Below are 57,671 nucleotides of genomic sequence, written 5' to 3' on the forward strand. Positions count from 1 at the left end.
TCGATTACAACGGCGACGATCCGTCGAAGATCGTGCCGATCACCGACATCACGATCACCGACTGCGACTTCGGCAATGCGGCCAATGCCGACAAGCCCTGGTTCGCCTACAACGTGAAGTCGGCAAAACTGACAAACGTGACCATCGTCGGCAAGGTGATCAACACCACCCTGACGGCGTAATTCAACAAGTTTTTGATGAGGTACTGACGATGTAGCCTGCTGTTTCACTTATTGGACGACAAAAAATGAAAACAAGAAGAATGTTGGAGACACTCGCGGTCGTGGCATTGACCGCGGGACAAGCACAGGCGGCAGTTTTGCCGCTGCAACACACCACCATCAGCGCGACCTACAACGGGTCGGCTGATGGCATGCTGGGGCTGGACCAGCAGTTCGCCCCGGTTCCGGGATCGAACGTCACGGCCATCGACCCTACCGGCGCCGGCGGCGTCGAATTCCTCAGTGCCGACTTCCTGTTCGGCATCGACTTCGCCGAAGACGGCTTGATGACGGTCTATAACAATGGCCCCGTGCAAGCGGGCGCGTACAGCATGCGCTTCGATTTCGGCGCCAGCCTGGGCGCACCGTTGACGCGCTTCACCTTGCTCGACAGCGCGGCCACCGGCGGCCTGCCCGTCCTGAACCTGATCGACGGCCACACCATCGGCCTGGACCTGTCCGCGCTCGACTGGGGCAGCGGATTTTCCAGCTTCAGCGCCCGCCTGGAAGCGGCGCCCTCGCCCGTGCCCGAACCGGCCAGTGCGACCTTGATGCTGGCCGGCCTTGCCGCCTTCGCCCTGATGCGCCGCCGCGCCCCCACAGCCTAGTCACCGGAGAATCCAATGAAAGAAGCACCTATCAGGGCTGCGCTCAGCGCCGCCCTGCTGACGGCGTTCGCCTGTAGCCAGGCCCATGCCGCCGTCGACCCCGCACGCCAGGCAGCGCCCGCCGACGGCTGGGCCAGCCAGTCTGGGGGCACCGTGGGCGGAGCCAACGCCGTGCCCGAGCAAATCTACACGGTGGCCGACCGCGCCCAGTTGCTGGCCGCCCTGCGCAACGGCGGCAACAGCAGCAAGATCATCAAGCTGACCGGCATGATCGACATGAGCGGCGGCGTGCCTTACGCCAGCACCGGCGACCAGGCCGCGCGCGGCGCCATTCGCCTCGGCAGCAATACCACCCTGATCGGCGCCGGGGCCACGGCCGGCATCGTCAACGGCCACATCGCCGTGCAGAACGTGGAACAGGTGATCATCCGCAACCTGAAGATCATGAACCCCTGCGACGTCGGCCCCATCTGGGACCCGCTCGACGGCGCTGCCGGCAACTGGAACTCGGCCTACGACGCGATCGGCGTGTCGGGCTCGCATCATGTCTGGATCGACCACAACAGCTTTACCGACGCGCCGCTGACCGACGACCTGCAAGTCATCGAAAACGGCAAGCACAAGCAATGCCACGACGGCGCGCTCGACATCACCAACGCCTCCGACCTGGTGACGGTGTCGTACAACCACTTTGGCCAGCACAACAAGAACAACCTGATCGGTTCGAGCGACACCGCCACGGCCGACGAAGGCAAGTTGCGCGTCACTTTCAGCAACAATGTGTACGCCGATGTCACCCAGCGCTCGCCACGGGTGCGCTTCGGCATGGTCCATCTGTTCAACAACTACTACATGGGCAGCAAGTCGGCGCCGGTGTATCCGCATGCGTACAGCGTGGGCATCGGCCAGAACGCCAAGATCCGTTCGGACAACAACGTCTTCGCGATCGCCGGCGCAAGCACCTGCGCCGATATCGTCTCGGCGCCCGGCGGCAGCGGCGGCGCCTTCAGCGACACCGGGTCGCTGCTCAATGGCGCGGCGCTGCCGGCGTGCGCGGTCGCCCCTTCCGGCTGGAACCCGCCGTATCCGTTCACGCCACGCCCGCCGGCGCTGGTCAAGGCCAACGCCCTGGCGCAGGCCGGCGGCGGCAAGCTCAGCACCAGCATCACGGGCAGCGGCGACACCAGCACCGACACGTTGCCGACCCTGTCCTGTCCGTCCACCGGCCTGTATTTCTGCGACGACTTCCAGGATGGATCGAGCGCGCGCTGGAGCCTGCTGCCGCTGCCCGGACCGAACGGCGCCTTCAGCGTGCAGGCCGACGCTTCGGGCACCAGCAACAAGGTGCTGCAATACACGGCGGCCAGCAGCGGCGGCATCCTGGCGCTGGTCAAGCCGGACGCGTTCAAGGGCGTGCCCTCGGGCGACTATTTCGTCGAGGCGCGCATCCGGCCGCTGACCAACAGCACCACCGGCAACAAGCAGTTGTACCTGATCACGCGCTATGTCGATCCGGCCAACTGGTACGGCGCCGGCCTGAACATGCAAAACGCCAGCACCAGCACCCAAGTCGAGCTCGCCCGCATGCTCGGCAACAGCTTGAGCAAGATCAAGCAAAGCAAGCGCGCCATCGCCATGGATGCACAGTTCTACACCGTGCGTTTCGAGATGATCGGCAGCACCCTGACCTTGTATCTCGATGGCGAAAACCTCGGCTCGGTGAGCGACAGCAGCTTCGCCGCGCGCGGCCTGATCGGCCTGTACACGACCAACAAGTCGTTCCAGATCGACGATGTGCGGGTCGGCGATCCGCGGATGAAACCGGTGCAACTGACCCTCACTCCCCACCCGCTGGCGTACACGGCCGAGGCGGGCGATCCGCCGCTGCTCATCAAGGTGGGCGCGAAAAAAGGCGACGGCAGCGTCGATACCTTCACGGTGGAGTCGAGCAGGCCTGGCGTGGTGGGCGTTGCCAGCGACGGCGCCACGGTCACCTTGACCCCGCTGGCGGCCGGCAGCGCCAAAATCGTCTTCACCAGCGGCGCCGATCCGACCCTGACGCGCAGCATCAGCGCCAGCATCGCGCCGGGCTTCGTGCAGCCGACCCAGACCTATCGCCTGGACGGCGCCAGCTTCCCGCCCGCCGGCGCCATCGATGAGGCCATCGACAGCCCGCTGACCCTGACCTTCGACAACGCGCCGACCCTGGGTAGCGGCGGCACCATCCGCATCTTCCGCAAGAGCGACGATGCGCTGGTCGACGTGATCCGCCCGGCCGACGACATCGACACGATCGGCCATGCCGGCCAGGACCGCTTGCGGCGCGTGCGCTATGCGCCGGTGCACATCCACGGCAACACGGTGAGCATCAAGCCGCACAACAACCGCCTCGCCTACGGCAGCGCTTACTACGTGGCCATCGCCGACGGCGTGTTCAACGGCGCGACCTTGGGCGGCACGCCGTTTCGCGGCATCGGCAAGGCGGGCGGCTGGAGCTTTACGACCAGGGCTGGCGCGCCGGCCGGCGCCAGCCTCGTCGTGGACGACGACGGCCCGGCCGACTTCCGCACCGTGCAAGGCGCACTCAACCACGCCAGCAGCGCCTTCGCCAAGGCCGAGCCGGTGACCATCAGCGTGCGCAACGGCAGCTACGAAGAATTGCTGTACCTGCGCGGCAAGGACAACGTGAGCATCAAGGGCGAAAGCCGCGACGGCGTGCTGATCCACTACACCAACCACGACAGCCTCAACCCCGGCACCGGCGCGAGCGAAGCGCCGGGAGGCAGCGGCGCGTCGCCTAGCGCGCCGCTGGGCGGGCGCGCGGTGTTGCTGGTGGAAGCGGCCGACATGGTCACGCTCGATAACCTGACCCTGAAAAACACCACCCTGCGCTCGCCGGCCATCTCGGCCCAGGCCGAAACGCTGTACTTCAACAGCGATGGTCGCCTGGTGGCCAGCAACGCCGCCTTCTTCAGCGAACAGGACACCTTGAACCTGAAAGGCTACGCCTGGTTCTACCGCTCGCTGGTGGCCGGCAACGTCGACTTCATCTGGGGCGGCGCGCGCGCGGCCCTGTTCGAAGAAAGCGAGATCCGCAGCGTCGGCGACAGCACCAGCGCCGGCAGTGGCGGTTACGTGTTGCAGGCGCGCGTGCCGAACGCGGGCGACAAGGGCTTCGTTTTCCTCAACAGCAGCCTGACCCACGGCCCCGGCCCCGGTCCCCTGCACGGCGACGTTCCCAACGGCGCCACCTGGCTCGCGCGCAGTCCCGGCGGCACGGCCAGCTGGGACAACATCGCCTTCATCAACTGCAAGATGGACGCGCACGTGGCCCCGGCCGGCTGGGCCGGACTTGGCGTGAACGGCCAGCCGGCGCCCAATCCGGTCCAGCCAAACGCCTTGTCGGGCTGGCGCGAGTTAGGCAGCACCGACTTGCAGGGCGCGCCCCTGGACCTGTCGGCGCGGGTCGGCGGCTACCTGCTGAGCGAAGAGGAAGTGGCGGCCGGGTTTGCCACCCGCGCCAAGGTATTTTCCGCGTGGAACAATGGCCTCGGCTGGAATCCTTAGAACGCATGGGGAGCGCCCCGTCAAGTGGCGTTCCCCGAATCCAACAGTAAAGAAATACTAATAGGAATCTTGATCGTAAAGACATGCTAAGCTTAATGGGATGCAATGCCTGAGCGACTCCGCTCGCGCTGGCATGTCCTCCCGGAAGAGGTATCATGAAGATTCGGTCCTTCCTTGCCTTGATGATCGTGGCGGCGCTAGCGCCGGTGATTTTGTTTTCCACCGTCCCGCTGAGCCGCCTGATCCAGGCCGAGCGCGACGCCGCCGTGCTGTCCATGAAACTGGCGGCGCGCGCCACCTCGATCGCCGTCGATGGCCAGTGGCACCAGGCGATCGGCCTGATTCGAGGTCTGAGCAGTTCGAACAAACTCGAATCCGGGCAAATCGCCCAGTTCGGCATCAAGGCGCGCACCATGGCCGGCAACGACGGCGCCTGGATCGAGCTGCTCGACGACAGCGGGCAGTTGCTCGTCGACACCACCCGCCCGCCGGATGCCAGCCTGCCCGACACCCGCGCCAGGGAGCGCGCCCGCGTCGAGCGCATGCTTTCGAGCGCGGCGTATGCCATCTCCGACCTGTTGCCGGGCAAATTACCCGAAAACTACGTCGTCAAAGTCGACTTTCCGGTGTTCCTCGACAACGACGTGCGCTACGTGCTCGGCTATGGCTTCGACGTCGACGACCTGCTGCGCGCCCTGCCCGCGCCGGACGCCGAGGGCACCACCTTTACCGTGTACGACCGCCAGGGCCGCCTGTTGGCCAGCAACGGCAAGCACGCGGCCGTCGGCAGCCTGGCGCCGCCGCCGGTGCTGGTCGCGATCCGCCTGCGCGAGAACGGGCTGGTGACCACGGCGGACGGACGCTACGCGATGCTGACCGTGTCCACCGTGTCGGGCTGGTGGGTGGCGATGTCGGCCCCGCGCGCCACGATCGACGGCACCGCGCGGCGCACGGTGCTCTATTCGGTGTCGGGGCTGCTCATCGCCCTGCTGCTGGCCGGCGCCGCCGCCCTGCTGTTCAGCGCGCGCGTGACCCGGGCGATTGCCCGCACCGGCGAGGCGGCGCGCGCGATGGTGAGCGGGCCGACCCGGCTGCCGCTGTACTCGGGCATCACGGAAGTCGACCGGCTCGACCAGAATGTATACCTGGGGGCCCACTTGCTGGCGAGCGCCTCGGCCGAGCGCGAGCGCTTATTGGCCGAAGCCCAGCAGGCGCGCGAAATCGCCGAGGGCCAGAACCGTTCCAAGGATGAATTCCTGGCCATGCTCGGGCACGAGCTGCGCAACCCGATGGCGCCGATCAGCACCGCCGCCCACCTGCTCAAGATGCCGAATATCTCGCCCGAACAGATGCGCCAGGCGGGCGACATCATCTCGCGCCAGGTGGACCATATGAATCACCTGGTGAACGACTTGCTCGATGTGTCGCGCGTGACGCGCGGCCTGATCACGCTGGAGAAAAAACCGGTGTCGATGCGCGCCATCCTGGCCGCCGCCGTCGAACAGACCATGGGCGCCATGCACAAGGGCGGGCACCACTTCGACACCGTCTGCGGGGACGAAGACTACTGGGTGCGCGGCGACGCCACGCGCCTGATCCAGGTGCTGACCAACCTGCTGGTCAACGCCGCCAAGTATTCGCCGCCGCAGTCGTCGATCCGGGTGACCCTGGCGCGCGACGGCGAGCGGATCAGCATCGAAGTGAGCGACAACGGCAATGGGATCGAACCGGAACTGCTGCCGCGCGTGTTCGAACTGTTTTCGCAGGGGCGGCGCACGCCGGACCGGGCCACCGGCGGGCTTGGACTGGGACTGGCGCTGGTGCGCAAACTGGTGGAGCTGCATGGCGGCAGCGTGAGCGCGTACAGCGAGGGCGCGGGCCAAGGCAGCCGGTTTACCATCGAGCTGCCGGCGGCGGACATGCGCGCGGTCGATGCGGCTGGATTGAATATGGTTGAGGGCGCAAGCGTGAGCTAGCAAGAGATTCATTTACTCAGCTGCTTCCACTAATTTATCCAAAAGTGCAAATGAAAAGAACGCTTTACCACAACAACTCATAATAAAACACTTATAACAACTTGAAAATATGCGCTTCTAAATTAATATATATACAGAGGATAAAATGGAATTTACTGAGGCAAGTTATTTTTTAGAAGAAATTAAGAATCACGAAGATTTAAGGAATTCCATCGTTTACTTAGCTACCGAAAACGGATGGATTGACATTTTAAGCATGCTTCCAGTTACCGAGTCTGATATATTGAAAATTTTAGATTCAAAATCTAAAATTGCAGGAAAGAAGACGAATTCTTCAAGTGGAACGTTAGCTTGGTATTTGCTAGAAAACAAACTACTTGGAGTTTGTGTGAAAATCGGTAGCAAAACTTGGTCAAAAACACTGACTCAGTTGGAAGTGGATCTTAAGAAATGTTATCAATTGGGAAGTAATGCATTTTTTGCTAACCATGATCCACTGACAGGGCTATTAAATAGAAACGGCTTGCGCTTAAATTTGCAACAACATTTGAAATCAAATGGCGACAATGATGAAAATTCTTTGACCGAGCAATCATTCACGTCAGGGCAAAGCGTGATTATCTTTAGCTTTGATATTGATCATTTTAAGCAAGTCAACGACACCTACGGGCACGCAACCGGTGATGAGGTATTAAAAATCTTCGCCCAGCGATTAAAAGTCTGCGTCGACGACCTACGCAAACTCTACGATGGCGTTTTCATATTAAGCCGTTTAGGCGGAGAAGAATTTGAAATATTATTCATAGGGAAACTTCAGCGCATCCAAATCGTTAGCATCTTGAAATCTTTGTTTAAGTCTATACGTTGCACAATCGATAAGATCGAACCTTTCCCCAAAGGTATAACATCAAGCATTGGAATTGCTCAAGAGCCCGTTTCGGAATCGCAAATTCGTACGTTAATAGCCGATGTTCGTGGCCGCTCAGACTCGGCTTTAGCGCGCGCAAAAGCAGATGGGAGAAATTGTTCTCGATTTTTTGAGGACATTCATTTGAAGCACGGCCGAGTTATCGAATTCCATGAAAATTCCAATATTGCTATAGTTGACATTGGGAAAAGCGTCGGTGTCGTCGCTGGCGATATCTATAAAGTTTTGTACCCTCCATTTACTGGCGATCAAGAGTGCATGATAAATGACGGTAGGTCTACGAAAAAAATGGGGGAATATATAGAAATAGAAAGTGCTGAATTGCAAATTGTTCACGTACAAGAGCAAATTAGTACATGCATCATAATCAACAGCCATACCACAGCTAAAATCCCTGTGGGAGCATTGATAAAACGACTAGCAATTGGCTCCAGACCATTATTAACCGAATTCTGGCGTGCGGTTCCAAATTTAGGAGATCGCGATCAGCTAATTGGTCGATTCAATCAACTATTAGCCGACAATAGAGTATTTGCCGTATTAAACGTGGGGATTTCAAGCAACAATAGTAACTTTGAGACGCAAGGAAGACTACTTTCCGGATTTTCAGCTTTGCTTGCTGGAACACTTCCCGCTTCCACGGAAATATTTTTAGCTAGCGGCAACAGTTTTTTTATCCTCATTCCACGACCGATTAATCTTGATATCAATTATGATGACGAGACTCTTGATGAAGAAACGTATGATGGCGACAATGTACAAGGTGTTTACCCCCACGATTACCTTGATCCATATTTAGAAATGCTGACGAAAAATCCAGAAGTTAAAGTTGGGGTTTACATCTTGCCATCTATAATTTCTGGTCTTCGAAGCGAATCAATTTTGCACTTCGCGCGTGCCGGTTTATTGACCTCCATGGCTGAAAAAATCGAAGGAAAAACTATTCATTATTTCACACCCAATAAGATTATTTATCATTGGAGGATGAGAAACGCCACGGACGACGCCATTACAGACTATAGGGCCTTCCGGTCATATGGAATAGACGATGAAAATTTACATAACCAATTCGGCTTGACAATGCTTACAAGTGGAGATTCGGACTTATTTCAGCTTGCCGACCAAGCGTTCACACAAGCTTGTACAATAAACCCGGACAGCGAAATCTTTCATATGAATTTAGGTTTGGGGAAGACCCAACTCGAGCTATATTCTGACGCTTTTGATATTTTACGTCCACTCGAAACACGTTTGTTAAATGAAAAGACGTCTCCAGCTTACGGTTTAGCTTACGCAAAATGCGCAATCGAGCTAATCAAATCAAAGAAAATAAGTGATACCGATTTAAATGATATTATTCTGAAATTTCACGACATCAGCCAAGCTAAAGGATCCGTTTACGTTTATGAAAAGTGGGCCACTGAGTTAAATATAGAATTCAATCGAATCCAAAAAATAACGTGAAATTCACCAGATCTGTGGCGGACTTTGAAAAAGCGTAGCTGGCGGTGAAAATTCCATTCGAGAAGCACCTCTATATGAAATTGCCGCGCCGAGTCCGAATCGCCTTCTCTGCAGCGCAGTCATGGCTTTCGCGGCTTCAGAACCGATCATTCAGGGTCCGTCCGTTGCAGTCCATTGCAAAGTGCCCCCTTCAGCATAAAACGGCGAACTTTCACCTCTTTTCTACCTTGCCGGAGTAAGTCCGACTTCTTGTATGCAAGATTGGCGCTCCCAAGCCTGGCCGACAGTTACGCGGCAAGCGGCGCGTCCAGCACGTTGCGTTAGGAGCGGCGGCCAGTTCTGGCGACAACTGCATCCGCGGTCGGGTCATGCACGGCCGCGCTCGTTAGTTGGCGCTTCTACTCAGCCTTCACCGGCTTGCGCTCATTCGCGTGAGCTCACCCGGGCGGGCCGTCGGCTTGCGCGAGCTGGGCGGTGCTCTCGGCCTGACAGTCGCTGGCGGGACAGTCGCAATCGTCGTGCTCCGGTTCGGCGTCATGCAACAGGCTGTGTTGGCGGAATGCCTCGCACAAGTCGGCGCGCAACACGGCGTCGTCCCATGGCTTGGTGTAAAAACGGTAAATCGCCCCCTTGTTCACGGCCTTGATGACAGAGTCGAGATCGGCGTAGCCGGACAGCACAATACGGATGCTGTCCTGGTACATTTCCTTGACCCGATCGAAGAACTCGGTGCCGTTCATGCCCGGCATGCGCTGGTCGCAAACGATCACCTGGACGCTGTGCTGCGCCAGCAGGTCGAACCCTTCGGCGGCCGAGCCCGCGCACAGGATGTGGTAGCCGTCGTGGCGCAGCAGGCGCCGCAGCGAAGAGAGCACGTAGGCCTCGTCGTCGACCAGCAGCAAGGTCTTGCGATGGGCCGGCGTTGGCGCCCCGGGCAGCGGCATCTGGCGGTCCTTGAGCAGCAAGCTTTCAAGCGCGGGCAGCGCCAGCGGCCGGCTGAAAAAATAGCCCTGCACCTGGTCGCAGCGATGGCGTTTCAAAAACGCGAGCTGGGCGGCCGTCTCGACGCCTTCGGCGATGACCTCGAGCTTGAGGCTGTGGGCCATGCCCACGATCGCCTGCACGATGGCCGCGTCGTCCGGATTGCTGGTCACTTCGCGGATGAAGGCGATGTCGATCTTGAGCTTGTCGATGGGGAAGCGGCGCAGGTAAGCCAGGCTCGAATACCCGGTACCGAAGTCATCGATGGAAATGAGTACGCCGAGCCGTTTCAAGTCCCTCAGCGTGCGGATCGTGCGTTCCGTGTTGGCCATCAGGGAACTTTCAGTCAGTTCCACTTCAAGCAGCTCGGGCGGCACGCCGTGGCGCGCCAGCGCGGCGACGAAATCGGCGTTGACGTCGCCCTCGGCCAGCTGGCGCCCCGCCACATTGACCGACACCTGCAAGCGCCCCACGGGCGAGCGCAGCCACTGGCCGACCTGGCGGCAGGCCTGATCGATGATCCAGCTGCCGACTTTCAAGATCAGCCCGGTTTCCTCGAGCGAGCCGATGAACAGATCCGGCGCGACCAGGCCATGCCCCGGCCGCTCCCAGCGCAGCAGCGCTTCGACGCCGGCCACGCTGCCGCTCTCGAGGGCAACCTTGGGCTGGTAGTGCAGCACGAATTCACCATTGTCGAAGGCCCGCCGCAGGGCTTTTTCCAGGTCGAGCCGGGCCAGCACCTCGACATTCATCTGGGCCGTGAAGAAGCGGAAGGTATCGCGCCCGGCGTGCTTGGCGCGGTACATCGCCGTGTCGGCGTACTTGATCAGTTCGTCGGGCTGGCTGGCGTCGAGCGGGTGCATGGTAATGCCGATGCTGGCCGTGACGTGCAATTCATGCTGGCCCAATACGAACGGGGTGCGCAGCACGTCGCGGATCTTGCCGGCCACGGCGGCGGCATCGTTCTGTTCATCCTGCATTACCAGGATCACGCCGAATTCATCGCCGCCCAGGCGCCCGACCGTGTCGCGCGCGCGCACGCAGCCGAACAGGCGGTGCGCGAACTGGACCAGCAGGTCGTCGCCCACCCCATGGCCGAGGGTATCGTTGACGGCCTTGAAGTTGTCGAGATCGAGAAACAGCACGGCCAGCGTCCATCCATGCTGGGTGGCTTGCTGCAGCGTGCGGGTCAGGGTATCGTAGAACAAGGTGCGGTTCGGCAAACCCGTCAGTCCGTCGTGATGGGCCTGGTACTGCAGGCGCTGCGCCGCCTCCTTGCGCTCGCTGATATCGCGCACCACGGCCACGATAATCCAGTCCGCTCCCGACTGCAAGGCTTGCTGGTGAAACTCGACCTGCACTTGCGAACCATCCTTGCGGATCAGCGCCATCTCGTCCGACAGGCTGCTGCCACTGTTGGCCTTGAGGTGTTCGTACAAGGCCGCCATCTGCTCCCAGGTCGATTCGGCGGTGATATCGCACGGCCCCATGCCCAGCAATTGTTCGCGCGAATAGCCGAGCATCCCGCAGGCTGCGGCATTGAGTTCGACGAAGTGCATGCTGCTGCAATTGAGCAGGAAAATCGCATCGTCGGTGCAATCCATCGCGGTGCGGAAGCGGCGCAGCTCGTCCTCGCCGCGTTTGCGCTCGCTGATATCCATATACATCACAACCACGCCGTGCAGATTCTTGTCGGCCAGGGGCGTGACGGTCAACAACAGCCATGACTGGGTCGTTGCGGCGCCGCAGGCGTACTCGAAGGACCAATGACGGGTACGACCGGCGAGCACCTGGCCGATCCCGTCGGCCACCTGGCGCGCCTGGGCGGCGCCCTGGCCGCCCACCAGCGCGCATTGCTCGAGCACGTTGGTGCCGACGGCATGTCCCGGACCGGCGGCGCCCAGGGCCGGCGGCTTGCCGAACGCCGTCCACGCCTGGTTGACCGACATGATGACGCCATCGGCGTCGAGGATCGCGATGTAGGCCGGCAGGGAGTTGAGGATCGCATCGAGCCGGCTGGCGTCGTTCAGGCGCACCTGCGCCTGGGCGCGGCGCAGCAGGAATGGCTGGCCATGGGGATCGGTGATGGTATCGATTTCGCCGCCCGTCAATTCTTCCAGGCGCGCCACGTTGGCCTGCAGCGCGGCGATCAGGGCCGCCACTTCGGCGCCCCGGGTCCCGCTTTCCAGGCCGCTGTTCATGGTACCTGGTCTTCCAGCCCGAGCGCGAGCAGGACCGACTCGGTCTGGCTGAGCGTGCCGACGATGCGGCGCACGCTGGCGGGAGCGAGCTTGATCAGGGTCGGGGTCATGAAGATGGCGTCCTCGAGCGCGCGCCCCGGTTCGCGAAACACATCGAGCACCTCGATCTGGTGCCGCCCGGGCAGATAGGTTTGGCACAGGGCGCGCAGGTTGATCCGGGCCTGCACCGAATTCGGGGCCTCGCCCGCCACGTAGAGGCGAAAGACAAACATGGGCGCGGGCTCGCTCATGGTGCAGCGGCTTGCGGCTCGGCGGCGTCGGCCCCGCGCAATTCGGCCATCTCGCTGCGCCCGCGCGTCAGTTCGCGGGCACGGCTCTCGGCCGCGCTGGCCAGCAGGGCTTTCTCGGCCTGCTTGGCGATCAGTTCGGCCTGCAAGGACTTGACCCGCACTTCCAGCTCGGCTTCCTCGGCGTCGAGCCGCACTTTCTTGAGCCTGGCGGCCGCTTCGGCCACTTCGGCCGCCACCCGCTCCGCGCTCTCCTTTTCCCAGCGCATCGTCCCCATCAGCACTTCGCCGCCGGCCGTGTAGGTGTCGGCCAGGGTCACGCCCTTGTCGCTCAATATCAATTCGCGCACCTGGTTCGAATGGGACGTTCCGCGCGACTTGATGATCGACATGCCACGGTTGCGTTCGCCGCCCTGGACCAGGTAGTTCAGGTGAATCCAGGTATCGGCCAGGGTCGATATCTGCAATGGCGAACCGCCCTCGTTCTGGGACGCCATGTCGTCGAGCAGGCTGGTGCACACGAGCGTGGTGCCGCCCCCCTTGGACCAGTCGATCAGGCGCTCGGCGACATTGTGCGCGGTCAGTTCGTTGCCCGACTTCGACAGGGTCGAGACCGGGTCGATGACCAGGCAGCGCGCCTGGTGTTCGTCGGCCAGCGCCTTGATGCGCCCCAGGTAAGTTTCGGCGCTGCCGGAAATGGTGCGCGCCGAAATCATGTGCAGCACGCCGCTCTGGACAAAGGGTTCGAGGTGGATGCCCACCGAATTGAGATTGCGCACGACTTCGGAACCGTCGGAATCGAAGCTGACGAACATCGTGCGTTCGCCGCGCCGGCACGCGGCCTCGGCGAAGGCGCCGCTCAGGGTGGTCTTGGCGGTGCCGGGAAAACCGGTGATGAGGACGCTGGCGCCGCGGTAATAGCCGCCGCCCAGCATGGTGTCGAGCCGTTCCACGCCGCTCGACACGCGTTCGTTCGAGACCAGCGTATCGAGCCGGCCCAGGGTGCGCGCGACGGCGACTTCGAAGCCATTCTTGCTGATCAAAAAGGGCGATTCGTTTTCGTCGAACACCGCGCCGCGATATTTCTGGATCCGGATATTGCGCTGGGAAACCCCCAGCACCACGCTATGATTGAGGAGCATCGAGCAGTCGACCATGAACTGCATGAACCCGAGCGAATGCTCGACCACCGCGCCTGGCGTATACACGTCTGCCTTGGCCGTGATAATGGCCGTCAAGCCATTCGACAGCAACCAGTCGTGCAGCCGGTAGATCTCGCGCCGCTTCGACAAGGGGTCGGGCAACAGCGCCAGCACAATATCGAGCGCGTCGACGACAACGCGCTTGGCATTCAATGCCTTGACCTGTGCGTCCAGCACCGCCAGCATGCCGCTCAAGTCGAAATGACCGGACAAGACCAGGTCGGGCGCGGGCTGCGCGTCCAGGAAGCAGAGTTGATTGTTTTTCTGTAATTCGGCGATGCCCCAGCCAAAGCCTTGCGCATTGGCCACGATGCGTTCCGATGATTCCTCGAAGGCGACGAAGATCCCCGGCTCGTGGCAATGGCGGGCGCCATTGACCAGGAACTGCAGCGACACCACGGTCTTGCCGGAACCGGGGCCGCCGGCCAGCAAGGTCGTGCGGCCGCGCGGCAGGCCGCCGCCGGTCATCTCGTCAAGCCCGGTAATGCCCGAGCGGGCCTTGGCTTCGGGCTGAGGTGAGGACTCTGGTGTGCGCTTCATGGCAGGCTTCCTTCTGTGGGAAATTCACCTGAGCCTCAATGATGACGACCGGCACGTGAGGCCACCGCAATGTCAAGCAATACGTCAAATGAAAAACACGCCGTCGCTCCAATCGATGCGATACCACGCCGAAGCGGGTACGACTTCCCTTGGCTGCTTGCGGAACCATATTGCCGATAAACTATAGCATGAAAAAATTCGGGAAATTGTCATGCCGATTGAATTGAGAAGCTTTGTCCAACAGGCACCACACCCGTCTGTTTTGGAGGGCGGACGCGCGGCGCTGCGCCATCGGCCCCTGTGTTGATACCGCTAATGGCTGCATGATTATCAACACGATAGCGCTCTTCCTGCGCCATCAATACCAAGTCTCGGTGCCAGTAATCGGGAGCCAGGTAGTTAGCAATACACGGAAGCACGCGACAATGGCCGCCTCGTCAACCTCGACCGTGTCGCTTCAAACATGCAGGCAAACTTTGCCGATGTAAATTACTTAAGTATAATAATTTCCTCAGATTAACAAACTTACCTATCAGCTATTGGAAATTGCAATGAAAATGCTTCATCGTCTGTTTTGTGTTGTCTTCGCCCTCGCACTATCGGCCTGCGCAAGCACCGAGGTCCCGAAAGCAGAGTTAGCGGTTCCAGGCTTCGTATTATCGGGTTCATCGGTATATATCTACTCATTTCTCGATGTGCGCGACTCGACGTTTGGCCAGAAACTGCTGGCGGAATTCGATGCGCAGTTCGCCGCCGCGCTCAAAGGGGCCGCAGTCACCTCGACGGTGCTGCGTTTTCGCGATAGTGAACATGGTGGCTACTTTGCACCGGCCAGCGGAAACGTCGCCAATCAGGTCATGCAGACGGTCACCATGAATTTGGCGAACGAGCGCAAGTCCGGCGCCTTGCAGCGCCTGACAATCGAACCGGCCAACGTCATCATCACGCAGGGCGTACGGCACAACTACGATATTAAATGGTCCTTGTCCGACGCTTCGACCGGATCTCTGATCTGGAGCACCACGACCACGGGTACTCACTTGAACTGGGGGGCAATCGACGAGAACCCGCGCGAGCGGGCCAAGAGCATCGTCGACGAGATCATTCGACAAATGCAGGTCAGCAAACTCATCTGAACCGGGTAGGCGCGAGGCGAAGCATTATTCCTTGCTCATCGCCTTGCGAAAATCCGGATCGTCGAACAGGGCGCCGACAAGCCGTTTGTAGAGCACCTCATACTGTCCCCGGGCGATCGGAATGGCTTCGCTGCCATCGAAGACGTTGGCCCAGGTGGTTTGGACATTCAAGGTACGATCGTATCGCGTGACTCCGTCGCGGGTCACACCGAAGCGCGCACCCAATTTTCCCTCGGCCGGTCGAAAGGCGGAGGTGTCGACCTCGCTCGTGGTCAAGGTACCCGTGATCACGGTTTTCGCAGCCGGATCGTATAGTCCGGCCGACTCCAGTTCGACCTTCAGCGTGTCGCGCAAATACTGCGAAAACGTGCTGCCGGTGGGCGGGGCCACTGTGCCGGCGCGAATGATCAAGATTTTATCCATGCCCGGATTCCTGGCCGGATCAAGCTTGAACGTATCGATTGCCGCAGGGGTAAAGTTGGCGTCTTTGAGCTTTGCCGAATTAATCGCGCTGGCCCGGGGAACCTGCAAGGGGTCCACGGCGCAGCCGGTTAATTGAAGAAGAAGCAAACCACCTGAGAGCAGTGTTGCGATGCGAGCGCCATGATTCATTGTTAATCCTGTGATAAAAAGAATTGCTACCGTGCGTTGAGGGTTGCCATTGTATCAAACAGAAACAAAGGCTCCGACCTGCGGTTCCTATGACAGTCCGGCGGCGCGGATCCTGAGCGCCAGCCTGGCTTTCAATAAGTCCCAGTGCCATATGCTGTCGTCGATGTCGACTGCGTCCTCTGCATCGGGCGCGAGGATGATATCGGTGACGATGTTCTTGAGCGTCAGTTCGCCCTGGGCCCATCGCAACACACGGCGCGGGCCGGTAAGCCAGCAATGATGCTCCGGCGAGGCAAGTTTCATCGCCTCCCGCATCGAGCAGCCGAATGCCTGCCGAATACGGATCACTGCCACCTTGTCGGTGCGATCAAACGCGGGCGTGAGCATGTAGTGCATTCCCGCGGCGCGCCGCACGTCATATTTATCCTGCAGATAGTCTTCGACAGGCCTGCAGCTCGCGACTGTTTCAATCTGGCCGGAAATGACGTCGACCAGATGCGCATTCGCCCCAACAAGGCAACGCTCGGCGCGTCCATGCAGGACGTAAGCGGCTGTATTGACGCAAACAATCCAGTAGTCGCCTTGCCTGGATAATTGACAGGATTGCACCGCGAATTTTTCGTAGCGTGCCGACGATGGGTCACCTTCGGAGCGGCGAAGCACCATGGCTTGCGCCATGTCGGAACTGATCATTTCACTTGCACGCCTTGCTGCGCCTCGATCAGCGCATTAAGCCCATCCGTCGCGTAGCTGAGGGCTTTTTTGCGCTGCGGGGTCTTGAGCTGTCTCATCTTTTACACTTCTCCATCCCGGGCCGGGGCGCTACCCAAGCGGTCGATCGCCGCCAGGGCGCGCTGTCCCGCCCCTGCAACCTGACCGACCTTGTGCTCGCTACACCACTGGGCGAGCGGCCGCAGCGCAAGCGCTGGATACATCGCGATTTGCCCCGCCACCGCCTCGGCATACAGAAAATTCGGATGGACCGCCAGCCGCATGAGCAAGTCCGGATCGACCGGCGCGAGGGAGTAAATAGCCGATTGAATGACGCACTCCTCACGCTCCTCGTCGCGGTCGAGCAAGTCATGGATGAACTTGCCAAGGACGGCCGGATCGCGGTGCAACGGCGTCGTCGGGGGATGGTTGTCGCTCAGCCAGGTGTTGGTTTCCCAGGCTCTTTTGACGGCGTCGAGGAAGGCGTCGAGCGAAACGAAGGCCACATTCCAAAAGTCGCTGTCGTGCGGAAGAAACAAGATGCCGCCGGCGAATGGCCCACGCGTCAGGTACAAGTGATGGTCACTGGTGTTGCCATCGTCGAGCACAACGCCGCCGTGGATCGTCACCAGGCTCCCATCCTGAAGGATGGTTGTCAGTTCCTCGGATTGGGCCCGGTCCAGCAAATTGAGTTCGATGTCGAAGTTACCGACATAGTCGGGATTCAAGGGCCTGTCGAAATACGCAGCAAGTTCTGCGATGAACGGCGCTATCGCAGCGGGGTCCGGATTGTCCGAACCAGTCGGGTGCGCCATGTGATTCCTCCTGAAATAGTGCCTGTTTGGCAAAGTTTAACACGCCCGCTCAGCGTACCAGGCAAGGCCGCCGGCTGTCGACGCGCCAGCCCGGCACCAGGTGCCGCATGACCAGCGCATCGTCGCGCGCGCCAGCGCCAAGCTGTGGCGTTTTCGCACGGCTGGCGCCAAGCTTGGCTTGCATCATGCTCGCTGCCAATTCTTCGCGGTAACGTTACCTATAGGAATGTTGCGCTCACACAAACAGCAGGGGAAATCCATGTTTTACTTCAGCCAGGCGGACGCAATGCACAAAAGCGGGTTCACGCAGGCGCACGACCTGATCTGGCGGATGTTCCACGCCTTGCCGGCGCCGCGCCCACAAGCGCCGCAAGCTGCCTGCGCGCCCGACCGGATCGCGTTTTATGCCGCGATGCAGGCGCACGCCCTGCCCTGCCCGCGCGTGGCGGCCCTGTTCAACTGCGCCGGTTGCGCCATCGATGGTGTGCGAATGCTGTACAGCGCGGCCGAAGCGCGCCGTTACCTGCGTGACGCGGCGGTCTACCCGCTGCAGTTCGTGCCTGTGTCGGATGATGGCGGTGCGGAGATTTTTTCGGCGATCAGTTACGAGAAAGGCAGCGATGCCGCGGTGCTCGGCAACGGCACGCTGATCGCGCTGGCCGACCTGGTGCAACTGCTCGACCTGCCGTGCGCACGCGGCTACCTGCTGCAAGAACTGCCCTCGCCGCACCGCCTCGGCGGCCTGCGCGTGACCGTGGCGATGCGCGCGCACGGCCCGCATATCGTGCGCGCTAGCTGGAAGTTGGCCGGCGCCGACGCCGACATCCCGCTCCCGCTGTGGAAAGCGACCAGCCGCCTGGTGCTGGCCGGCGCCGCGCTGTTCCCTTCAGTAGAAAGCCAGCACTGGGACATCGCCCTATGCCAGCGCGGCCCGCTGGCCATGGGCATGAGCGCAGCCCACGCCCAGCTGCTTTAGAAAGCCGCGCCGATCCAGACGCCGCCCAGCGCGATCACCGCACCAACGCCGCGCAGCCATGCCTGCTGCTGGCGCAAAACCGCACCGGCGATCATGCCGCCGGCCAGCAGCACGGCGCTCGAGGCCAGGATGCCCGCAAAGTACATGCCGGCGCTGCCCGCATGCGGCATTTCGGCGCCGTGCGCCAGGCCGTGGACGAGCGCGAACGCGCCGACCATCAAGGCGCCCAGCGCCGGCATCAGCTTGACCTTGAAGGCGATCGACAGGCCGAGCACCAGCACCGACGCGATGATTGCGCTTTCCAGCGCGGCGATGCCCACGCCCGCCATCCCCATCATGCCGCCGGCGGCGAGCAAGGCGATGAAGCTCAGTGGCAGCAGCCAGCGCGCGCGTCCGCCCAGCTGCGCGGCCCAGATGCCGACAGCGACGGCCGCCAGCATATGATCGAGGCCCGAAAACGGATGCGCCAGGCCAGCCAGCAGGCCGCCGTCATGACCGGGATGGGCCAGCGCCGCGCCGCAGTAGAACAAGGGCGCCAGCGCCAGGGTACGAATGAATTTGGATTGCATGTGAAGCTCCAGGATAGAAGAATGATTAAACGGTTAATGCAAGTTTAGTGCCAGGCAGTTCCGGTCAGTTCCGACAGCACCGCCGCCACGCGCGTGCGGCTGGCGTGATAACCGATGATGACCAGTTCGGAGCGGCGCGCCGCCGGCCGCACCGCGTCGACGCTGATCATCACGCGCGAACGCACGCCCTGCACCAGCACCGCCTGCCCGGTCTCGCTGGTGCGAATGAATCCCTTGCTGCGCAAGACCGGTTCAAGCCGCACCGCTTCCTGCAAGGCGTGGCGCACCTTGTCGGCGCTTTGCGGCGCATCGCTGCGCACCACGAACGAGAGCCAGCCGGGGTCCTGCTCGTGAAAATGCTTGTGCGTGGCCAGCCCGTGCGAATGCGCGGCCAGGCCCGAGTGCGCATGGCCGTTCAGGCGCCCCTGCTCGGCCAGCACGCCGGTATTCGGACCGGGCATGGTCGCCAGCGGCGTGTAGGTGTGCGTATGCTCGGTGCGGGTCGGCTGGTGCAGGCGCAGGCCGAGCGCGAGGCGGATGTCGAGTTGCGCCTTGTACGCCAGTTCCAGGAAACGCACCTTGGGCGCGCGCTCGCGCACCCGGGTTTCGGCCAACAGCAGCGCGTCGTCGTCCAGGTCGTCGATTTTATTCAGCACCACCACATCGGCAAACTCCAGCTGCTGGCCGAACACCGTGGCCGCCGCATCGCTGCCAGTGCCGGTTTCGAACTGGTCCGACAGCAGCAGCGGCGTATCGACCACCGCCAGGGTGGCGTCGAGAATAAAGTCCTCGGCCAGCTCGGGACTTTGCAACATCTCCATGATGGCCGTCGGCAGGGCCAGGCCGGACGTTTCGATCAGCACATGATCGACATTCGCGCGGCGCGCGGCAATCGCCCGCATGGTCGGCAAAAACAGTTCGTCGTCGCCGTAAGCGATCAGCCCATACGGAAAATCATGCACGCGCACCTGGTCGTCCGCGCCCGCTTCGCCGCGCACCAGCGCGCCGTCGATCGAGATTTCGCCGAACTCGTTAATCAACAGAGCCAGGCGGCGGCTCTGGCGCTTTTCGATCAGGCTGCGTAGCAGCGTCGTTTTACCGGAGCCGAGGAAGCCGGTCACGATGGTGACGGGGATCGGCTGCTTCATGCCAGGTCCAGCTTTGCCAGTTGCGCGATCAAATCATCAGCGCTGTTGCACATGGCCGGGTAGTCGACCTGCGGGCGTTGCACCACCAGCAGTTCGATGCCGAGTGCTTTTGCCGCCTCCACCTTGGCTGCGTAGCCGCCGGCGTCGCCCGAATCCTTGGTGATGACGCAGTCGATCTGCCAGTCGCGCCACAAGGCGATGTTGAAATCCTTCGAGAACGGCCCCTGCATGGCGCAAATGCGCTCGCGCGCCACACCCAGTGCGACCGCGCGTTCGATAAATTCCGGTTCGGCCGTCAGGCGCGCGAACCACTGCTTGTCGCCGGCGCCGTCGGCATGCAAAAAGGTCGCCAGGTCTTTCGACCCGGTGGACAGGAAGATGCGCTGGCCTGTCGCGATGGCGCGTGCGGCGGCGTCTTGCGGCGACGCGCACAAAGTGCCGCCGTCGGCATTGAAACTGCTTGGCCGCTCGTAGCGCAGGTAAGGAATGCCAAGCTCGCGCGACAGCCCGATCAACTGCTCCGACATGCTGGTCGCGTAAGGATGGGTGGCGTCCACCAGCACTTTCGCGCCGCTGGCCACCAGCGCCTGGCGCCGCGCCTCGATGCCCTGGCGCCCGGCCCAGACGGTGGCGCCGGGGCAGGCCTTGATCGCCACGTCGCCGCCATGGTCGGTCGCCGCCGACACCACCACCGGGCGCGCCTGGCCGGCCGCCAGCCGCGCCGCCAGCGCATTGCCGTCGCTGGTGCCGGAGAATACCCACACGCCGCCATCGGGCAGTTCCTGGCGCTGCGGCAGCGTGCTGTCGGCCTTGGCGTCCCAGTCGTTGTAGCCGCGCGGCGTAAAAATCTGCCCGCGCTTGCGCTGGGTGAAGCGGTTGCCGACCACGATGGTGGTGAGCATGTCGAACTGCAGCGACGGCAGCTCGTCGAGCCGGTGGATGCTCACTTCCTGGCCCGGACGGTAGGCGTTCTTGACCACGCCGCACAAGGTATGCGGCGCCTTCGATTCGAGCATCAGTTGCAGCACGCGGTACACGCCCTGCTGGCGGCTGGCGCTTTGCACGTTATACATCACGCACGCCAGGTCGGCCTTGGCGATGTGGCGCGCGCGGTGCTCGATCCACTCCCAGGGGCACAGCAAGTCCGACAAGCTGAGGGTGGCAAAATCGTGCGACAAGGGCGAACCAAGCAGCGAAGCGCAGGCGTTGGCCGAGGTAATCCCCGGAATCAGGTTGACCTGGTAGGTGTCATCCTCGCTCATTTCTTCGTACGCCAGCGCGGCCATCGCGTAAATGCCGATGTCGCCGCTCGAAATGAGCGATACGCGTGCGCCGCCACGCGCTTTTTCAATCGCCAGCAAGGCGCGTTCGCGCTCCTGCGTCAGCGGCGGCGTGTGGATTTCCTTGCCCTCCACATGCGGCATGATCCAGCGCAAATACAATTCGTACGCCACGATCACATCGCTGTCCCTTAACGCCGCAATCGCGCGCGGTGCGATCAGGTCCTCGTAACCGGGACCGACCGACACCAGATTCAATACACCACTCATCAGATCTCCATCCATTTATCTTCAACTACCGCGACGGCCACGCCGTCCAGGCACGTTTTTGGCACCAGCAGCGCACCGCGCGGGCTGGCGACCAGCGCGCACGGCTCGCATACGCCATCCAATCCCACATTGCTGCGCACCCAGTCCGACGGCACGCTGACCCACGGACGCGCCGCCAGGGTGGCTCGCGCGAACACGCGCAGCGGCAACCCATGCAGCTCGCAAAATTCCAGCAGGCCCGGTTCGTTCGCTTTCAGGTCCACGGTGGCCATCTCGCGCACTTCTTCAATACCGCGCTGGCCGAGCGCGTGGTGCACCGCCGCCTCGATCCGCTCCGCCTGCACGCCCTTGCGGCAGCCGATGCCGACCACCAGCGGCTTCAATGCCTCGGTGGCGGTGCTCACCACCGGGGTCGCACCGACCGTGCGCGCGACCTTGTAGGCCAGCGCATTGGCGCCGCCTTCGTGCCCGGCCAGCAGCGAAATGGCAAAGCGCCCCGCTTCGTCCAGCACCACGACCGCCGGGTCGGTATGCTTGTCCGTCGCCAGGCCGTCCAAAAAGCGCACCGCGATCCCGGTCGCGCCAATCACGATCCATTGCGCGTGCCGGCGGTAGGTTTCGGCAAACTGCGCCTTGTGGCTGACGCCTTCCCGCAACCACGGGCGATATACCTCGGCTCCCAGCGCCGCTTGCAGCACCGCCGCCAGCTCCTCGCCATGCGCGCGCACCAGCCAGATGGCCGGCGCTGCGTTCACGACGCCGCCTCCGCCTTGTTCTTCTTGACGACCCGGAACAGGTGCGTGAAGTCTTTCGAGTACAGGCTCGATTCGACGGCGACGTCCTTGTCGAGCGCCGCGCCGACCAGCATCATCGTGGTCAGGTTCCACTCGCCGCGCTTGGTGTCTTCCAGGACGGTGCCGAGCGTGCCCTGGTAGATTTTCTGTTCCGGCCAGCTGGCGCGGTACACCAGTCGCACCGGCGTGTCTTGCGGATAGTGCAGCGACAGGTCGCCGACGATCTTTTTCAGGTGCGGCCCGGACAAGAAGATACACATGGTGGCGCGGTGTTCGGCCAGGCGCGCGATCGATTCGAGTTCCGGCACGGCCGACGCACGGCCCGATACGCGCGTCAAAATCACGCTCTGCGACACTTCCGGCTTGGTCAGCTCGGCGCTGATCGCCGCCGCGGCGGCCGTAAACGACGACACCCCCGGCACCACTTCATATGCAATGCCCAGCGCATCGAGACGGCGCATCTGTTCGGCGGTGGCGCCGTAGATGGCCGGGTCGCCCGAGTGCAGGCGCACCACGTCGATATCCATTTCCTGGGCGCGCACGTAGCACGCCTGCTGCTGCTCCAGATCGAGCTTGGCGGTGTCGATGATTTCAGCGTCCGCGCGGCAGTGCGTCAGCATCTCGACCGGCACCAGCGAGCCGGCGTACAGCACCATGTCGACGCTGCCCAACAGGCGCGCGCCGCGCAGGGTGATCAAATCGGCGGCGCCGGGGCCCGCTCCAACGAAGTACACTTTCATCTTATCTCTCCTGCCGTGGTTGACGGCGCACCAGCAAGGTGGCCAGGTAGCCCATCGCGTCGTTGGCGACAAGGTCGCCCACGCCCGAGGCCAGCAATTCTCCGGGCAGGCCGATGCGGCGCGCAAAGGCGCAGTGGTCGGCAATGCCCATCTCGCGCAGCAGGTCGAGCACCCAGCCGAGGCGCGGGCCGACCTTCATCAGCACAACGATGTCGTGCGTCAGGATGTCGTTGCGCAGTTCTTCCGCCGTTTCGGGGCATGGCAGGATCAATACCCGCTCCTTGCCCTCCCCCAGCGGCCAGGCCAGCGCCGATGCGGCGGCCGCGTAGCTGGTAATGCCCGGGAAGGTACGCTGCGGCAGGTCCGGAATGCGCGCGCGCAGGGCCGCCAGCACGTAGCCATAGGTCGAATAGGTGAGCGAATCGCCAATGGTGAGGTAGGCCACGTCGCGCCCGGCGCGCAGTTCCAGCGCGATGGCGTCGGCCAGCTGCGCGTAATGCTCGCTCAGGACCGAACGGTCCGGGTCCATGTTAAATTCGATCTCGCGCAGCTTGGCCGGGTCGATGTCGATCCCGGCCAGGCACTGGAGCGCGACCGACAGCTCGGCCCCGCGCGCGCGCGGCGCGTAAACCAGGTCGGCGCGACGCAGTGCGTCCAGCGCCGCCAGCGGCAGGTAGCCGGCCGGGCCGGGACCAACCCCGATACCCCATAAGGTACCAATGCGGGTACCGATACTCATGCGTCCACCCCCAGCGGGTTGCCGGCCAGGTCGAACAGGCGCACTTCGAGGCGCTTGACCGACGGTACGCGCGCGTGCGCGAGCACGCCGATACGGCGCTCGATCTCGATCCACACCGCCTGGGCGAAAGGCTCACTCTTTAAACGTTCCATTGCTGCTTCCACTGTGTTTGCATTTTCTATTTCGTGTACCAGTTGCGCATCGCCGCCCATCTGCGCGACCACGCGCGCGACGCCGGCCATTGCCATGTTGCTCTTGCTCGAATGCGTATCCCAAAACCCGTCGAGCACCTTGGCCAGCTTGCCCGGGTGGCCGGCGAGCCACAGCACATCGAGGCAGCGACCGGCTTCGCGCAGCGCCTTTTCGGTGAAGTCCAGCGCGTCGCCGAGAAAGTTCGCGATCTGCACCGAGCGTTCGTCCGGCAGGCCCAGGACGCCGCTGGCGAACTCGCGCCCGATCTTGCCGGGCAGGTAAGCCACGCTGTCGGTGCTCGCGGCCAGCGCCACCCGCACATACACTTCCACCGACGCGATCCAGGTCGACAGCGACATCGGCTCCACGATCCCCGAGGTGCCGAGAATCGAGATGCCGCCCACGATGCCCAGGCGCGGATTGAAGGTCTTGCGCGCGATGACGTCCCCGTTTTCGCAGCCGATGGTCAGGTCGAAGCCGCTATCGGGCGGCTCCGCCATGGCGTCGTCCAGCATTTCTTCCACCGCGCGCCGCATCATCTGGCGCGGCACCGGGTTAATCGCCGGCTCGCCCACCGCCACGCGCAGGCCGGGACGGGTTGCCGTGCCGACGCCACGCCCGGCAAAAAAACGCACCACGCGCGCATCGTTGCGCCGCACTTCGGCAAAGATGGTGGCGCCGTGCGTGTTGTCCGGATCGTCGCCACCGTCTTTCAACACCTCGGCCCGCGCAGCGCCACCATCGCTCCATCCCACCATCTGGATCGGCACTTCAAGGTAATGCGCGCCGTCGGGCAGGCTGACCCGGACGGCCTCGCTGCGCGCATCGTGCAGCAGCAGGCCGAGCGCCGCCTTGACCGCCGCCGTGGCGCAGCTGCCTGTGGTGCGGCCGCGCCGCAGCCCGTTTAACGCCAGGACCGTAAGATCGAACCGGACCCGTTCAACGCGCTTCATACCCTGCAAGCTGATTGAGCGCGTCAATCATCAGGCCATTGACCACGCTCGCCGCCCATGGCGATCCGCCGCGCGTGCCGCTGTTGGTAATGCGCGGCACCTGCAGGCAGCGCCGCAGCTCGTCCTTGGTTTCGCGCGTGCCGACAAAGCCGACCGGCAGGCCGATGACCAGTTGCGGGCGCCAGCCATGGTCGCGGATCAGGCGCACCGCTTCGGCAATCGCGGTCGGTGCGTCGCCGATCGACAGCACCACGTCGTTGCCGAATTTTTGCCAGCCGCGCCGGATGCCCGCCGCCGAGCGTGTAATGCCTTCAGCCGCCGACATCAGGTGCGTTTCGCGGTCATGCACGCCGCACCAGGTATCGATGCCGAGGGTTTCGAGCAGTTGACGTTTCAGGCCCGTCTGCACCATGGTCACATCGGTCAGTACGCGCTTGCAGCGCAACAGCGCCAGGATGCCGCTTTCGACCGCGCCCGGCGAAAAGTACATATCGTCCACCGCGCCGAAGTCGCCGCTGGTATGCACCAGGCGTTGGAGAATCGTCATGTGCGAAGCCGGAAAACCCGACCAGTCGCGCCCTGCGGCGATGATCTGGAAGCTCTCCGCCTCGATCGGATGCGGGTCGTACGGCGCGTAGCTTGGCGCAGCCGCCCCTTGCGGCACCTGCGGCTCCTGCGCCAGCAAGCCGCGTACCGCCAGGTGGTGCGCCTGCTGCGGCTCGCCCACCTGCTGCTCGAAGCCGACGATCTGGACGCGGTATTTGCACAGCGAGCAGTTCATCGCGGCGCGCCCGGCCACCGCCTCGCGCGCGCGTTCGATCATCACGTCGGCCACATGCGAGTGCACGCCGAAGTAGCCGGCCTTGAGCACTTCCAGCCCCGGCTCGCGCTCGCGCAGGTCATCGGCGGCCGCGTAGATGCGCTTGACCAGCACACCGTCGAACAAAAAGAACGGCAGGACCACCAGGCGCTGGTAGCCCATGCGGGCGGCGGCGCGCAGGCCGTCGGCCACCAGCGGCGTGGCCGTACCCGAATAGCATACATAGACGCCACCGAAGCCCATGCCCTCTTCCAGCATGCGCGCCAACTTGGCGACTTCGCCATTGGCGTCCGGGTCGGTAGTGCCGCGTCCGACCAGCACCAGGCAGGTGTCGGAGCGGCGCACCGTCAGCGGCGACCTTGCCTCGGCTTCGACGATGCGCTCCTGCGCCAGTTGCAGCAGTTGCGGGTGCAGGTTCATCGGCGCGCCGAAATGGAAATCGATATCCGGGTAATCGCGCGCCATGGCCTGCACTTCGGCCGGCATGTCGTTCTTGGCGTGGCGGGCGGCCAGCAGCACGCCGGGCACCACCGCCACCTGGCGCGTGCCGGCGGCCAGATTGGCCTGTACCGCTTCGGCGATGGTGGGACTGGAAAACTCCAGGTAGCCGTGCGTGACAACGTCGTGCGGCGCGCGCGCGCGCACCAGTTCGACCAGCGCTTCGAATTCGCGCACGGCATCCGGGTCACGACTGCCGTGGCCCGCGACGACGATGCCGAGTTTTTCTTGTTGGGTCATGGTGCGGGCGCCGCCTCGATCTGGCTGGCCATCGGCGCGAGCGTACGAATCAGCATGATGCTCATGTCGGAACAGGTATGGCTGGCGCATTCGAGCAGGCTGCCATGCCATTCGGCTTCACCGCGTGTCAGGTTTTCCCACACTTCGGTCGGATGATCGGGCGAGATGCCGTTTTCCAGCAGGTAGGCCGCGATATGCCACGGCATGAACGAGCGCGCCGCATCCCACGGACACGGGATCACGATCGCGTTGCGCTGGTCCTGCAGCACATGCACGAGGTGACGCTTGAACGGATCGAGGTCGCCACGGCGGTGGAAGGTGATGAAGGTGGTCTCGTCGAAGCACACCTTGGCGCGCGAAGCGAGAATCTGGGCCGACGAAATGCCGGGCAGCGATTCGACCGGGTGGCCGCACGCGCGCTCGACCCGTTCCAGGTACTGGAAGCCGCTGAAGTGGATGTCGCCCATGAACACGACCACGCAGCGTTTGCCCGCATGGTGCAGGCGCGCCACCTCGTCGAGCTGCGCTACCTGGTCGCGGTAGGCCATGCCGATGACATGGGCCTCGGCCGGAATCAGGCTTTGAACGACGTTCAGTACCGCGTCGAAGCCGGCGATGACGTCGGCCTCGCGAATGAGCTGCGCGCCGCGCTGCGTCAGGTAACCGACATCGCCGGGTCCCGCGCCTATGCAAATAATCATGTAAAACTGCTCCTCATATTCTGTGTTGTCAGGTGGGCGCCAGGCGCGCGCGGATCGTCAGCGCCAGGTTGTCGGCCGACAGCTGCTCGAGCGTCAGGCATTCGGCGCCCAAGGTGTGCGCCAGTTGCGCGGCGCGTCCGAGGCGCAAATAGCCGCTCTCGGTATCGAGCACCAGCGCGGGCACGCCGCGTTCGGCCAGCTTGCCGGCCAGGTCGAGCGACTCGCGCCAGGCGTCGCCATCGGCCGCCAGCGGTACGTTGGCCTTGCCATCGGTGAGCAGCACCATCAGCGCCGGGGCGCGATGAGCCGATTTTTCCAGCGTGTCGAGCGCCAGGTGCAGCGCGTGCGGCAGGGGCGTGCGCCCGCCGGTCGGCAGCTCGGACAAGCCCTGCTGCGCACGGTCCACGCTACCCGTCGGCGCCAGCAGCAGGTGCGCCGACTGGCCCCGGAACGAGATCACGGCCACCGTGTCGCGCCGCTGGTACGCATCGGTCAGCAGGGCCAGCACGGCGCCCTTGACCGCTTCCATGCGACGCTGGGCGGCCATCGAGCCGGAGGCGTCGACCACGAACAGGATCAGGTTCGCGCTTTTGCCGACCCGGATCTGCTGGTGCAGGTCGGCCCGCGTGACCTGCACGTGGCCCGGCTCGCGCATGGCGGCGCTGAGTAAAGTCGCGCCGATGGCGATGCTGGTCGGCTGCTCGTCGGGCACGGCCCGCACCACGCTTCCGCGCGCGGCGCCCATCGCTTCGCTGCGGCGGCCCGCGCTGCTGTGGCCCGAGGTCGATTCGACCACGATGCGCGGCGCGGCGGCGCTGGGCGCGGCTGCGAACACCTGCTCTTCGCCTTGTTCATCGGATGGCGTTTGTTCGCCGTCGTCGGATTCGCTGGCGTCGTCCTGCGCGGGTGGCGGCGGCGATGCTTCGCGCATCAATTCGTCCAGCCGGTCATGATCGAGGCCCGGTTGTTCGAACGGTTTGCGGCGGCGCCGGTGCGGCAGCACCAGTTCGGCGGCGCTGCGCAGATCGGCCGGCGTGACCTGCAGCCGTCCGTCCAGCGCGGCCAGGGCGCGCGACGCCTTATGCATGACGATGTCCGCACGCAGGCTGGCTACCTCGAATTCGCAGCACAAGTGGCTGATCAGGTCCAGCATGGCGTCGTCCAGCGCCACCTGCGGCAGCAGGCGCTGGGCTTCGGCCAGTTGGCGGTGCAAGGCCTGCTGCTGCTCTTCCCACGCCGCGCAAAATGCCACGGGGTCGGCTTCGAAGGCGATCCGGCGGCGCACCACTTCGGAGCGCACTTTCTTGTCGCGCGGAGCCGCCACTTCGACCATCAGGGCGAAGCGGTCCAGCAGTTGCGGGCGCAGGTCGCCTTCTTCCAGGTTCATGGTGCCGACCAGCGTAAAACGCGCCGGATGGCGGATCGACAGCCCTTCGCGCTGCACCGAATTGACGCCCATCGCCGCCACGTCGAGCAGAACGTCGACCAAATGGTCGGCCAGCAGGTTGACTTCATCTATATATAGTACGCCCCGGTGCGCCGCCGCCAGCAAGCCAGGCTGGAACACGCGCTGGCCACCTTGCAGGGCGCGCGCAAGATCAACGCTGCCGATCACGCGGTCTTCGGTCGCGCCCAGCGGCAGGGTCACGAATGGCACCGGGGCCAGGCGCGGCGCGCCGCTGGCGCAGGCGTCGCAGTGCTCGGACACCGAACCCGCGCCACAGTTGTAGGCGCAGCCGGCGACCGTGTCGATATGCGGCAGCACGTCGGCCAGCGCGCGCGCCGCCGTGCTCTTGGCAGTGCCCTTGTCGCCGCGAATGAGCACACCGCCCATGCCGGGATCGACCGCGCACAGCATCAGCGCGCGCTGCAACTGCGGCTGGCCGACGATGGCCGAAAACGGAAAGTTCATGATCTTTATCTTATCCATTGCGGGCCGTTTCGCCGCGCGCTTCGAGCAGGGTTTCGCTATCGAGATACAGTTCGCGCAGCTTGGCCAGTGTTTCCGGACGCGGCTCGGCCCACATGCCACGGCTGGCCGCTTCCAGCAGGCGTTCGGCAATCGCGTTCTGCGCCCACGGATTGGCTTCTTCCAGGAAGCGCTGCATGGTGTCGTCGAAGCCGTAGGCCTGGGCCACGTCTTCGTACATCCAGTCGTCCATGACCTGCGCCGTGGCGTCGTAGCCGAACAGGTAGTCGACGGTGGCCGTCAGTTCCAGCCCGCCCTTGTAACCGTGGCGCTGGATGCTGGCCAGCCATTTGGGATTGACCACGCGCGAGCGGAACACGCGCAGGGTTTCCTCCTTCAGGTCGCGCACCTGCGCGCGCGCCGGGTCGGCGCTGTCGCCGAAGTAGTGGCGCGGCTGCTGGCCGGTCAGGGCGCGAATCGTGGCGATCATCCCGCCGTGGAATTGCAGGTAGTCGTCGCTGTCGAAAATGTCGTGTTCACGGTTGTCCTGGTTGTGCAGGGCGACCTGCACGCCGGACAGGCGCACCTTGAAGGCGTCGCGCTGGTCGGCGCCCTGTTCACCGCGCGCGTAGGCGTAGCCGCCCCAGTTGACGTAGGCTTCGGCGAAATCGGCGTCGGCTTCCCAGTTCTTATGCTGGATCAAGGGCAGGATGCCGGCGCCGTAGCTGCCCGGCTTGGCGCCGAACACGCGGTACGACGCGCGCCGCGCGCCCTCTTCCGGGCTCAGTCCCTGCTCTATCCAGCCTCCGAGTTCGGCCAGGTAGTGCTTGCGCACGAAGTTGTGCGTGAGCGGTTCGTCGAGCGCGATGACGGTGTTCACGGCATCGTCGATCAGGTCGATCAGTTGCGGGAACGCGTCGCGGAAAAAGCCGCTGATGCGGGTCGTAACGTCAATGCGCGGGCGTTTCAGTTCGTCGAGCGGGATCACTTCCACGCCGCTCACCTGGCGGCTTTCGGCGCGCCATACCGGGCGTACGCCGAGCAGCGCCAGGATCTGGGCCACGTCGTCGCCGTGGGTGCGCATTGCGCTGGTGCCCCAGATGCTGATGGCCACGCTCTCGGGATATTCGCCGGTTTCGCGCTCGTGCCGCGTCAATACCTCGTGCGCCAGTTGCAGGCCGACGCGCCAGGCCGATTGCGACGGCACGCTGCGCGGGTCGACCGAGTAGAAGTTGCGCCCCGTCGGCAGGATGTGCGCCATGCCGCGCGTGGGCGAACCACTCGGGCCGGCCGGTACGTATTCGCCGGACAGGCCGTTGATCAGGTTGTCGATTTCGTCGGTGGCGCGCGCCAGGTTCGGCACCAGCTGGCTGCACGCGAAACCGAGCACCTTGCGCAGCGCCTCGAAACGATTGACTGCCGGCGCGGCCGGAGCGATGGGGGAAACAGCAGCGCGCACGGCAGCGGGCGCGGGACGTGCCTTGCCCATCTGCGAGAGCATGCTCGATTTGACGCGCATGGCCGGTTGCAGCAGCGGCGCGGCCACCTGGTCGCCATCGATGTCGGCAAAGACGAGGTTGAGCACGTCATCGATGGCGGCCGGGCGGTATTCGCGCGCCGCCAGTTCGGTAAACAAGCGCAGGCACAAGGCGTCGATGGCGTCGAGCGCATCCGAGCGCGTGACCACGGCGCACTGCGCCAGCCGCGCCAGTGCCGGCGCCGCGTTGATGCGGCGGCCCTTCTGGTCGAGCAGCAGGTCCATCGTCAGGCCGAACAGTTTCGACACTTCGGCCTGCAGGCCCGGAATATCCAGGTTGGGAAGGCGCGTAAGCGATACCAGCATGGCCGGCATCTGTTCCGCGTCCGGACCGCCGCCGAGGATATGCAGGCCGTCGCGGATCTGGGCCGAACCGAGCTCGCACAGATAGCCGTCAAGATCTTCGATCAGGTGGGCCACGTCGGAGCCACCCATCGACGCCAGCGCGGCCGGCAGCTCGCCGTCTTCGTCGTGGTGATGGTCGTGATCATGGTCGCGATCATGGTCGTGATGATGATGATGGCCGTGTCCATGATCGTGGTCATGATCATGATCATGGTGCAGCAGGCGCGCCTGCAGGTCGGCATTCAGGTTGGTCTGCTTGACCAGTTCCCAGATCTGCTGCTGCAACAGCGGCAGCTTGGCCGGGTCCAGCACTTCGACCTGGTAATACTCGTCGACCAGTTGCGTGAGCTGCGCCAGCGCCCCGTAGGTATCGGCAGTGGTCATTGGCGGCGTCAGGTGGTCGACCACGACCGCATGCGCGCGCCGCTTGGCCTGCGAACCTTCGCCCGGATCGTTGATGATGAACGGGTAAAACAGCGGCAAGTCGCCCAGCAAGGCGTCCGGGAAGCAGTTCTGCGACAGGCCGACCCCTTTACCGGGCAGCCATTCCATCGTGCCGTGCTTGCCGACATGGACGATGGCGTCGGCGCGCCAGACATCGCGCAGCCAGCGGTACAGGGCGTAATAATGGTGGGTCGGCGGCAGGTCGCTCTGGTGATAGATCGCGTCCGGATCCATGCCGTAGCCGCGCGGCGGTTGCAACGCGACGAAGGTATTGCCCAATTCGATACCGGCCAGCGCCAGGTGGCCGTCGCACACATACGCTTCGCCCGGGGCCGCGCCCCACTGGCCGCTCATTTTCTCCTGCATGTCGGGCGTGAGCTCGGCAAACCACTGCGCGTACAGCGCGGCGGGCACGCGGCCGGCGGCGTTGCGCAACTGCTCGGTGGTCACGTAAATCTGGTCGTACGAACAGCGCGCAACCAGGTCGTGGATGAGCGTCGTGCCGTCGGCGGGCAGCTGGCCGACGTCGTAGCCGGCATCGCGCATGGCGTCCAGGATGCGCATCAGCGAAGCCGGGGCGTCCAGCCCGACCGCATTGCCGATCTGGGACGCCTTGCTGCTCGAATTGGTGAACATGAAGGCGACGCGCTTCTCGGCGTTGGGCACGTGCTTGAGGCGTGCAAAGCGCGCGGCGATGCCGGCCACGCGCGCCACCCGGTCCGGCACCGGCTCGTATTCGACCGCGTCGCCCTGCAGGCCGGCGGCGCGCGACTTGAACGACACCGGCGCGGTGATGATGCGCCCGTCGAATTCGGGCAGCACCACGTTCATCGCGGTATCGAGCGGATTGAGGCCGCGCGCGGACTGCTCCCACTGCGGCAGGGTCATGCCGCTGGTGATCGCTTGCAGCACCGGCACGTTCAGCGTTTCCAGCACGCCCACCGACCAGCCGGCCGGCGTGGGGCCGCCAGGCGTAATCTCACCCATCGCGAACGATGTCGTGTTGATCAATACGTCGATATGCACCCCGCGCGCGTCGCTGAAGTAGCGCAGCGCGTCCGGGAGCTCGCCACCGCCGCCGGCGCCGCTGCGCAAGGACGACGTAAACACCGGCAGCACGTTCATGCCGCGCTTTTCCAGGGCGCCCAGCAGCGCGTCGATGAAGCGCGTGTTCCCGCTCATCCAATGCGCGCGGTAGAACACAATGCCGGCACTCGGCGCGCCGGCTTTGCGTAGCGCCAGCCAGTCGTCGATGGCGGCGCCCTGCGCCAGGTCGGGATGATAAATGCCGTGTTCCGGCAGCGCCAGCGCGCTTTCGTACCCGAATCCGGTCAGCAGCAGGTGATCTGACAAATAGCGCAGCAACTGCGCCAGGTTGCCGCTGCCGCCGCAATGGAAGTAGTTCAGTGTTTGTTGCAGCACGTCCGGTGCGACGGTCGATACTGCTGCCAGCTCCGGATCGGGCTCGCCGGTGCCGCTGATGGCGATCAGGTGCTGGCCGGTGCGGCGCGCATGGCTTACCAGGTCGGCAAAACCGGGGACGCTGCCGAGTCGTCCGAGTACGCGCAAGATGATGATGCGCGCGCCCTGCACCTCGCGCGAGAGCAGCGCCGTGGGACCGCCGTCAGCGTCGAGCCCTTGCAGGTTCACGCCCGCCACCGCGCCGAACTCGGGCGGCAACTGGCTTACTGCGTGGTGCAGGACCGTCAGGTCGTTCGATGCGTGGGTAAGCAGCGCGATGGGCGCCGGGCCTTGAGGAAAATCAGGTGTCATTGTCCGCCACGAGTGTGTCGCCTTCGCCGATGCGATGGAAAATCAGGTCGGTCACTTCCGCGCCGCCAATCAGGTGCTCGCTGACGATGCGCGCGGCCGCCGCTTCGTCGACGCGCCGGTACCACACGCCTTCGGGATACACCACCACGATCGGCCCTTCATTGCGGCAAGCGACCATGCAGTGGGTGCGGGTGCGCTTGACGCACAAGTCCGGATGCGCGTCGATTTCGCGCCCCATATGCTCGAACACGGCCTGCGCCTGCACGCCGTTTTCGGTGCAGCGCGGGCCGACGCACATAAACACGTGCCGGTCGTGGGTGCGCATCGGTCAGCCGAACTTCTTGTAGAAGTAGCCCGACAGCGCGCCGATGGCCAGCCAGAAGGCGGCATTCGCCAGCAAGGTCGCGTACAGGAAGCTGCGTGCCAGCTCGGGCGGCGCACTGCTCGAATGCAGCGCCGGCTGCGGCGATCCGATCAGGTGGGGCACGAACAGCAGCAAGGCGCCGGCGATCTTGAGCGGCCAGTTTTTGGCGAAGACCAGCAGCGCCAGGCCGCCGACACTGGCCGCGACGGTGGCGGTCCACCAGAGCTGGCGCGCCAGCAGCGGCGCGGCGACGGTGCCCGGCAGCTCGGGGGGCAAGCCGATCGAGGGCGCGACAAAGAACGCCGTGTAGCCGGCCGCACCCCACAACAGGCCCGCGCGCCAGCCGCTTGCACGGCCGTGCAGGCTGATGGCCGCCGCCAGCAGCAGCGCAAAACCGACGCCGGCGCTGATATTGGCCACCGCCGTGTAGAAGGTGCGCTCAAGGCCGTCGTCCGGCTGCCAGCCGCCGTGTTCATGCGCGCTTTCGTGGGCGCCATCGTCCGCATGCTCGTGCGGCGTGGCGTCGGCGTGGCTGTGCGGCGCGGCCACTTCCAGCGCTTTGGGCGCGGCGCTTTCGAACACCTCGGCCTGCAGGATGATGGGCGCCACTTGTACCTGCTGCACGCCGGTCAGCAGCAGGCCGGCCAGGATGCCGGCCGCCGCCGCGCTGGCGAGAATGCGGTTAAAGGTGCCCAGGCCCGTTGCGGGCGCGGTGCGAATCAGTGACATGGAAAGCCGGCCGAGTGGCGGCTGTCGTGCGCCGCGTTGTGCAGCGTTTCCATCGAGGCGAAGCCGGCGCCGAACAGCAGCACGGCGCCAAGGCTGGCGGCGCACATGGCTTGCACGATGCGCTCCTTGATGGCGGTAAACGGGACTTGTTCGTCAAAGGTAGGGGTGACGCTGCGGATCGACGACATGGCATTCCTTCCAAAAGCACTGCGCATAGAGCCAGTCCAATGCAGACGCGCGCGTCTTGCCATGGCCGGCAACCGGGGGCTTGTACGGGGAGAAGGAACGTGAGATGGGTGCGGTACGCAGCGATCCACCTGGATCGCCCTCCGCGATACAAACGACTTACCGCTTCGGCTGGTTTCCGGGCTGGCGAGTGGCGGGGCCAAAGCCCACTTCCGGGATATGCGCCTTCCCATGCTTTGCACAGTGGCGTGATACACATCCTTGACTCGCTTACCGTTGCGGGGGCAGCACCGGCTTTGCTCCGTGAAGAAGCGCACCGGCTTCCCATTTAATCCGGCAAACGATCGTTTGCCAGAACCAGAAGCTTGACTACCGGCGAAGTATAGGTCTGGACTATATAAATTGCAAGGTTGCGCGCGAGGTGGGCGTCGCAGTGCGTGTCGCAGTGCCTGTATTTACCAGTCGCGCCATTGTTCGGTGATGTCTTCGTCGGCTTGCAGGCCGGCGTCCTTGGCGACCAGGTAGATGATGTCGCACAGTTTTTCGCGCTCTTCGGTCTCGATCACGCCGCCGGCGCGCTCATCGAACTCGTTGAGGGCCACGACGACGCGTTCAACTTCTTTCATGATCGCTGCATGGTCGGCAGGCTTGGGCAGCTTGTCGATGGCGGCGGCGTATGCGTCGAGGATATTCGCACACTCGTCGATTTCGGCCTTGCCGTACGGGGGCTCGTTGTCCGTGTCTTCGGCGCAGCGCTCCATATAGGCAGCCATCTCGTCGAGCAGGTCGGCGCGGATCGAGGCGATGTCGGGATTCGGTGGCATGTCGCGGCACTCCTTCAAAATTGATGGGGTGCCAATGTAGCATGAAGCGGCGCGCCGCCGTCTTACATTACTCGCTGAATTCGATGTCCATCTGCTTGCCGTCGTAGCAGAACGTCATCTGCTCGCCTTCTTCGTCGCGGATCTCCAGCACACCGCCCGGTTCGACGAAGGGCCCGAGCGTGTCGAACAGGCGAATCAGCCAGTTGGTGATGATCTCGATATCGCCGCCGTCAATCAGCAGCGCGCCTTCCTGGCGCTGGCTGGTGAAGCCGATCGATTCAAGGAAAGCCGGGAAGTCGCGTTCGGCGCGTGCGCGTTCGGCGAAAAAGGAGTCGCATCCTTCGAACGATGTGCGAATCGCGTTGAACGCCTCCGGTTGCCGGGCGTTCCTGATAACGATGCTGGCATCGTAGATCCATGCTGCAGTACTCACTTGCACTCCCAATTCGTCAGAAGACTGGCGCAGTCGGTGCGCAGCCAGGATCGTATTTCCTGACGACAGTTTTACATGCCTTTCAAAAACTGTCAAAGCGCCGATGAAGGGCGTTGTTTTCGGAGCGCAGGTCAAGGAAATACAAACGACTTGACCAAGGTCAGTTCGCCCGGCGCGCGCAATGGCACGCGCACCACTTCCTGGCGCTCGTTCGGTGAATTTTCGTTGGTGATGATCGCCACCTGCGCCACCGTCAGGATGCCGCTGTCCTGGCCGGCCCCGTAATAGTTCACATAGACGTGGTAGTTTCCCTTCGGCGGCGCGGCGCTGGAAAAAATCTCCGGCCCGTACCCCGTGGTGACGTCGACATCGAGCGCGCCGCCGTTGGGCATGACCCGGTTGCCGTACCACGAGTGGCCGCCGTCGGGCGCGACCACGTGCAGGTCGACATCGGTGCCGTCACTGTCCCACGACAGCACCACGCGCAGGCGCGACTGGGTCTTGCCGGCGTACGAATCGAGAAACTGGGTGCGGTTGCGCGCCTTGCCGTCGGGCGAGCGCACTTCCACGCTGTTCGACCCGCGTCCGAAGGCGTACGGGCGCGCGAAGCTGCCGTCTTCCTGCACCGCCATCGGCATCGCCACGCCGTTGACCACCAGGGTGGCCGGCTTGCTCTTGCCCTTGCCGGCGATGCGCCCGCGAATCTCGGCCGTCGGACTCTGCCCCTCCTGCACGCTGACCGACGCCGCCGGATAATTCACATCCTGCGAATACGCCTCTTTGGCGCCCTTGGAATTGCGCCAGCCGCTGTTGGGCGAGTCGATCTTCACTTGGGCCAAGGCGGTGGTGGACAACAGCAGTGCGGATATCAACAGTATTTTCATGATCAGGTGTGGTGGGATTATTGATGCGCTTCCAGGCGCGTATCGACCAGGCGCCGCGCCAGTTGTTCGACCAGGACTTCATCCTGCCCGCTCGGGTGGTTGCGCAGGCCAAGGTGCAGGAACTCGTGCGCCAAGGTGATGCGGTCCTCGCGGCTGGCCAGGCCGCGCAAATAGATCCGGTTACGCGACTGCTCCGAATACGGCGCGCCGCGCACCAGGTGGCATACCGCCGGTGGTTCGGCCGGCGTTTCGTAGCCGGCCTGTTTGCGCAGCACGCGCTCCCACTGCGGCAGCTCGCGCGCCAGCCACGCCTGCGCGCCGGGCAGGCGCACGCACTGCTGCGAGTCGCCGCCCGAGAGCGTGGTCAGGTCGGCGCCGGGATAGGCCGCCGTCAGGATGGCGTCGAAACGCATTCCCCGTTGCGCCTCTTCCACCGCCTGGCTCCACGCCATGGTGTCCTTCGACGCCGTATCGGCGTGATAGCGCACATTCACGCCGGACAGCACCAGCTGGTCGGTCCAGTCGGCGATGGCGCGCGCCGCCACGCTGGCCGGCTGGGGAGCGACGCGCTGCGTGGCGCTGCTGTCGGCGATGCGCTGGCAACCCTCGGCCCACTGCGCGTTCTGCTGCAGATAGGTACGCGCCGCCACCGCCAGCGCCTTGGCTGCCTCCGGCGCGCTGGTACCGCCCTCGCGGTCGATCACGCGCGCCACGTACTCGTTGACCCCGAATCGTCCGGTCAGGCGCGTCCGCCCCTGCGGATCGCGCTCCAGCACCATGTCGTTCTGGCTGAAAAACGCCAGGCTGCGGCCGTTCTCGAAGCGCACCTGGTACGGCCCGCGAAGGAGTCCCGGCACGGCGGCGTTGCGCCCCACCACCACCGCCTTGATCGGATAGCGCGCGAAGTAATCGACCAGCACGCAGCCCGCATCAAGCGGCGCCGCCGCCGAAGGCAAGGTACTGGCCAGGCGCGGCGCCCATTTTTCCAGGATGCGGCTGCTGGTGTCGGCGCCGCCGAACCACAGCGGCGTGCCATCGGCCAGCCAGCCGGCCGCGCCGCCGAGCCGCTCGGTCGTGCGCTGCGGATGGTGCCACGAGTAGGTCTTCACGCGCAGGCGGCTGCCGAGCCAGCTGGCGGTGTTGACGCCGCGCGCGCCCAGCACCACGTGCAGCAGCGCCGACTCGGCGTCCTTGCGGCTGTCGGCCGGAATGCTGGCCAGCGCCAGCATCAGGCTGCGCAGGCTGACCAGGCGTTCCGGCGCCAGGTTGGCCGGGTCGGCCAGCCAATCGTATTCGCCGCTCGCATCGCGCCCGAGACGCTCGCTCCAATACTGCCGCCACGGGCGGCGCGTAAGCATCAAGCGGGCCGGCGAGAAAAACAGGCCACACGACTGCGCCAGCGCCAGGTCGCGCGCGATGCTTTTACCGGCGGTGCAGCAGTACACTTCCTCGTTCTTTTGGCCGCCGCAGGTATAGTCCGGGGTCGGCACTTTTTTGTCGATCGCATACACGTACACGAACAGCTTCCACAGGCTGCCCAGCGGCACCTGGCGCGCGCCGTCGAAGGGCGCGCGCCTGCTGCCGCCCTTGTCGTCGAGCTGCAGCGCGGTGAGCTGGCCGTCGCGCCACCACGCCACATCGAGCGTGGCCGCCTGCGCCAGCGGTGCGCACAGCGCCAGCGCCAATGCGCATCGGTTTGACCGGCATGCCGGCATTATTCGACCTGCAAGGTGCGCATGGTCTTGCCCTCGCCTTCCAGCGCCTTGTTCTCGGGCTGGTACATGCGGTAGTAGCGCGCCGGCGGCAGCACGTAACTGCCTTTTTGCGCAAAGCGCAGCAGATGGCGCACGCGCAGCGGTTCGGCCAGTGGCTCGACCGGCACCACGTAGCCTTCACGGCGCGATTCATGGCGCGCAGCTTCCAGCGCTTCCTTTTTCTCGCCTGCGAGCGTCATGCCCCAGGTGGTCGCCTCGACCGAGGCGCCGGGCGGCAGCGCCACTTCGAGCAGGCCATAGCGGTACTTCGCGCCGGCCGCCGGCGTGAGCGTGATTTCGTCCAGGTACAGCGCGTCGGTGCGCAACGCCTCGCCGTTTTTCACGGGCACGGGGCTGAAGGTCTTGTCCTTCTGCTCCATGCGCATCAGGCGCCGCTCGATCTTGACCGGCAGCGTATGCGTTTCCGCTTCGCGGCTGTCGTACTGGATGATGGCCACCGTGTTCTCCGGCGCGGCTTCGGCCAGTTGCAACTGGGTCGGTACACCCTTCACAGGCTGCCAGCGGAACAAGGCCTGGCCGAGCGGGCTGGCCGATTTTTGCCAGGTGCCGGTGAGTGCGACGCCGGCGTCTTTCGCGGCCGGCGGGCCGCCCAGCTTCTTCTGCACCCACACCAAGGTCAGCGCGCGGTCCAGGGTCGGCATGTCGGAGCGCACCGCGCCCAGCACGGCGTCGGCCTGGCTGGCCGGCAGCTGCCCGCCCAGCATCAGCAAGGCTTGCGCCAGTGGCGCCGGGTTGGCGCGCAAGGTGGTCCACGCGGCGCCGGCCTGCTCCTGCAGTTCGGGTGCGAGCGCCACGCCATCGTTGGCGGCGATCACCGACAGCAGGGCCAGGGTCAGCGCCTGCGAGTTGCCGCTTTCGGCGGTGAGCAGCATACTGCTGGTCGGCGCCAGCGCGGCCGGTTTGGCGTCGAGTTTTGTCTTGGCCAGTTCGTCGGCCAGGCCGGAAGCGAGCGTCTTGACCGGCAAGCCCATTTCCTGCGCCAGCCACAGGGTCAGCGCACGGTGCAGCACCGGCTCTTTCAGGCCTTCCTTGCCGTACATGGCCAGCAAACCTTGCCAGTGCTCGGGCGGCATCTCGATGCGCAGCGCGCGCGCCGCGTACCAGTCGGCGTAATAGGCGTAGGCCGTCATCAGCGAATTGCCGGCGGTGGCATTGCCCCACCAGCCGAATTGCGCTTCCGGACCGGCCATCGACACCAGGCGCAGGCGCTGCGCCTGCAAGGTGTTCAAGAGGCGCAGTTGCACCGGGCCGGCTTCCGGGCCAAGGTTCTGCAATCCGAGCGCCAGCGGAATCAGGCGGCTCGATGTCTGTTCCACGCAACCGTACGGATACTCGATCAGGTCGTCGGCGATGCGCGCGAAGTGGCTGGCCGCGCCGCTGGCGAACGAAACGCGGATATTGCGCGCGTCCGCCGGCAGCGTGACCGGCACGCTAACGCCGGTCAGCGGCACGCTCAGGGTGCGCGGGCTGTTCCAGGCGGCCGGCAATGCCTGCACGTCGGTGTCGAGCGCGTCGACCAGTTTGCCGTCCTGTTTGACTTCAAGGCGCATCGGGCCACTGTAGGCCGGCAGCGGGAACTGTACATAGTTCACGCCACGGCGGGCGGTGATCTTCTCGGTCTTGACGACCGTGCCGGCGGTGAGGGTGACTTCAACAGGCTGGTCGCTGGCGGTCTGGTTGAACACCGCTACCGATGCCTGCGGCGCGTCGCCCACCCGCATCCAGTCCGGCGCGGTCCACTTGGCGAAGAAGTTCTTGTCCGAGCGCAGATAGCCGCTGTGCTGGCCGACCCGCCCCTGCGCATCCATGGCGCGGCCGGTGATGCGCCAGCGCGTCAGTGCGTCGGGCATGGTGAAGGTGACGCGCGCGCGGCCGTCGGCGTCGGTCTTGAGCGCGGGCGCCCACAGGGCTGTGTCGACATTGTCGCGACGCGGGCGTTCCAGCACTTTGACGCCACGCTCGTTGTAGTTATGGCGCGCGGGGGCGCCGGCGCTGCGCCCGGCAGCCAGGTCGTAGCTGATGAACGACAGGCTGGCGGTGGTGCGTACGTTGTTGCGGCGCGGGTGGTAGAAGAAGTCGCCGATATCGGGCGCGATCTCCGGCTGCAGCACGTAGATCATTTCGTCGACCACGCCCAGCGTGACCAGGGTCGATACCGGTTTGCCGTCCATCTGCGCGGTGACGTCGATGGTGACCTTCTCGCCCGGCTGGTAGACTTCCTTGTCGGTCTTGAACCGCAGCGCGATGCGCGGCTCGACGATCTGGATGCCGGCGTTCTGGAACACGAAGTCGCCCTTGCGCGTGTACGCCACCGAGAACGTGATGTTCGGGCCGTAGTCGTCCTTGACGGGAATCTTCACGCGCCACTGGTTGGGCGCCACGCGCACCGGCTTGATCCAGTCGGCGCCGGCGGTGAGCAGGCCAACCTGTTCGACCTTGTCGCGCTCGAGCGTCAGCAAGGCCTGGTCGACCGGGTCGGCGAAGGTGATCAGCGCTTCGGCGGTGTCGCCGGCGCGGTAGCGTTCATGGTCAAGCACGATCTCGATGCTGCCCGGCGTGGCCGCCAGCCCCTGGCCGCTGACCCAGTGGCTGGTGCCGCCGACCAGGTTGTTCTGGGCGTCGCGCAGGCTCAGTTGATACGAACCCGATGCCGGGAAGTTTACATCCCAGGTCGGCTTGGACGCGTCGAACACGCCCTCGGTTTTGGTCTGCTTCTCTAACTGGATCATCTCCCAGCGCACCGGCTTGGCGCCTGCGGTGGCCTCGGCCGCAACGTCGAAGCGCACCGTTTCGCCGGGCGCGGAAAAGCGCCGCTGCGCCTTGAGCGTGTACTGGCTGGCCGAACGCTCGATCATCAGTTCGCGCGTGCTCCTGACGCGGTAGGCCGCGCCGTCAGAGGCCAGTACGGTGAGAATGTAGCGCGACGGGTCCTTGGCCTGCGGCAGCACAAAATCGACATTGCCCTTGCCATCGCTGACCAGTTCCTGGGTCTTCAATTCGACCGGGAATGCGCCGCTGTAGCGCAATTCGCCTTCGACCATGGCGTTCTTCTGGGCGCGCAGGGTCAGCGACAGGCTGGCCTTGGCGACCGGCGTGCCGTCCGGGTAGCGCAGTTCGATGCGACCCTTGACGTCTTCGCCGGTCTTGAAATCAGCCTTGGCCGGGACCAGGTTGATCTCGAAATGCGGCTTGACGTAGTCGGCCACGCGGAAGGCGGCGCCGTACTGGGTGTCGCGGTAGGTGAAGCGCAGTTCGTAGCCGCCGGCGCCGGCGTTGTCGGGCAGGCGGAAGCGCGTGTCGCTGCCGGTTTCCCCGGTCAGTTGCAGCGACTGCGTCAGCAGCGGCGTGCCGTTCGGATCGAACACGGTCAGCGCCAGCGGCGCCGTCACGGCCGCCTGCGAGGTGCGCGCGCCGGTAAATTCGCGGCCGATAAACTTGACGTTGACTTCGTCGCCCGGCCGGTACAGCGGACGGTCGGTAACGGCATACACCTTGGTGTTATAGATTTCGCTGTCGTAGTAAAAATTCTCGGACACGAACACGCCGCCGCTGCGGTCTTCCCCCATCACATACGTGTGCTCCGGGCTGCCGCGATCGAGCGAGACCACGCCATTGGCGCCGGTGCGGCCCGATTGCAGCACGCCGCTGCCGTCGGTCCAGGTGACGTCGACGTCCGGCACCGCGGCGCCGTTGTCGCGCCGCGCGGCCCACACCAGCATCTGGTTGGCTGACACCTTGGTAATGGCCATCGTGTCCGATACAAATACCAGGGTGGTGGCGCGGTGCTCGCCGATGATCGCCTCGACCAGATACAGGCCCGGTTTGCGCTGGCCGATCGGGATCATCACGTTGCCGGCGCTGGTGGCCATGAATTCGCTGCTCGAGCCTTCCATCTTGATGCCGGCCGGCGGCGTGATGATCTGCGCCTTCCAGACCGGGTAGCGGAAGCGGTCGACCAGGTCGTAGCCCTTGAGCGGCTCGTACTGCGGCTGCTGGCGGAACGGCACCGGGCGCGTGATCGATTCGCTGGTGGCCAGCTTGGGCTGGGCGCTGGTGACCGCCTCGCGCGCGTCGTTCGAAAACAGCTTGCGCCAGGCCATGCGCGACTGCTTCCACCAGCGGTCCCACAGCATGGTCAGGGTGTTGAGCAAGCCCTCGCCCTTGTAATTGCCGGCCACCTGCACGCGGTGCAGGTTGCGCTGCTTTTTCAGGAACTCGAGCGGCTCTGGAACGCGGTACACCAGCACATCGACGCCGCCGTACTCCTCCAGGTTGGAGCGCGCCATATCGCGCCCCGGCACTTCCAGGCGCACCTTGGCCACTTCGCCGCTGCCGTAGGCCGCGTCGGACAGCAGGAAGAACGGTTCGCCCTTGAAGCTGGTGTAATTGGTGCCGGACGGTGCGGCGCTGGCCTCGGCGGGCTTGGCCTGGGCCTCGACCGCCTCGGCCTCCTGGGCCGGCGCCAGCGCGGGCACGAAGGCGCACAGCAGCACCAGCAGCGCCATGGCGCGTGTGATTGGATTGTTCATGTTAAAAACGCCAGCCGGAACATGCCGGCGAAATTGGGATTGTCGACCGCTGGTTGCCACCGCGTGTCCTTCCAGGTTTTGAGTTGTGGGACATCAACGGTACGCAGTCCGTTGTCGTTCGGTGTGACGGTGCCGGTGTGGTACGCGATGCGCGCGCCCATCCAGACCATCAGGTGATGTTCGTCGCCCTGGTCGAAAAACAGCAGGTCGCCGGGCTGCGCCTGATTGACGTCGCGCCCGATGAAGCGGCTGTTGTTCTGCACCAGGCCGATGGCCGAAACATAATGGCCGACCGTGCCGCCGGTCTGCACCCAGCGGTTGCGCAGCACTTGCTGGGCCGGCGTCAGTTCGAGTTCGGGCGGCAGCTGGCCGTCGCTGCCGATGCCGTTGGCGCGCATCCACCGAGCGTCATGCACGGTCAGCGCCTCGTTCACGGCAAAGCGCACCAGGCCTGCGCAGTCGCGGTGCTGCCAGCGCGGCGACGGGCCCTGCTCCATCTGCGCGTTCACGATGCGCAGCATCCACGCCTGGAAGGCGCGGCTCTGCGCCTTCGACAGGTAGGCGGGCATGGCGGCGGCCGGCGCGCCGGTGAGCGCGCGCGCCCACGGCAGCACGGCGCAGCCGGCGGCGAGGCCCAGCAGGTGACGGCGGGTGACTGCCATCATTTATCGATCGCCTGCCACTCGACCTGCTGCCAGCTCACGCCACTGGCGGGCAGCGACTTGAGCACGAGCCGGTATGGCGGATATTTTTTGAGCGCGTTCAGGCGCGGCACCAGGTGCGCGTCGGCGGCGGCGCGCAGCACCGGCTCGCGCGCGGACGGCAGCGCCTCGAAAGCTTCCTTGCGAATCAACTCGGCCAGCGCGGACGGCGCGATCAGGCCCACCGTGTGCGAGGAATCGCTCAAGCGGTCGGCAATCGCCGGGGCCTGCTTGCGGGCCACCGCCAGCGCCTGTTCGACCAGCTTGCGGTCTGGCGAAAACAGCACGGTCTGGCCGCTCACCGCCAGGGTCGGATGCTGGGGACCGATGCCGGTGGCGACTTCGCGCTGCCACAGCGTGGCGCCGTTCGGGCCAGCCGATTTTTGCACCGCACCGCTCTTCTTGTTGCCGATGGCGGCCGCGAACAGCGCGCCATACAGCTCGTCGCCGCCGCCCGCCTTGCGGGTAGCCACCACCAGCGGCGTGTACAGGCGCGAGGTGCCGTACCAGCAAACGGCGGCCGGTCCCGTCAACTGTTCGGACAGTGGCGCCACGTTGGACGACGCATCGACGTCGCCCAGCACCGTCTTCATGGCGGCCCAATCCGCGGGCAAGGCGAAGCAGGCGGCCGGATTATGCGGCAGCACCGGCCACAGGGCGCGGTTGTCGTAGCCGCCGGCGGCCAGCTTGCCGGCGTCTACCAGCGCGCGCGTCTGCCACTGGCCCTTGGTAAAGTCGAAGCGCAACGCGTCGAGCGCGCCGAAGAACGGCTGGTAGCCGAAGGCCAGCACGTCGGCCTTGACCGCCACGCTGTGACCGTCGACCGGCTGGGCGTCCAGGTGGAACTGCTGGCGCAATGCCTGCTGTTTTTTCGGATCGGCGGCGAGCAGGTTGGCCACCGTCGTCTCGGCTTTGCCGTCGGCCTTGCCGTCGGCGCCGAACACCATGGCCGGATCGGACAGGATCACCATGCGCGTGCCGCGCGCGGCGATCAACAAGGTGCGATTATGGGCGTAATTGAGCGAGTACAGCGCGACCTTGTCGCCCTCGACGCGAATCTCGCCGGCCAGCGTCATCTGGGTGTCCTTGAGCGCGACCTTGCCCGCTTGTTCGAGCAGGCGCGTCATGCTGTTGCGCGAAACGGCGATGGCGAAGTGCTTGAGCGAGCCGTCTTCCTCGCGCCACAAGGCCACGTCGGCCGGCTCGTCGAGCACCGTGCGGATCAACTGGTCGCCCCAGCCCAGTTGATGTTCATAGGCGATGCGGCGCAAGGCGCCCTGCAGGCCCAGTTTGTCGCCATTCTGCTCATAATAGAACACGAAATCCTCGCGCAGCACGTCGCGCGCCAGCGGAATGGTGAGCAGGTCGCGCGGAAGCGACGACAGGCTTTTGGTCACGATCAGCGCGTCGGGCTGCGACAGGTCGATGTTCAGGCCCTTGCCGTGGTGCGCTTTCTTCCAGCCGAACATGGCATAGCCAGCCACGGCGGCGGCGCACAGGGCGACGCCCGCGGCGATGATTCCCAACTTTTTCTTGTTCATAGTGTATCGATGGTGACTGGCGGCGGAGGCAATGATGTTTTTCGCATAATAGCGTAGGGTATCATTTTCATGTCGGGGAAGAAAGTAAACATTCCGACAGGCGATGCGTTAGCACCTGCGCGTGCGTTTTCGGCCACACGGCGTGAGGATAGCTTCCCAGCTGCGACGACCTGGCCACCATGGCAATCCCCCGCCCCCCGGTGTCAGGCCATCAGCGCGCGCAGGTTGTCGATGCGCTGTTGCAGGCGCTCGGCGATATGCCGGTGCGGGGCATGCGCGGCGACCTCGCGCTCGAGCGCCGCCAGCAGCGCCGTCGCGCCAGCGTGGTCGGGCGCCTCGCGCCGGATCAGCCACCACGCTTGCGTGATCTGGCAGTCGGCATGGTCGCTCCCCAGCTCATACCCCAGCCGCCACAAAGTCGGCGCCGACACGCCGGCATAGCGCGCCATCATGCTCGCAGCCCAGTCGGCGGCAGCGCCAATCTGGCGGCGCTTGAGCGGCGCGTCGTCGCACAGGCGCGCCATGGCACTGAGAATATCGAGCTTGCGGCGCAGAGTCCCTTCGTGGTCCGACGCGGGCAGGCAGGGATACAGGCCGCCGCTGCTGCCGATGTGGCGCTCCACCGCAATCAATGCCTCCTCCAATCTGTCGTGATAAATCAGGCTGTCGATCTCCCGGTGCGCACTGGACGCCGCCTGCCCGCCCACGGTGTTCCAGCGGATCAGGGTGGCCGGCAAGGCCGCCCGCAGTGCGGACAGGAAGGCGCATCCCGGTTCGCAGTAGCTGAACTGGATCGCTTCCAGCCAGGGCATGGCCGACAACACCCGCAAGGCCGATGGCGTCATCGCAGCGGCAATCTGCAAGTCCAGCGAGCGCAGTTGCGGCATGCGCGCCAGGCAGTCGGGCATCCGGCCTGCCATCTCGGGCGCGATGTGCAGGTGCTCCAGGGTCGGGCTGTACCAGCCTTCATGCGCGGCGGCGATGCTGGCGCCATCCTTGATGTTCAGGCGGTTGGCAAAGCGCCGCAGCGCGGGAAAGCCGCGTAGCGACACGTTGAACGCCCAATCCACATGCTCGTCGCTGCGGCTGAACCCATGGCCGATATCGAGTTCCTCCAGCGCCGCAAAGCCGCCATCGATGGCGGGAAACGCAGTCAGGTCGTTGCCGGCGACATGCAATACGCGCAGCTTCGGCAGGCGGGCCAGCCAGTCGGGCAGCGCCGCCAGGCCACAGTCGGACAGGTCGAGCACCTCGAGTTCGCGCAGTGCCGCGACGCAGTCGGGCACCCGGCCGATCCGGTTACCGGCGAGACTGAGCCAGCTCGCGCCAGCGAAACGGGTAATCGACTCGGGTACGGTCTTGAGGTCGCATTTGGACAGATCGAGCCTGAGAACCGGCCCGTCGATGGCCTGCAGGTCGAGTTCCGCGAGCCGGGCACGCCCGGCGCGGCTGACCGTGACGGGAGGCTGTTTGCCGATCTGCGCGGGCGGGAGCAGCACGCAACGACCTTCTTCCAGCGTTTGCCTGACCAGTTCATCGATCGGCCAGTTGGCCGAATCGAGCAAGTCGGGTAGCAGCATGCGGTTGATCGCTTCGCCTTCGAAATGTACCGGGATGGTCAGCCACCCGCGCGTGCACGCCACATGCGCGCAGTCGACGGGGCCGGCGAACGTCATGTAAAAGTCGGCGCAGACGATGGCGTGGGCGCGCGTGCCGCCGCCCACGTCGAGCGAGCCGTGGTTGTAGAAGCCGTAGATGGTGCTGCCGACCGCCAGGTCGCCACCGATCCGGGTGGCGCCCCCGCCCAGGCTCAGGCTGCGCGCAACGACGTTGCCGCCGACGATGAGCGACGGCGCCCAGTCACGGTCGCTGTCGCACAGGACCACGCCGGGCGCGTGCAGGTTGCCGGTGATGACAATCGCGCACAGGATTTTATCGTCCGCCAGGTGCGCGGCCAGGTCGCCGCACAGTTCTTCCATCGTCAGCGGCCCGTCGGTCGCGCACGACCAGTCGCCTTCGACCAGGATGGCGACCATCGCGTCGTCGTCCATGGAGTACGCGCCCAGCAGGGCCTTGAGGTCGTCGACCGGCCCAAGCACGGCTTGCACGGCCACGCCGGCCGGAACGATGCGCGGCACGGCGCCCGTCACGGCTGGCGCCCCGCCGGTGCCGCGCCAGGCGGCGCGCAGGCGAGCTTGAAATCGACATGAAAATGCTCGTCGTGGCGCACCCATGGCTTGCCCTTCATGAACGGGATGTGCGTTCGCAGCCACGGCCCGCGCGCGCTGGCCAGCAGCGCCGGCATGAAGCGCGGATCGACGATCACCAGCCCCAGCGCCGCGCCGTGCGCCCTGGCGGCCGCGTCGAACTGGTACAGGTGCTCGGCGTAGGCGGCGAAGTCGATGCGGTAATCCTGGTAGCGGCCATCGGCGTCGAATTCGATGTCGTAGCCGTAGTGGTTTTGGGCGCTGGCCGGCAGCGAGGCCGGCGCGCCGCGCGCATCGCGCACCGGCACGAAGAAGTCGGCCGACAGCCCGTTCTGGTGGGTCTTGTGCGGCGCGAACGGCCCGCCGTTGGCCATGCCGGTTTCGCCGTACACATACCTGGCGGCCGGCATTGCCGCGTGCGCGCCCATGTACGCGTCCAGGATGATGCGCGCCACCGTCGCATGCACATGGGTGCGGCCGGCGGCGATCGCCTGTGCGCTGTAGGCGGAAAAATTCGGCCCCGATACCGGCAGTTTGACGCCCCCTTCGAGCCGTCCCTTGCTCACGCTGCCGAAGCACAGGCTGGCCGGCGCGGCGTGCGCGCTCAAGGCGCCCACGCCAAAGGCCAGCATTGCGATGGCGCGTGCCGGCCCGGGAAATACAGCAAGAGATTGACGCAACATGGTGCCAGGCCGGGCGCGCGGGACGCCGGCAGTGTCGTTAAAAGAGAACCATTCTTGCGCATCGCGCGTGCTTGCGCAAGGCGACTGTCATGAGCAGGTCATTTTGCGATGCAAGAATGCGCGCTTCCCCACCCCGCCCGGCCAGGTGCCGGTCTACCGGAGTTGATGCATGAGAATCACACCTTCCGTTCGCCCGTCCCTTGGCCTGGCCGCCGCCTCGCTGTTGCTGCTGGCCGCTTGCAGCAGCGACGACGAACCTGCCGCCCCGCCGGCGCCCGCCCCGGTCGCGCCGCCAGTGGCGGCGCCGGCCGCAACGCCCAGCGTCGCCTTCATGACGGACGTGCATTTCGAAGACGTGTACGGCGACTTCAAGAGCGCGCAGTTCAGCGGCATTCCCACCAAGGACGGCAAGAACGCCACCATCCGCACCATGTACGCGCAGCTCACCTCGACGCGCCTGTTCAACGAAAACTACTTCGCCTTCCGCGCAGCTCTTGACGACGCATTCGCCAGGGGCATCCGCCTGGTCGCGCTGCCGGGCGACTATTCGGACGATGCGCAGCCGATCAACATCAACGGCATCAGCGCCATCCTGCACGAGTACCAGGCCAAGGGCATGCGCTTCTTTATCGCTCCGGGCAATCACGACCCCAACGAGCCGTACGACGATGACGAAGCCGGCAAGAGCGACTTTTTGACCAGGGACGGCAAGGAGCAGAAGGTGTTCGCCAGCGGGAACGCGGCCTGCAAGGCCAAGGACCCGACCGTCGTCTGCACCAATGAACTGCTGGAGATGGGCTATGAAAAGCTGATCGCCAAGCTGTCCGATTTTGGCTACATGCCGAACAAGGCCGACCTGCACTGGGAAACCCCGTTCAGCAATTACCCGGGCGGCAAATACAGCTACGCCGAAGCGATGGCCAGCGGCGACGTGCGCAACCGCCAGTTCGAAATGTGCGCCGAGGGCGAAGGCGGCATGTACCGGGCCGACGGCGAAAAAGCCCTCGGCAAGCCTTACACGAAGTGCAGCGACATCATCGATTCGAGCTACCTGGTCGAGCCGGTCAAGGGCTTGTGGCTGCTGTCGATCGACGCCAACGTGTTTATCCCGAACGCCTCGTTCGACCCGGCCAAGCCCAAGGCGTTCAAGGGTTTCGATGGCGCCGGCAACGCGGGCTGGAACAAGGTCCTCACCCACAAGCGGCACCAGATGGCGTGGATCAAGTCGGTCACAGCGCGCGCCAAGGCCGAAGGCAAGCAATTGATGGCGTTCTCGCACTATCCGACCATGGATTTCTACGCCAACCAGACCGACGCCATGAAGGCCGTATTCAAGCCAGGCGCGTTCCAGACGGCGCGCGTGCCGGTGGCGGCCACCACGGCGGCGCTGGCGGCCACCGGCCTGCGCCTGCACGTTGGCGGTCACATGCACTTTAACGGCACCAACGACTATCAGGATGCGGCGGGTAATTTCCTGGTCAATGTGCAGTCGCCGTCGCTGGCCGTGTACGGCGCCTCGTACAAGGTGGTCACCTACAAGGATGCCGACACGGTCGACGTGAGCACCGTGGCCCTGACCAACGTGCCGCGCTTTAACGAGCTCTTTGCGCTGTACGAGAGCGAGTACGCCTACCTGCAAGGCAGCGGCGCCGAGGCCGATATCAAGAAACGCTGGAACCACGCCATCCTCGATACCAGGTCGTACGGCGAATTTACGCGCTACTATTTCGGCGAGTTGTCGCGCCTGCGCTTCATGGATGAATACTGGCCGTGCGAGATGAAGGAAGCGGCGACCAGCCTGAACGCGAAGCAGATGCTGATCCTGTCGCAGCTGGAAACCAGGGTCACGCTGGCGCAGCTCAAGGACGCGCCGGGCATCGTGCCGCTCACCGCGTCATGCGCGGCCAAGGGGACGGTGGCCGGCACGCCGGCACCGGCCGCGCAACTGGCCACCGACTGGGCCGACGCCACCACCCGCGCCGGCAAGCTGGCGGCAGCGGCGGGCCTGAAACTGGACGACTTTGCCAACGTCACCGCCTACGACTTCCATGGCGACTTCCACCGCACCGTGTATGCGGGCGAACTGGCCCTGCGCGACATGGGCGCGGAGCGGGTGCGCATGTACAAGGTGTTGATGGCGGCGTTTCCGGCCAAACCGGCGGCACCGGTCAGGGTGGGCGCCCAGCCGTCGGACCAGAACCCGGTCCACGTGCTGTTCCAGGACCAGTTCAAGCAGGTCTTCTCGATCTTCAAGGGACTCGGCTCGGCCAAGCCGAGCGATCACTTTACGGTGGACCTGAAGGCGAAAACGGTTACCAACGCCAATCCCGGCGGCTTGAGCTTTAACTGAGGTCACGCCCTGGCCCGCGACACTCAGCACACTAGCAGTGCTGAGTGTATCGCCGCTCCCACACGCGTGCTAGCGTGGACCTTGCGCCAAACCGGGCGCTCTTTCCAGGGAGCTTCAATGTACATCGTCCAATCCTTGCGTGCGCGCACGTTGTTGCCGCTGACCCTACTGTGTGCGTTGGCCTTGCCCGCCGCCGCCGACGAGTTCGTTACCAAGGCGGAGGCCGAGGCAATGGTGAAAAAGACTGTCGCCTATATCAAGGCCAATGGCAAGGAAAAGAGTTACGCCGAGGTCAACCGCAAGGATGGCCCGTTCACCGACCGCGACCTTTACATCACCGTGTACGGAACCGACGGCGTGGTGCGCGCGCATGGCGCCAATCTGAAGATGATCAACCGCAACCTCATGGACATCAAGGATGTGGACGGCAAGGAATTCGTGCGCGAGCGGCTCGAACTGGCGCGCAAGAAAGCACCGTTCTGGCAGGAATACAAATTCACCAATCCCGTGAGCAAGAAAACCGAGCCAAAAGCCATGTATTGCCAGCCGCACGAAGATGTGGTCGTCTGCGGCGGCGCCTACCTGAAATAGGCAGCCCGACTACCGCGGCCTGGCCCGATTGAATCATCCAGAAGGTGTGCGTCTGCACAAAGGTGCCCGGTCCCAGCGGCCTACCCTGAGAGTGCGCATCAACGCCCGGGCGATCGATCCCAAAACCGGCGACGTGAAAATTTGCTTCAAAGAAACCGGCCTGAAAAAGGAGTCGAAGGTCAGCTATGTGGCAAAAGGGATGGTCACGGCCTCGTAGGCCTGCCGTAACCCCGGCGGCAAATGCCCACCGGGCCAGGATACGGTCATCAAGGAAGCCATTACCGCCTCGGCCAGCTACCAAGCCGACAAGTACGGTACGGTGGCGGCCTGCATTACGCTGAAAGTGCCAAAACCTAAACACAACCCATGCCCGGGTCCGATGACACTGGTGCTGGAAAGCGTGCGCTGGACAGACCTGAGCATCACCGACGTGACCAATAAGCTCACAGCGGCCGCGTATCCGGCGAAGCAGTCGGTCAACTTCGGTTCCTGCCCTGGCGGTAAGTAAGGGTTTGCGGCGTCTCGCCTGCCGCGCCGAACAGGTCGCGGTAGTGGCGGTACCAGTTGCTTTGGAACCGCTGCTGCGGGTCGAGACGCCTTTTCCATTCCAAGAATTCGCCGAACGCCGGATGGCAGGCCTGCACCTGGCGCAGGCTGGCCGCTGCCGCATAGGTCAGGTAATAGCTGCCGCCGCGCGCCATGGCCAGGTCGATCAGGCGCCGGAAGGCCTCGTTGGTCGCCTCGATGGCGTGCGCCGTATGTGCCGTGTGCAGGTTGAAGATGACGCAGGCGTAGTCCTGGCGCGCCCAAGGCAGGAAGCTTTCGCGGTCCGCTTCGATCAGGCGGATGGTCCCGTAGATCAGGTCCACGCCGTGCTGGCGAAAGTCGGCCGCGGCCTCGCGCATGAAGTCGCACAGGCGCTCGCGCGGCACGTACAGCTCACCGATCATCTCCGAACCGCAGTGTCCCAGCTTGCGGTCGATGGCGCGGTGGTAGCCGTCCGGGTAGGTGCTTTGCTGGAGCCGGTCGCTCCAGGCCACCTGGCCGTCGGTGGACAGGTAGTGCGCGGCGTACTGCGCGAAGGCGTCCGTCTTGTGGGTGTGGGCCAGTTCCAGCAGGGCGCGCCAGTCCTGTTCCGACAAGTCCTTGCCGGCCGCGTCGAGCGGCGTCGCATCGTCCACCGGCAGGTAGCACGAGAACACGCCGCGCTGCAGGAAGTCGCTGCTGGCCGGGTCGATCGCGAACTGAAAGTCGCCGTAGACGTAGCCGGCGTCGATGCGTTGCCCGAAGGCGGCCGGCAAGTCATCGAGACCGATCACGCTCACGTCCCTTCGCATCTTGCGCCGTGGCGCCAGGCGCAGGGTGACGCTGGCGATCACGCCAAACAGGCCATAGCCGCCAATGGCCAGGTTGAACAACAAGGGGTGGCGCTGGCGGCTGCAATGATGCAGCGTGCCCTGGGCGTCGACCAGCTTGAAGGCTTCGACGTCGGCGATGAAGGGCGCCATGCGCAAGCCGCGCCCGTGCACGTTGGCCGACAGGCAGCCGCCCAGGGTGAGCGCGTCGGCGCCGGTCTGCTTCTGGCGGATGCTCCAGCCGTGGGTTTTTCCTTGCGGCGCCGCGTGCAGATAATCGATCAAGGCAGGCCACTGCATGCCACCCTCCACTTCGATCAGGCCGTTGACGTCGTCGAAGTCGAGCACGCGGTTCATGTGGCGCATGTCGAGCAGCAGGGCCGCTTCGCCGAACTGCTGCCCTCCCATCGCATGGCGCGCGCCGCAGATGGCCACCGGCAGATTGTGCTCGGCGGCGTGGGCGATCGCCGCGCTGATGCCGGCCACGTTGCGCGGAGCGATAATATCCGCCACGCGGGTGGCGTTCAGGCCGGAATGGACATCGTTCACTAATGGGAAGTCGTTGGAATGGTTCATGGCGGGTTCTCTGGGAAGGCGACCGAATGATTATTGCAGCGGGGAGCACGCAGGCCAACCGCTTCCGTTCGGGTGCCGCCCGACGCTACCAAAGGTAGCGCCGCGTGGGCGCCGCGTACAATGAAGGCACGTGTGTTGAATTTTTTGGAGCCGCCTATTCAATCGAGCAAACTCTCCCGCGAGGCATTCGCCATCGCCCTCCGGCATGGACGCGGCTCCGTCGTGATGCACTTGCGCGCGCACGGCATGGACGATGTCGAGGACCTGGTGCTGGCGGCCTGCCTCGAAGAACAATGCATCGAGAGCCAGTGCGAGGGCAGCCGCGCCCCGTGGATGTACAGCCTGTTCAAGGGCACGCCGGCTTACCCGCGCTTCGTCGATGCGATCGTGGCGGCAGTCCCCCACAGCCTGCGTGATACCGATGGCGATCACCTGCGCCAACTGGCTGGCCTGATGGCCGGCGATGGCGACCTTCAGGCCGCAGCCGCGCTGCGCAGCTTCGTGTGGACACAAGACTTCTCGGGCGGCGCCCTTATCGGCGCCGGCGAGCTCACTAAAATCGACGGCATGCCTGCCGTGGTCGAGATGGCGCGGCGCCTCGGAACGGTTCTCCAGCAAGACGCCGAAGCGTCTGTCGATTCGCTGGGTTCTCTGATCGAAGACGTCCTTTCCTTCGATGCCGTGGTGGCCGAGCTGAAACGGCTTGCCGCCAGCGACGAGGCGGTGGCGGCCTACTCCGCAAATCAAGCGAACCTGTATGCGTTTTACGCCAGGTACGATCACGCGTATGCGGCGCGGGTTGCGGGTGAGCCGAAACGCGTTCAGAGATTCATGCGCAAAAACCCGGTTGAGGTCATCCTGGCGGCGGCCTCCTGCACGTCGAGCGGCCGTTACCAGTTCCAGAAGTTCGGCCGGCTGGCGAGCAAGGAAGACCTGGACCGCGTGCTCGAACATCTGCAGCTCGAAAGCGACCCGCAAGCATGCGAAAACCTGCTGCACGTATTCTCCAGCGGCACACTGATCCGCCTGGACGACCGTGTCTGGGAACTCGCCAACCACAGCTCGCCCGGCGTACGCCAAGCGGCGGAAACGGCAATGTCTTGCTTCAGCGATCCGCGTCTGCGCGAGCTGGCGCGGCAACGCGTTGGCGATCCTGCATTTTCGTTCAAATCTGCGTGGGAGCTCGAACGGTTCCACCTCAATTTCGAGCCAGGCGATGAAACGCTGATCCTGGCCGCGCTGGAACGCCAGTCGGTCGACGGGGAAGATGCATACAAACTTTGCTACTACGCCGTGCAGCTGTGCACCGAGGCCAGGTCGCCAGCGCTGGCCGGGGTGGCGCTATGGGTTTACCGTACCAGTCCCTGCACCATTTGCCGCCGCCATGCCGTCGAGATGCTGCTGGAATGGGACTGCCTGCCCGCGCACATTGCGACCGAATGCCGCTACGACGCCTCGGACGAACTGCGCGCGCTGATGCACAAGGCATTCTGACACCCGCCTTGCCGGCAGCCGCGCGTGGCTTACAATGCACGCTCCCCTGTTGAACTTTTGGAGTGAACCATTCAATCGACCGAACTCTCGCGCGAGGCATTCGCCATCGCCCTACGACATGGGCGCGGCTCCGTCGTGATGCACTTGCGCGATCACAGCATGGACGGCGTAGAAGACCTGGTGCTGGCCGCCTGCCTCGAAGACCAGTGCTTCGACCGCCAGTGCGAGGGTAGCCGCGCCGACTGGATGTACAGCCTGTTCAAAGGAACGCCGGCATACCCGCGCTTCGTCGGGCCGATCCTGGCGGCGCTGGCCAACAGTACGGATGACCGGGATGGCGACCAACTACGCGAACTGGCCAGCCTGATGGGCCGCAATGGCGACCTTAAGGCGGCATCCGCGCTGCGCAGCTTCGTCTGGGCGCAGACTTTTTCAGCCGACAGCGTTCTCGGCGCCGCCGCTCTTTGCGCGCTCGATGGCATTCCAGCCGTGATCGAGATGGCCCAGCACCTGGGGAAAGTCGTCCTGCAAGACCCCGATGCGTGGGTCGATACGGTCGATCGCTTGATTGACCACACGATCTCCTTCGACACCGTGTTCGCTGAACTGAAACGAGTGGCGGCTGGCGACGAGGCAGTCGCCGCCTACGTCGCCAGGGAGGGAGCACGGATCGCCAGCGACGCCGCGCACGACCGGTCGCACGAAAGCCAGGCGGAGCGCGACGAGCGACGCGGCGAGGAGTTCATGGCGAGAAACCCGTGCGACGCCATCCTGGCCGCCGCTACCCGCAAGTCGGCCGGACGCGGGCTTTTTCTGCTGTTCGGCCGCTGGGCAGGCGAGGAAGACTTGATCCGCATCCTCGACCATCTGCGTGTTGAACCCGATCCCAAGGTTTCTGAAAAGCTGTTGTGGATATTCAGACGGGCGACCCTACCGTACCTCGACGAACACGTATGGGAACTAGCCAGCCACAGTGCAACCGATGTGCGCAACGCGGCTGTCATGGCGCTGTCGAACCTCAGCGACCCGCGCGTGTACGCACTGGGTCGTGAACGTCTCGGCGATCCGGACTTTTCGAGCGAATTTTCCGAGGAAATCGCGCTATTCAAAAACAGCTTCCAGCCAGGCGATGAAACGCTGATCCTAGACGCCCTCGAACGCCAGTCGGTCGACGGCGACGAAGCGCATGCCCTCGGAAGCAGCGCGGTCGACCTCTGCACCAGCGCCACCCCGGCCAGCGCTGGCCGGGGTGGCGCAATGGGTCTATCGCACCAACCCGTGCAGCGTTTGCCGCCGTCAGGCCGTCGAACTGCTGTTGGAAATGGGACTGCCTGCCCGCCCACATCGCGGCCGAGTGCCGCTACGACGCATCGGAAAAGCTGCGCGCGCTGGTCGGCGCAACTCCTTGATGCCCGCAGCCTAAAGGAGGCCGCTCCCTGGCAGGTCCCGCTGTGCCGCGCGAGCCAACCATGCGCCCGCCGCCGCCAGAACGAGGCCGCTGATGCCCAGCATGATCGCACCATCGTTGGGCCACCAGGTGGCAGCCGATACGAGCAAACTATAAAAGGCGCTGGTGAACACCATCTGCAGGCGCCCGCGCCAGCGCCCCATAACGAGCATCATTGCGCCGACATACATGTTGATGCATCCGATCACCGTGGTCATCAAAAAGAGGCATGACACAATGCTCTTGCTGGCCAGCATAACGTAGTAGCTGGGATTGAGCACCAACGCCACCAGGACCAACAGCAAGTGGACCGCGAAGAACGCCGCGAGCGCATACGACAAGCCGCGCAGGCGCGTATTGACCCGCCGCGCCGGTAGCGGCGCAAGGGGCGCGTAAGGATTGTCCGGTGTCGTCATCGTCGCTCGCTTGCATAGCTTTGTCCAAACGCCGAGTATGCGGGCAAACAGCGCCGCTGTACATACCGGCAGGCCGACGCACGCCACCGATGTCAGCTTCGGCGCTTGAACCGGCATACAATCATCATCCTCTGCGTCATGGTCGAAAAACCGGATAATGTTACTTAATCAAGCGCTTGTCCGCCTCGTGGCACGGCTGTCCATGCTTTCACTTGCCGGACTGCTGAGCGCGTGCGCCGGCGTCGATCCGGCCCGGCGCTTGCAGCAGGCAGACGCGCTGGCCGCTGCGGCGCGCTGGCAACGCCACTCGGTCCAGGCGGGCGATTTCGCCCTCACCGTCTACCGCCCTGCGTCAACGGCGGCGACAACGCTGACCGTGTACCTGGAAGGCGACGGCCTGGCGTGGCTGAGCGCCACCGCCGTCTCGCCCGATCCCACGCCCGTCCATCCGGTGGCGCTGCAACTGGCGCTGCGCCATCCGCATGGCGCGGTGGCGTATCTGGCGCGGCCATGCCAGTTCCAGGGGACTACCCTGCCCGCCGCCTGCCGCAGCGCGCTGTGGACCGATGCGCGCTACGGCCCCGAAGTCATCGACAGCATGAACGGCGCGCTCGACCAGTTGATGCGGCACGCCGGCGCGCGGCGCCTGGTGTTGGTGGGCTATTCCGGCGGCGGCGCCGTGGCCGCGCTGCTGGCCGCGCGCCGCGCCGACGTGGCCCTGCTGCTGACAGTCGCCGCCAATCTCGATACCGTGGAATGGGCGCGCCTGCAGCACCTGTCGCCGCTGACCGCCTCCTTCAATCCCGCCGACCACGCCGCGCGGCTGGCACGCGTGCCGCAGCAACACTGGGTGGGCGCCGGTGACGATGTGGTGCCGCCGGCCGTGCTGGCGGCGTACGCGGCGCGCTTCCCGGCTGCGGCGCGCCCACCCGTGACGGTGGTTGCGGGCTTTGGCCACTCCTGCTGCTGGCAAGCCCACTGGGCGGACATGGTGACGCCGTTTCTGCCGCCCGGCGAATGACGCTGCGCTCTTTTTACCTTACGGGATACCACCTCATTGAACACCATCAAACTGCAATTCAAGGCGGCGCTGGCCGCGCGGCTCGGCGAACCGGGTTCCGATATCGCGCTGCTCAAGCCACTCAAGAACGGTATCAAGATGCTGGACAAAGACACGAAACAGCAGCTCGGCGAGCTGACGTTCGACTACCTGCGCAATGCCGGCGGCGTGTATTTGGCATGCGAGATCACCGGCGGCATCGTGCACGAGGTGCTGGGCGGTTTGGCACTGCCGTACGCCAGCAATCTGCTCAATTGCGCCACCATGAGCTTCAATTCATTGTCGGAAGAACGCAAGGAATTCAGTCCCGATATCGGCGGCGTAGTGCGGGTGCACGACGGCATGGATA

General features: G+C 64.4%; 45 protein-coding genes and 1 riboswitch (2 of these 46 cut by a window edge). Of the genes, 14 read left to right on the forward strand and 31 right to left on the reverse strand.

Annotated elements, in window-relative coordinates:
* From F0185_RS10600 to F0185_RS10620, 5 genes are all read left to right on the forward strand, one after another.
* On the forward strand, positions 1-182 hold the end of the coding sequence (locus tag F0185_RS10600) for a glycoside hydrolase family 28 protein (protein ID WP_167224175.1). It extends 1,642 nt beyond the left edge of the window; 182 of the gene's 1,824 nt are visible here — the last part of the coding sequence; its start codon lies off the left edge, out of view; its stop codon occupies positions 180-182.
* 137 nt (positions 183-319) lie between these two features.
* On the forward strand, positions 320-829 hold the full coding sequence (locus F0185_RS10605) for a VPLPA-CTERM sorting domain-containing protein (RefSeq protein WP_167224177.1): 510 nt from the start codon (positions 320-322) through the stop codon (positions 827-829).
* A 15-nt stretch (positions 830-844) separates the two neighbouring features.
* Positions 845-4,396 (forward strand): pectinesterase family protein, encoded by a 3,552-nt coding sequence (locus F0185_RS10610; protein ID WP_167224179.1) that lies wholly within the window; start codon positions 845-847, stop codon positions 4,394-4,396.
* A gap of 155 nt (positions 4,397-4,551) precedes the next feature.
* Positions 4,552-6,372 carry a sensor histidine kinase gene (locus tag F0185_RS10615; protein ID WP_167224181.1) on the forward strand — a complete coding sequence of 607 codons (1,821 nt, stop codon included), beginning with the start codon at positions 4,552-4,554 and terminating at the stop codon, positions 6,370-6,372.
* A gap of 145 nt (positions 6,373-6,517) precedes the next feature.
* Complete coding sequence (locus F0185_RS10620; RefSeq protein WP_167224183.1) at positions 6,518-8,764, forward strand: GGDEF domain-containing protein; 2,247 nt, start codon at positions 6,518-6,520, stop codon at positions 8,762-8,764.
* A gap of 437 nt (positions 8,765-9,201) precedes the next feature.
* On the opposite strand, the gene F0185_RS10625 is transcribed toward F0185_RS10620, so the two are convergent.
* From F0185_RS10625 to kaiC, 3 genes are read right to left on the reverse strand one after another with little or no spacing between them, the layout of a single operon-like run.
* Positions 9,202-11,946, reverse strand: coding sequence for an EAL domain-containing protein (locus F0185_RS10625; protein ID WP_167224185.1), 2,745 nt, complete (start codon positions 11,944-11,946; stop codon positions 9,202-9,204).
* On the reverse strand, positions 11,943-12,218 hold the full coding sequence (locus F0185_RS10630; protein WP_223164489.1) for a circadian clock KaiB family protein: 276 nt from the start codon (positions 12,216-12,218) through the stop codon (positions 11,943-11,945). Before F0185_RS10630 ends, F0185_RS10625 begins: the two co-directional genes overlap by 4 nt.
* 14 nt (positions 12,219-12,232) lie before the next feature.
* Positions 12,233-13,975 (reverse strand): circadian clock protein KaiC, encoded by a 1,743-nt coding sequence (gene kaiC, locus F0185_RS10635; RefSeq protein ID WP_167224189.1) that lies wholly within the window; start codon positions 13,973-13,975, stop codon positions 12,233-12,235.
* Between the two features lie 551 nt (positions 13,976-14,526).
* On the opposite strand from kaiC, the gene F0185_RS10640 reads away from it, so the two are divergent.
* On the forward strand, positions 14,527-15,111 hold the full coding sequence (locus F0185_RS10640) for a hypothetical protein (protein ID WP_167224191.1): 585 nt from the start codon (positions 14,527-14,529) through the stop codon (positions 15,109-15,111).
* A gap of 24 nt (positions 15,112-15,135) precedes the next feature.
* Here the strand turns inward: F0185_RS10640 and F0185_RS10645 are convergent, their stop codons facing one another.
* The 4 genes from F0185_RS10645 to F0185_RS10660 all read right to left on the reverse strand — a co-directional run bounded on the left by F0185_RS10645 (position 15,136) and on the right by F0185_RS10660 (position 17,436).
* A complete protein-coding gene (locus F0185_RS10645; RefSeq protein ID WP_167224193.1) occupies positions 15,136-15,723 on the reverse strand; it encodes a hypothetical protein in 588 nt (195 codons plus the stop codon).
* An 87-nt stretch (positions 15,724-15,810) separates the two neighbouring features.
* Complete coding sequence (locus F0185_RS10650) at positions 15,811-16,416, reverse strand: hypothetical protein (RefSeq protein WP_167224195.1); 606 nt, start codon at positions 16,414-16,416, stop codon at positions 15,811-15,813.
* A 101-nt stretch (positions 16,417-16,517) separates the two neighbouring features.
* Positions 16,518-17,249 (reverse strand): hypothetical protein, encoded by a 732-nt coding sequence (locus F0185_RS10655; protein WP_167224197.1) that lies wholly within the window; start codon positions 17,247-17,249, stop codon positions 16,518-16,520.
* A 49-nt stretch (positions 17,250-17,298) separates the two neighbouring features.
* Complete coding sequence (locus tag F0185_RS10660) at positions 17,299-17,436, reverse strand: hypothetical protein (protein WP_167224089.1); 138 nt, start codon at positions 17,434-17,436, stop codon at positions 17,299-17,301.
* A gap of 72 nt (positions 17,437-17,508) precedes the next feature.
* Here F0185_RS10660 and F0185_RS10665 point away from each other — a divergent pair, with 72 nt between their 5' ends.
* Entirely contained in the window at positions 17,509-18,225 is a 717-nt protein-coding gene (locus tag F0185_RS10665) for a hypothetical protein (RefSeq protein ID WP_223164490.1), read from the forward strand.
* Here F0185_RS10665 and F0185_RS10670 read toward each other — a convergent pair.
* From F0185_RS10670 to F0185_RS10780, 23 genes are all read right to left on the reverse strand, one after another.
* Positions 18,222-18,794 carry a HupE/UreJ family protein gene (locus F0185_RS10670; protein WP_167224201.1) on the reverse strand — a complete coding sequence of 191 codons (573 nt, stop codon included), beginning with the start codon at positions 18,792-18,794 and terminating at the stop codon, positions 18,222-18,224. The genes F0185_RS10665 and F0185_RS10670 overlap by 4 nt on opposite strands.
* A gap of 44 nt (positions 18,795-18,838) precedes the next feature.
* Entirely contained in the window at positions 18,839-19,942 is a 1,104-nt protein-coding gene (locus tag F0185_RS10675) for a CobW family GTP-binding protein (RefSeq protein ID WP_167224203.1), read from the reverse strand.
* Positions 19,939-21,492, reverse strand: a complete 1,554-nt coding sequence (gene cobJ / locus F0185_RS10680; RefSeq protein ID WP_167224204.1) for a precorrin-3B C(17)-methyltransferase — start codon at positions 21,490-21,492, stop codon at positions 19,939-19,941. Before cobJ ends, F0185_RS10675 begins: the two co-directional genes overlap by 4 nt.
* Positions 21,492-22,247, reverse strand: coding sequence for a cobalamin biosynthesis protein (locus F0185_RS10685; RefSeq protein WP_167224206.1), 756 nt, complete (start codon positions 22,245-22,247; stop codon positions 21,492-21,494). Before F0185_RS10685 ends, cobJ begins: the two co-directional genes overlap by 1 nt.
* Positions 22,244-23,026, reverse strand: coding sequence for a precorrin-4 C(11)-methyltransferase (cobM, locus tag F0185_RS10690; RefSeq protein ID WP_167224208.1), 783 nt, complete (start codon positions 23,024-23,026; stop codon positions 22,244-22,246). The genes F0185_RS10685 and cobM overlap by 4 nt, the downstream gene beginning before the upstream one ends.
* A 1-nt stretch (position 23,027) precedes the next feature.
* Entirely contained in the window at positions 23,028-23,765 is a 738-nt protein-coding gene (gene cobI, locus F0185_RS10695) for a precorrin-2 C(20)-methyltransferase (protein WP_167224210.1), read from the reverse strand.
* The gene (gene cbiD / locus F0185_RS10700; protein ID WP_167224212.1) at positions 23,762-24,910 is read right to left on the reverse strand and encodes a cobalt-precorrin-5B (C(1))-methyltransferase CbiD; all 1,149 of its coding nucleotides are present in this window, start codon (positions 24,908-24,910) and stop codon (positions 23,762-23,764) included. The genes cobI and cbiD overlap by 4 nt, the downstream gene beginning before the upstream one ends.
* Entirely contained in the window at positions 24,897-26,468 is a 1,572-nt protein-coding gene (locus tag F0185_RS10705) for a precorrin-8X methylmutase (RefSeq protein WP_167224214.1), read from the reverse strand. Before F0185_RS10705 ends, cbiD begins: the two co-directional genes overlap by 14 nt.
* On the reverse strand, positions 26,465-27,169 hold the full coding sequence (locus F0185_RS10710; RefSeq protein ID WP_167224216.1) for a cobalt-precorrin-7 (C(5))-methyltransferase: 705 nt from the start codon (positions 27,167-27,169) through the stop codon (positions 26,465-26,467). Before F0185_RS10710 ends, F0185_RS10705 begins: the two co-directional genes overlap by 4 nt.
* 28 nt (positions 27,170-27,197) lie before the next feature.
* Positions 27,198-29,081: a magnesium chelatase subunit D family protein gene (locus F0185_RS10715; RefSeq protein ID WP_167224218.1), complete on the reverse strand. Its 1,884-nt coding sequence runs from the start codon at positions 29,079-29,081 to the stop codon at positions 27,198-27,200.
* Between the two features lie 10 nt (positions 29,082-29,091).
* Positions 29,092-33,177 carry a cobaltochelatase subunit CobN gene (locus F0185_RS10720; protein WP_167224220.1) on the reverse strand — a complete coding sequence of 1,362 codons (4,086 nt, stop codon included), beginning with the start codon at positions 33,175-33,177 and terminating at the stop codon, positions 29,092-29,094.
* Positions 33,167-33,502, reverse strand: a complete 336-nt coding sequence (locus F0185_RS10725) for a (2Fe-2S) ferredoxin domain-containing protein (protein WP_166888777.1) — start codon at positions 33,500-33,502, stop codon at positions 33,167-33,169. Before F0185_RS10725 ends, F0185_RS10720 begins: the two co-directional genes overlap by 11 nt.
* Before the next feature lie 3 nt (positions 33,503-33,505).
* Positions 33,506-34,270 carry a CbtA family protein gene (locus F0185_RS10730; RefSeq protein WP_167224222.1) on the reverse strand — a complete coding sequence of 255 codons (765 nt, stop codon included), beginning with the start codon at positions 34,268-34,270 and terminating at the stop codon, positions 33,506-33,508.
* A complete protein-coding gene (locus tag F0185_RS10735) occupies positions 34,261-34,458 on the reverse strand; it encodes a CbtB domain-containing protein (RefSeq protein ID WP_166888775.1) in 198 nt (65 codons plus the stop codon). Before F0185_RS10735 ends, F0185_RS10730 begins: the two co-directional genes overlap by 10 nt.
* Positions 34,459-34,608: 150 nt before the next feature.
* Positions 34,609-34,833: riboswitch (cobalamin riboswitch) on the reverse strand.
* A 78-nt stretch (positions 34,834-34,911) separates the two neighbouring features.
* Positions 34,912-35,280 carry a hypothetical protein gene (locus F0185_RS10740; RefSeq protein ID WP_167224224.1) on the reverse strand — a complete coding sequence of 123 codons (369 nt, stop codon included), beginning with the start codon at positions 35,278-35,280 and terminating at the stop codon, positions 34,912-34,914.
* A gap of 67 nt (positions 35,281-35,347) precedes the next feature.
* Entirely contained in the window at positions 35,348-35,713 is a 366-nt protein-coding gene (locus F0185_RS10745) for a hypothetical protein (RefSeq protein ID WP_167224225.1), read from the reverse strand.
* A gap of 131 nt (positions 35,714-35,844) precedes the next feature.
* Positions 35,845-36,597: a YfaP family protein gene (locus F0185_RS10750; protein WP_167224227.1), complete on the reverse strand. Its 753-nt coding sequence runs from the start codon at positions 36,595-36,597 to the stop codon at positions 35,845-35,847.
* Positions 36,598-36,614: 17 nt separating this feature from the next.
* Positions 36,615-38,282: a DUF2300 domain-containing protein gene (locus F0185_RS10755; RefSeq protein ID WP_229476900.1), complete on the reverse strand. Its 1,668-nt coding sequence runs from the start codon at positions 38,280-38,282 to the stop codon at positions 36,615-36,617.
* A gap of 29 nt (positions 38,283-38,311) precedes the next feature.
* Entirely contained in the window at positions 38,312-42,901 is a 4,590-nt protein-coding gene (locus tag F0185_RS10760; protein ID WP_167224231.1) for an alpha-2-macroglobulin family protein, read from the reverse strand.
* On the reverse strand, positions 42,898-43,563 hold the full coding sequence (locus F0185_RS10765; protein ID WP_370664005.1) for a DUF1175 family protein: 666 nt from the start codon (positions 43,561-43,563) through the stop codon (positions 42,898-42,900). Before F0185_RS10765 ends, F0185_RS10760 begins: the two co-directional genes overlap by 4 nt.
* On the reverse strand, positions 43,563-45,143 hold the full coding sequence (locus F0185_RS10770) for a DUF2138 family protein (protein ID WP_167224235.1): 1,581 nt from the start codon (positions 45,141-45,143) through the stop codon (positions 43,563-43,565). Before F0185_RS10770 ends, F0185_RS10765 begins: the two co-directional genes overlap by 1 nt.
* A gap of 203 nt (positions 45,144-45,346) precedes the next feature.
* On the reverse strand, positions 45,347-47,293 hold the full coding sequence (locus F0185_RS10775; RefSeq protein WP_167224237.1) for a leucine-rich repeat domain-containing protein: 1,947 nt from the start codon (positions 47,291-47,293) through the stop codon (positions 45,347-45,349).
* The gene (locus F0185_RS10780) at positions 47,290-48,033 is read right to left on the reverse strand and encodes a penicillin-insensitive murein endopeptidase (protein ID WP_229476902.1); all 744 of its coding nucleotides are present in this window, start codon (positions 48,031-48,033) and stop codon (positions 47,290-47,292) included. Before F0185_RS10780 ends, F0185_RS10775 begins: the two co-directional genes overlap by 4 nt.
* 169 nt (positions 48,034-48,202) lie before the next feature.
* On the opposite strand from F0185_RS10780, the gene F0185_RS10785 reads away from it, so the two are divergent.
* The 3 genes from F0185_RS10785 to F0185_RS10795 all read left to right on the forward strand — a co-directional run bounded on the left by F0185_RS10785 (position 48,203) and on the right by F0185_RS10795 (position 51,191).
* The gene (locus F0185_RS10785) at positions 48,203-50,383 is read left to right on the forward strand and encodes a metallophosphoesterase family protein (RefSeq protein WP_223164491.1); all 2,181 of its coding nucleotides are present in this window, start codon (positions 48,203-48,205) and stop codon (positions 50,381-50,383) included.
* 117 nt (positions 50,384-50,500) lie between these two features.
* Positions 50,501-50,974: a cache domain-containing protein gene (locus F0185_RS10790; protein WP_167224239.1), complete on the forward strand. Its 474-nt coding sequence runs from the start codon at positions 50,501-50,503 to the stop codon at positions 50,972-50,974.
* Positions 50,975-51,002: 28 nt separating this feature from the next.
* Positions 51,003-51,191, forward strand: a complete 189-nt coding sequence (locus tag F0185_RS10795; RefSeq protein WP_167224242.1) for a hypothetical protein — start codon at positions 51,003-51,005, stop codon at positions 51,189-51,191.
* Positions 51,192-51,450: 259 nt separating this feature from the next.
* On the opposite strand, the gene F0185_RS10800 is transcribed toward F0185_RS10795, so the two are convergent.
* Positions 51,451-52,905, reverse strand: a complete 1,455-nt coding sequence (locus F0185_RS10800) for an FAD-binding oxidoreductase (protein WP_167224244.1) — start codon at positions 52,903-52,905, stop codon at positions 51,451-51,453.
* Between the two features lie 222 nt (positions 52,906-53,127).
* On the opposite strand from F0185_RS10800, the gene F0185_RS10805 reads away from it, so the two are divergent.
* The 4 genes from F0185_RS10805 to F0185_RS10820 form a co-directional block, all read left to right on the forward strand.
* Entirely contained in the window at positions 53,128-54,399 is a 1,272-nt protein-coding gene (locus F0185_RS10805; protein ID WP_167224246.1) for a hypothetical protein, read from the forward strand.
* Positions 54,400-54,558: 159 nt separating this feature from the next.
* The gene (locus F0185_RS10810) at positions 54,559-56,079 is read left to right on the forward strand and encodes a hypothetical protein (protein WP_167224248.1); all 1,521 of its coding nucleotides are present in this window, start codon (positions 54,559-54,561) and stop codon (positions 56,077-56,079) included.
* A gap of 385 nt (positions 56,080-56,464) precedes the next feature.
* Entirely contained in the window at positions 56,465-57,283 is an 819-nt protein-coding gene (locus tag F0185_RS10815) for an alpha/beta hydrolase (protein ID WP_167224251.1), read from the forward strand.
* Between the two features lie 36 nt (positions 57,284-57,319).
* A protein-coding gene (locus F0185_RS10820; RefSeq protein ID WP_167224253.1) for a hypothetical protein crosses the window boundary here: on the forward strand, positions 57,320-57,671 show its 5' portion. It continues 287 nt past the right edge of the window; 352 of the gene's 639 nt are visible here — the first part of the coding sequence; its start codon is at positions 57,320-57,322; its stop codon lies beyond the right edge, outside the window.

The sequence above is a fragment of the Massilia rubra genome, from assembly GCF_011682065.1.
In the GTDB taxonomy this organism is placed as follows: Bacteria; Pseudomonadota; Gammaproteobacteria; order Burkholderiales; family Burkholderiaceae_D; genus Telluria_A; species Telluria_A rubra.

Bases quoted from the DNA above. Each gene is read 5' to 3' on its own strand.
- F0185_RS10660 (WP_167224089.1), bottom strand. From the start codon at position 17,436: ATGATGCAAGCCAAGCTTGGCGCCAGCCGTGCGAAAACGCCACAGCTT.
- F0185_RS10620 (WP_167224183.1), top strand. From the start codon at position 6,518: ATGGAATTTACTGAGGCAAGTTATTTTTTAGAAGAAATTAAGAATCAC.
- F0185_RS10815 (WP_167224251.1), top strand. From the start codon at position 56,465: ATGCTTTCACTTGCCGGACTGCTGAGCGCGTGCGCCGGCGTCGATCCG.
- F0185_RS10650 (WP_167224195.1), bottom strand. From the start codon at position 16,416: ATGATCAGTTCCGACATGGCGCAAGCCATGGTGCTTCGCCGCTCCGAA.
- cbiD (WP_167224212.1), bottom strand. From the start codon at position 24,910: ATGAAGCGCGTTGAACGGGTCCGGTTCGATCTTACGGTCCTGGCGTTA.
- F0185_RS10785 (WP_223164491.1), top strand. From the start codon at position 48,203: ATGAGAATCACACCTTCCGTTCGCCCGTCCCTTGGCCTGGCCGCCGCC.
- F0185_RS10625 (WP_167224185.1), bottom strand. From the start codon at position 11,946: ATGAACAGCGGCCTGGAAAGCGGGACCCGGGGCGCCGAAGTGGCGGCC.
- F0185_RS10645 (WP_167224193.1), bottom strand. From the start codon at position 15,723: ATGAATCATGGCGCTCGCATCGCAACACTGCTCTCAGGTGGTTTGCTT.
- F0185_RS10630 (WP_223164489.1), bottom strand. From the start codon at position 12,218: ATGTTTGTCTTTCGCCTCTACGTGGCGGGCGAGGCCCCGAATTCGGTG.
- F0185_RS10790 (WP_167224239.1), top strand. From the start codon at position 50,501: ATGTACATCGTCCAATCCTTGCGTGCGCGCACGTTGTTGCCGCTGACC.
- F0185_RS10640 (WP_167224191.1), top strand. From the start codon at position 14,527: ATGAAAATGCTTCATCGTCTGTTTTGTGTTGTCTTCGCCCTCGCACTA.
- F0185_RS10665 (WP_223164490.1), top strand. From the start codon at position 17,509: ATGTTTTACTTCAGCCAGGCGGACGCAATGCACAAAAGCGGGTTCACG.
- F0185_RS10675 (WP_167224203.1), bottom strand. From the start codon at position 19,942: ATGAAGCAGCCGATCCCCGTCACCATCGTGACCGGCTTCCTCGGCTCC.
- F0185_RS10730 (WP_167224222.1), bottom strand. From the start codon at position 34,270: ATGTCACTGATTCGCACCGCGCCCGCAACGGGCCTGGGCACCTTTAAC.
- F0185_RS10780 (WP_229476902.1), bottom strand. From the start codon at position 48,033: ATGTTGCGTCAATCTCTTGCTGTATTTCCCGGGCCGGCACGCGCCATC.
- F0185_RS10750 (WP_167224227.1), bottom strand. From the start codon at position 36,597: ATGAAAATACTGTTGATATCCGCACTGCTGTTGTCCACCACCGCCTTG.
- cobI (WP_167224210.1), bottom strand. From the start codon at position 23,765: ATGAGTATCGGTACCCGCATTGGTACCTTATGGGGTATCGGGGTTGGT.
- F0185_RS10610 (WP_167224179.1), top strand. From the start codon at position 845: ATGAAAGAAGCACCTATCAGGGCTGCGCTCAGCGCCGCCCTGCTGACG.
- F0185_RS10710 (WP_167224216.1), bottom strand. From the start codon at position 27,169: ATGATTATTTGCATAGGCGCGGGACCCGGCGATGTCGGTTACCTGACG.
- F0185_RS10655 (WP_167224197.1), bottom strand. From the start codon at position 17,249: ATGGCGCACCCGACTGGTTCGGACAATCCGGACCCCGCTGCGATAGCG.
- F0185_RS10765 (WP_370664005.1), bottom strand. From the start codon at position 43,563: ATGGCAGTCACCCGCCGTCACCTGCTGGGCCTCGCCGCCGGCTGCGCC.
- cobM (WP_167224208.1), bottom strand. From the start codon at position 23,026: ATGAAAGTGTACTTCGTTGGAGCGGGCCCCGGCGCCGCCGATTTGATC.
- F0185_RS10800 (WP_167224244.1), bottom strand. From the start codon at position 52,905: ATGAACCATTCCAACGACTTCCCATTAGTGAACGATGTCCATTCCGGC.
- F0185_RS10770 (WP_167224235.1), bottom strand. From the start codon at position 45,143: ATGAACAAGAAAAAGTTGGGAATCATCGCCGCGGGCGTCGCCCTGTGC.
- F0185_RS10670 (WP_167224201.1), bottom strand. From the start codon at position 18,794: ATGCAATCCAAATTCATTCGTACCCTGGCGCTGGCGCCCTTGTTCTAC.
- cobJ (WP_167224204.1), bottom strand. From the start codon at position 21,492: ATGAGTGGTGTATTGAATCTGGTGTCGGTCGGTCCCGGTTACGAGGAC.
- F0185_RS10725 (WP_166888777.1), bottom strand. From the start codon at position 33,502: ATGCGCACCCACGACCGGCACGTGTTTATGTGCGTCGGCCCGCGCTGC.
- kaiC (WP_167224189.1), bottom strand. From the start codon at position 13,975: ATGAAGCGCACACCAGAGTCCTCACCTCAGCCCGAAGCCAAGGCCCGC.
- F0185_RS10720 (WP_167224220.1), bottom strand. From the start codon at position 33,177: ATGACACCTGATTTTCCTCAAGGCCCGGCGCCCATCGCGCTGCTTACC.
- F0185_RS10735 (WP_166888775.1), bottom strand. From the start codon at position 34,458: ATGTCGTCGATCCGCAGCGTCACCCCTACCTTTGACGAACAAGTCCCG.
- F0185_RS10615 (WP_167224181.1), top strand. From the start codon at position 4,552: ATGAAGATTCGGTCCTTCCTTGCCTTGATGATCGTGGCGGCGCTAGCG.
- F0185_RS10715 (WP_167224218.1), bottom strand. From the start codon at position 29,081: ATGAACTTTCCGTTTTCGGCCATCGTCGGCCAGCCGCAGTTGCAGCGC.
- F0185_RS10705 (WP_167224214.1), bottom strand. From the start codon at position 26,468: ATGACCCAACAAGAAAAACTCGGCATCGTCGTCGCGGGCCACGGCAGT.
- F0185_RS10810 (WP_167224248.1), top strand. From the start codon at position 54,559: ATGGACGGCGTAGAAGACCTGGTGCTGGCCGCCTGCCTCGAAGACCAG.
- F0185_RS10740 (WP_167224224.1), bottom strand. From the start codon at position 35,280: ATGCCACCGAATCCCGACATCGCCTCGATCCGCGCCGACCTGCTCGAC.
- F0185_RS10760 (WP_167224231.1), bottom strand. From the start codon at position 42,901: ATGAACAATCCAATCACACGCGCCATGGCGCTGCTGGTGCTGCTGTGC.